At 70.3% G+C, this 52,568-nt stretch carries 46 protein-coding genes and 1 pseudogene; 22 read left to right on the top strand and 25 right to left on the bottom strand.

Annotated elements, in window-relative coordinates:
• Positions 1 to 202, top strand: a pseudogene (locus tag Q0D75_RS13535) (hypothetical protein); the annotation flags it as partial.
• Positions 203 to 245: 43 nt separating this feature from the next.
• On the opposite strand, the gene Q0D75_RS13530 reads toward Q0D75_RS13535, so the two are convergent.
• Positions 246 to 1,286, bottom strand: a complete 1,041-nt coding sequence (locus Q0D75_RS13530) for a Gfo/Idh/MocA family oxidoreductase (RefSeq protein WP_291054271.1) — start codon at positions 1,284 to 1,286, stop codon at positions 246 to 248.
• A gap of 75 nt (positions 1,287 to 1,361) precedes the next feature.
• Between Q0D75_RS13530 and Q0D75_RS13525 the strand changes: the two genes are divergently transcribed.
• Positions 1,362 to 1,826, top strand: a complete 465-nt coding sequence (locus tag Q0D75_RS13525; RefSeq protein WP_291054269.1) for a nucleoside deaminase — start codon at positions 1,362 to 1,364, stop codon at positions 1,824 to 1,826.
• Positions 1,827 to 1,853: 27 nt separating this feature from the next.
• Here the strand turns inward: Q0D75_RS13525 and Q0D75_RS13520 are convergent, their stop codons facing one another.
• Genes Q0D75_RS13520 through Q0D75_RS13510 form a run of 3 tightly spaced genes read right to left on the bottom strand, consistent with a single transcriptional unit; the run spans position 1,854 to position 5,622 of the window.
• Positions 1,854 to 2,213 carry an STAS/SEC14 domain-containing protein gene (locus Q0D75_RS13520; protein WP_291054267.1) on the bottom strand — a complete coding sequence of 120 codons (360 nt, stop codon included), beginning with the start codon at positions 2,211 to 2,213 and terminating at the stop codon, positions 1,854 to 1,856.
• Positions 2,214 to 2,255: 42 nt separating this feature from the next.
• The gene (locus Q0D75_RS13515; protein ID WP_291054265.1) at positions 2,256 to 2,924 is read right to left on the bottom strand and encodes a hypothetical protein; all 669 of its coding nucleotides are present in this window, start codon (positions 2,922 to 2,924) and stop codon (positions 2,256 to 2,258) included.
• 46 nt (positions 2,925 to 2,970) lie between these two features.
• Positions 2,971 to 5,622: a phosphoenolpyruvate carboxylase gene (locus tag Q0D75_RS13510; RefSeq protein ID WP_291054273.1), complete on the bottom strand. Its 2,652-nt coding sequence runs from the start codon at positions 5,620 to 5,622 to the stop codon at positions 2,971 to 2,973.
• Positions 5,623 to 5,761: 139 nt separating this feature from the next.
• Here Q0D75_RS13510 and Q0D75_RS13505 point away from each other — a divergent pair, with 139 nt between their 5' ends.
• The 5 genes from Q0D75_RS13505 (at position 5,762) to Q0D75_RS13485 (ending at position 11,130) form a co-directional block, all read left to right on the top strand.
• Positions 5,762 to 7,561, top strand: coding sequence for a DEAD/DEAH box helicase (locus tag Q0D75_RS13505; RefSeq protein WP_291054263.1), 1,800 nt, complete (start codon positions 5,762 to 5,764; stop codon positions 7,559 to 7,561).
• 209 nt (positions 7,562 to 7,770) lie between these two features.
• Positions 7,771 to 8,058, top strand: a complete 288-nt coding sequence (locus Q0D75_RS13500) for a hypothetical protein (RefSeq protein WP_291054261.1) — start codon at positions 7,771 to 7,773, stop codon at positions 8,056 to 8,058.
• A 65-nt stretch (positions 8,059 to 8,123) separates the two neighbouring features.
• Complete coding sequence (locus Q0D75_RS13495; protein WP_291054259.1) at positions 8,124 to 8,837, top strand: GAF and ANTAR domain-containing protein; 714 nt, start codon at positions 8,124 to 8,126, stop codon at positions 8,835 to 8,837.
• Entirely contained in the window at positions 8,834 to 9,562 is a 729-nt protein-coding gene (locus Q0D75_RS13490; RefSeq protein WP_291054257.1) for a GAF and ANTAR domain-containing protein, read from the top strand. Before Q0D75_RS13495 ends, Q0D75_RS13490 begins: the two co-directional genes overlap by 4 nt.
• 170 nt (positions 9,563 to 9,732) lie before the next feature.
• The gene (locus Q0D75_RS13485) at positions 9,733 to 11,130 is read left to right on the top strand and encodes an HNH endonuclease signature motif containing protein (protein WP_291054255.1); all 1,398 of its coding nucleotides are present in this window, start codon (positions 9,733 to 9,735) and stop codon (positions 11,128 to 11,130) included.
• A 358-nt stretch (positions 11,131 to 11,488) separates the two neighbouring features.
• Here the strand turns inward: Q0D75_RS13485 and Q0D75_RS13480 are convergent, their stop codons facing one another.
• The 4 genes from Q0D75_RS13480 to Q0D75_RS13465 form a co-directional block, all read right to left on the bottom strand.
• Positions 11,489 to 12,349 carry an LLM class F420-dependent oxidoreductase gene (locus Q0D75_RS13480; protein ID WP_291054253.1) on the bottom strand — a complete coding sequence of 287 codons (861 nt, stop codon included), beginning with the start codon at positions 12,347 to 12,349 and terminating at the stop codon, positions 11,489 to 11,491.
• Positions 12,350 to 12,382: 33 nt separating this feature from the next.
• A complete protein-coding gene (locus Q0D75_RS13475; RefSeq protein ID WP_291054251.1) occupies positions 12,383 to 15,010 on the bottom strand; it encodes an ATP-binding cassette domain-containing protein in 2,628 nt (875 codons plus the stop codon).
• A gap of 123 nt (positions 15,011 to 15,133) precedes the next feature.
• A complete protein-coding gene (locus Q0D75_RS13470; protein ID WP_291054249.1) occupies positions 15,134 to 16,393 on the bottom strand; it encodes a substrate-binding domain-containing protein in 1,260 nt (419 codons plus the stop codon).
• A 77-nt stretch (positions 16,394 to 16,470) separates the two neighbouring features.
• Entirely contained in the window at positions 16,471 to 17,532 is a 1,062-nt protein-coding gene (locus Q0D75_RS13465) for an ABC transporter permease (protein WP_291054247.1), read from the bottom strand.
• 231 nt (positions 17,533 to 17,763) lie between these two features.
• On the opposite strand from Q0D75_RS13465, the gene Q0D75_RS13460 reads away from it, so the two are divergent.
• Positions 17,764 to 19,575, top strand: coding sequence for a helix-turn-helix domain-containing protein (locus Q0D75_RS13460; protein ID WP_291054245.1), 1,812 nt, complete (start codon positions 17,764 to 17,766; stop codon positions 19,573 to 19,575).
• Positions 19,576 to 19,739: 164 nt separating this feature from the next.
• Here the strand turns inward: Q0D75_RS13460 and Q0D75_RS13455 are convergent, their stop codons facing one another.
• On the bottom strand, positions 19,740 to 20,669 hold the full coding sequence (locus tag Q0D75_RS13455) for an NAD(P)H-binding protein (protein WP_291054244.1): 930 nt from the start codon (positions 20,667 to 20,669) through the stop codon (positions 19,740 to 19,742).
• A gap of 67 nt (positions 20,670 to 20,736) precedes the next feature.
• Between Q0D75_RS13455 and Q0D75_RS13450 the strand changes: the two genes are divergently transcribed.
• Positions 20,737 to 21,105 carry a metalloregulator ArsR/SmtB family transcription factor gene (locus tag Q0D75_RS13450; RefSeq protein ID WP_291054242.1) on the top strand — a complete coding sequence of 123 codons (369 nt, stop codon included), beginning with the start codon at positions 20,737 to 20,739 and terminating at the stop codon, positions 21,103 to 21,105.
• Between the two features lie 259 nt (positions 21,106 to 21,364).
• Here Q0D75_RS13450 and Q0D75_RS13445 read toward each other — a convergent pair whose 3' ends face one another.
• The 7 genes from Q0D75_RS13445 to Q0D75_RS13415 all read right to left on the bottom strand — a co-directional run bounded on the left by Q0D75_RS13445 (position 21,365) and on the right by Q0D75_RS13415 (position 27,706).
• On the bottom strand, positions 21,365 to 22,384 hold the full coding sequence (locus Q0D75_RS13445; protein WP_291054240.1) for an iron-siderophore ABC transporter substrate-binding protein: 1,020 nt from the start codon (positions 22,382 to 22,384) through the stop codon (positions 21,365 to 21,367).
• Between the two features lie 63 nt (positions 22,385 to 22,447).
• Complete coding sequence (locus Q0D75_RS13440; RefSeq protein ID WP_291054238.1) at positions 22,448 to 23,251, bottom strand: ABC transporter ATP-binding protein; 804 nt, start codon at positions 23,249 to 23,251, stop codon at positions 22,448 to 22,450.
• The gene (locus Q0D75_RS13435; RefSeq protein ID WP_291054236.1) at positions 23,248 to 24,354 is read right to left on the bottom strand and encodes an iron chelate uptake ABC transporter family permease subunit; all 1,107 of its coding nucleotides are present in this window, start codon (positions 24,352 to 24,354) and stop codon (positions 23,248 to 23,250) included. Before Q0D75_RS13435 ends, Q0D75_RS13440 begins: the two co-directional genes overlap by 4 nt.
• Complete coding sequence (locus Q0D75_RS13430) at positions 24,351 to 25,385, bottom strand: iron chelate uptake ABC transporter family permease subunit (RefSeq protein ID WP_291054234.1); 1,035 nt, start codon at positions 25,383 to 25,385, stop codon at positions 24,351 to 24,353. Before Q0D75_RS13430 ends, Q0D75_RS13435 begins: the two co-directional genes overlap by 4 nt.
• Complete coding sequence (locus tag Q0D75_RS13425; protein WP_291054233.1) at positions 25,382 to 26,425, bottom strand: siderophore-interacting protein; 1,044 nt, start codon at positions 26,423 to 26,425, stop codon at positions 25,382 to 25,384. The genes Q0D75_RS13430 and Q0D75_RS13425 overlap by 4 nt, the downstream gene beginning before the upstream one ends.
• A gap of 7 nt (positions 26,426 to 26,432) precedes the next feature.
• Positions 26,433 to 26,906, bottom strand: coding sequence for a hypothetical protein (locus tag Q0D75_RS13420; protein WP_291054232.1), 474 nt, complete (start codon positions 26,904 to 26,906; stop codon positions 26,433 to 26,435).
• Positions 26,907 to 26,920: 14 nt separating this feature from the next.
• Positions 26,921 to 27,706, bottom strand: a complete 786-nt coding sequence (locus Q0D75_RS13415; protein WP_291054230.1) for an N-acyl homoserine lactonase family protein — start codon at positions 27,704 to 27,706, stop codon at positions 26,921 to 26,923.
• A 162-nt stretch (positions 27,707 to 27,868) separates the two neighbouring features.
• Between Q0D75_RS13415 and Q0D75_RS13410 the strand changes: the two genes are divergently transcribed.
• From Q0D75_RS13410 to Q0D75_RS13400, 3 genes are read left to right on the top strand one after another with little or no spacing between them, the layout of a single operon-like run.
• Positions 27,869 to 28,957: a zinc-binding dehydrogenase gene (locus tag Q0D75_RS13410; RefSeq protein ID WP_291054228.1), complete on the top strand. Its 1,089-nt coding sequence runs from the start codon at positions 27,869 to 27,871 to the stop codon at positions 28,955 to 28,957.
• Positions 28,958 to 29,017: 60 nt separating this feature from the next.
• Complete coding sequence (locus Q0D75_RS13405; protein WP_291054226.1) at positions 29,018 to 30,478, top strand: NAD-dependent succinate-semialdehyde dehydrogenase; 1,461 nt, start codon at positions 29,018 to 29,020, stop codon at positions 30,476 to 30,478.
• A gap of 45 nt (positions 30,479 to 30,523) precedes the next feature.
• Positions 30,524 to 31,285, top strand: a complete 762-nt coding sequence (locus tag Q0D75_RS13400) for a glucose 1-dehydrogenase (RefSeq protein WP_291054224.1) — start codon at positions 30,524 to 30,526, stop codon at positions 31,283 to 31,285.
• A gap of 12 nt (positions 31,286 to 31,297) precedes the next feature.
• Here Q0D75_RS13400 and Q0D75_RS13395 read toward each other — a convergent pair whose 3' ends face one another.
• Both Q0D75_RS13395 and Q0D75_RS13390 read right to left on the bottom strand, forming a co-directional pair.
• Positions 31,298 to 31,936: an NAD(P)-binding domain-containing protein gene (locus Q0D75_RS13395; protein WP_291054222.1), complete on the bottom strand. Its 639-nt coding sequence runs from the start codon at positions 31,934 to 31,936 to the stop codon at positions 31,298 to 31,300.
• 64 nt (positions 31,937 to 32,000) lie between these two features.
• Positions 32,001 to 32,813 carry an inositol monophosphatase family protein gene (locus Q0D75_RS13390; protein ID WP_291054220.1) on the bottom strand — a complete coding sequence of 271 codons (813 nt, stop codon included), beginning with the start codon at positions 32,811 to 32,813 and terminating at the stop codon, positions 32,001 to 32,003.
• 110 nt (positions 32,814 to 32,923) lie between these two features.
• Between Q0D75_RS13390 and Q0D75_RS13385 the strand changes: the two genes are divergently transcribed.
• Positions 32,924 to 33,838, top strand: coding sequence for a LysR family transcriptional regulator (locus Q0D75_RS13385; RefSeq protein ID WP_291054218.1), 915 nt, complete (start codon positions 32,924 to 32,926; stop codon positions 33,836 to 33,838).
• A gap of 50 nt (positions 33,839 to 33,888) precedes the next feature.
• Here the strand turns inward: Q0D75_RS13385 and Q0D75_RS13380 are convergent, their stop codons facing one another.
• The 3 genes from Q0D75_RS13380 to Q0D75_RS13370 are packed head-to-tail and all read right to left on the bottom strand — an operon-like array spanning position 33,889 to position 37,615.
• Positions 33,889 to 36,051 carry an acetate--CoA ligase family protein gene (locus Q0D75_RS13380; RefSeq protein WP_291054216.1) on the bottom strand — a complete coding sequence of 721 codons (2,163 nt, stop codon included), beginning with the start codon at positions 36,049 to 36,051 and terminating at the stop codon, positions 33,889 to 33,891.
• On the bottom strand, positions 36,048 to 36,422 hold the full coding sequence (locus Q0D75_RS13375; RefSeq protein WP_291054214.1) for an OB-fold domain-containing protein: 375 nt from the start codon (positions 36,420 to 36,422) through the stop codon (positions 36,048 to 36,050). The genes Q0D75_RS13380 and Q0D75_RS13375 overlap by 4 nt, the downstream gene beginning before the upstream one ends.
• Positions 36,419 to 37,615: a thiolase family protein gene (locus tag Q0D75_RS13370; protein WP_291054212.1), complete on the bottom strand. Its 1,197-nt coding sequence runs from the start codon at positions 37,613 to 37,615 to the stop codon at positions 36,419 to 36,421. The genes Q0D75_RS13375 and Q0D75_RS13370 overlap by 4 nt, the downstream gene beginning before the upstream one ends.
• A 133-nt stretch (positions 37,616 to 37,748) precedes the next feature.
• On the opposite strand from Q0D75_RS13370, the gene Q0D75_RS13365 reads away from it, so the two are divergent.
• The 5 genes from Q0D75_RS13365 to Q0D75_RS13345 all read left to right on the top strand — a co-directional run bounded on the left by Q0D75_RS13365 (position 37,749) and on the right by Q0D75_RS13345 (position 43,489).
• Positions 37,749 to 39,404: an NAD(P)/FAD-dependent oxidoreductase gene (locus Q0D75_RS13365; protein ID WP_291054210.1), complete on the top strand. Its 1,656-nt coding sequence runs from the start codon at positions 37,749 to 37,751 to the stop codon at positions 39,402 to 39,404.
• Positions 39,405 to 39,408: 4 nt separating this feature from the next.
• The gene (locus Q0D75_RS13360) at positions 39,409 to 40,305 is read left to right on the top strand and encodes a transketolase (RefSeq protein ID WP_291054209.1); all 897 of its coding nucleotides are present in this window, start codon (positions 39,409 to 39,411) and stop codon (positions 40,303 to 40,305) included.
• Positions 40,298 to 41,275 (top strand): transketolase C-terminal domain-containing protein, encoded by a 978-nt coding sequence (locus tag Q0D75_RS13355; RefSeq protein WP_291054206.1) that lies wholly within the window; start codon positions 40,298 to 40,300, stop codon positions 41,273 to 41,275. Before Q0D75_RS13360 ends, Q0D75_RS13355 begins: the two co-directional genes overlap by 8 nt.
• A gap of 98 nt (positions 41,276 to 41,373) precedes the next feature.
• The gene (locus Q0D75_RS13350) at positions 41,374 to 42,165 is read left to right on the top strand and encodes an SDR family oxidoreductase (protein WP_291054204.1); all 792 of its coding nucleotides are present in this window, start codon (positions 41,374 to 41,376) and stop codon (positions 42,163 to 42,165) included.
• Positions 42,158 to 43,489: an iron-containing alcohol dehydrogenase gene (locus Q0D75_RS13345; RefSeq protein WP_291054202.1), complete on the top strand. Its 1,332-nt coding sequence runs from the start codon at positions 42,158 to 42,160 to the stop codon at positions 43,487 to 43,489. Before Q0D75_RS13350 ends, Q0D75_RS13345 begins: the two co-directional genes overlap by 8 nt.
• A gap of 95 nt (positions 43,490 to 43,584) precedes the next feature.
• On the opposite strand, the gene Q0D75_RS13340 is transcribed toward Q0D75_RS13345, so the two are convergent.
• The 3 genes from Q0D75_RS13340 to Q0D75_RS13330 form a co-directional block, all read right to left on the bottom strand.
• Entirely contained in the window at positions 43,585 to 45,141 is a 1,557-nt protein-coding gene (locus Q0D75_RS13340) for an alpha/beta fold hydrolase (RefSeq protein WP_291054200.1), read from the bottom strand.
• A gap of 41 nt (positions 45,142 to 45,182) precedes the next feature.
• Positions 45,183 to 46,367 carry a Fic family protein gene (locus tag Q0D75_RS13335; protein ID WP_291054198.1) on the bottom strand — a complete coding sequence of 395 codons (1,185 nt, stop codon included), beginning with the start codon at positions 46,365 to 46,367 and terminating at the stop codon, positions 45,183 to 45,185.
• Between the two features lie 141 nt (positions 46,368 to 46,508).
• Positions 46,509 to 47,282 carry a hypothetical protein gene (locus Q0D75_RS13330; protein WP_291054196.1) on the bottom strand — a complete coding sequence of 258 codons (774 nt, stop codon included), beginning with the start codon at positions 47,280 to 47,282 and terminating at the stop codon, positions 46,509 to 46,511.
• A gap of 132 nt (positions 47,283 to 47,414) precedes the next feature.
• On the opposite strand from Q0D75_RS13330, the gene Q0D75_RS13325 reads away from it, so the two are divergent.
• From Q0D75_RS13325 to Q0D75_RS13315, 3 genes are all read left to right on the top strand, one after another.
• A complete protein-coding gene (locus Q0D75_RS13325; RefSeq protein WP_291054194.1) occupies positions 47,415 to 49,424 on the top strand; it encodes a DUF262 domain-containing protein in 2,010 nt (669 codons plus the stop codon).
• A 99-nt stretch (positions 49,425 to 49,523) separates the two neighbouring features.
• A complete protein-coding gene (locus tag Q0D75_RS13320) occupies positions 49,524 to 49,871 on the top strand; it encodes a hypothetical protein (RefSeq protein WP_291054193.1) in 348 nt (115 codons plus the stop codon).
• Positions 49,872 to 49,968: 97 nt separating this feature from the next.
• Positions 49,969 to 51,741: an MFS transporter gene (locus Q0D75_RS13315; protein WP_291054192.1), complete on the top strand. Its 1,773-nt coding sequence runs from the start codon at positions 49,969 to 49,971 to the stop codon at positions 51,739 to 51,741.
• 24 nt (positions 51,742 to 51,765) lie between these two features.
• Here Q0D75_RS13315 and Q0D75_RS13310 read toward each other — a convergent pair whose 3' ends face one another.
• Complete coding sequence (locus Q0D75_RS13310) at positions 51,766 to 52,080, bottom strand: helix-turn-helix transcriptional regulator (RefSeq protein ID WP_291054191.1); 315 nt, start codon at positions 52,078 to 52,080, stop codon at positions 51,766 to 51,768.
• A gap of 89 nt (positions 52,081 to 52,169) precedes the next feature.
• Here Q0D75_RS13310 and Q0D75_RS13305 point away from each other — a divergent pair.
• On the top strand, positions 52,170 to 52,568 hold a 399-nt coding region (locus Q0D75_RS13305; protein WP_291054190.1), incomplete at its 3' end, for an MFS transporter.

Genomic DNA, 52,568 nt, shown 5'->3' with positions numbered 1-52,568 from the left:
CGCCGGTGCGGCCCCGATCGCTCCGCAGCCGGGCGCCGAGAGCGCACCCACTCCGCCCGCTGACGGACCTACTCCGCCGACGGACGCCCAGACGCCGCCGACCGACGCTCCTGTCCCGCCGACCGACGCTCCGACGCCGCCCAGCGGCACTCCGGACGGCGGATCGGGCGAGCAGCCGGCGGACGGCGGATCCGGGTCCTGATCGGACCGCTCCGGCGGGCGCCGGGTCGCGGAAGCGGCCCGCGTCAGCCCCGGTGGGCCCGCTCGATGATGCGGAGCACCTGCTCGCTGTCGCGCGGGTCGACCGGAAGCGGGGCGCCGGTACGGAGCGCCTCGGCGAGGGCGCGGTAGAAGCCCGGGTAGTCACCGCGCTCGAGCACGACCTCGCGCGCTTCACCGGGAGCGCGCAGCACGCCGACGGGGTTCTCCTCGCTCAGGCCGAACGCCGGGTCGTCGGTGCCGACGCCGTCTTGCAGCTGGTTCTCCTGCGGATCCAGGCCCCACGATTCGAACACCGCCCGCGAGCCGACGACCCGGAAGCGCGGGCGGTTCGCCGGCGAGACGGCGCTCATCCAGAGGCGGGAGCGCACGCCGCTCCGGTGCGTCAGACTCACGAACGAGTCGTCGTCGTTGACCGCGCCCTCGCGGCGCGAATCCAGCTCGGCGTACACGCCCCCACCCTCGACGTCCACCTCGCCGAACAGCTGCAGCGCCTGGTCGATCAGGTGCGGACCGAGGTCGTAGAGGATGCCGCCGCCCTCGGCCGGCGTCGCCTCGTTCTTCCACTGCTTGGCGCCGAGTTCGGGCTTCCACCATTCGAACGCCGACTCGAACTGCCGCACCTCGCCGAGCTCGCCGCTGGCTATGAGCGCCCGCACGGTGAGGTAGTCGCCGTCCCACCGCCGGTTCTGGAACACGGCCACCCGGCGGCCCACGGAATCCGCGTGCGCGATGACCTCGCCCGCCTCTGCGGCGGTGAGCGCGAACGGCTTGTCGACCACCACGTCGAGACCGGCGTCGAGAGCGCGGTGCGCGAGCGGAACGTGCGTGTCGTTCGGGCTCGTGATGACCACCAGATCGAGCTGCCCGGCGCGCGCGAAGAGCGCGTCGGCATCCGGAACCACCACATCGGCCCCGTACCGCTCCGTCGCCTGCGCCGCCCGTTCGGGGTTGCCCGTGACGATCGTCGTGAGGGCATAGGCGGGATCGGCGGCGATCAGCGGCGCGTGGAAGACCTGGCCGCCCAGGCCGTAGCCCAGAACGCCGGTGCGGAGAGGATTCGACATGCCCTCAACGCTACGCGACACCGCCGACAGCATCCGAATCCGGGGCATCGCTCCCCTCCGTGGGAGACTCGGACCATGACGACCGCCGCCTCCGGCCCCACCGACTCCGCCCACCTCGACCTCGCGATCGCCGCCGCCCGCCGGGGCCGTGCCGAGGGCGGCATCCCGATCGGCGCCGCACTCATCGTCGACGGCGAGCCGCTGGCCACCGGCTACAACCGCCGGGTGCAGGATGGCAGCCCCATCCATCATGGTGAGACGAACTGCCTCGAGAACGCGGGCCGGCTGCCGGCCAGCACGTACGCGCGGGCGACGATGGTCACCACCCTGTCGCCCTGCGACATGTGCACGGGCGCGATCCTGCTCTACAAGATCCCGCGCGTGGTCATCGGCGAGAACCGCACCTTCTACGGCAACGAGGACTACCTGCGCGAGCGCGGCGTCGAGGTGGTCGTGCTCGACAGCGAGGAGTGCGTGGCGATGATGACGGAGTTCATCGCGGCCGAGCCCGCCCTCTGGAACGAAGACATCGGCGTCTGACCCGGCCGGGCTCGGTCGGGCAGGACGTCACGATTTGAGCCACTCCAGGGCGGCGTCGCGCTCGGCGTGGCCGAAGACGCGCACGTCGGCCTGGATGAAGTGGGAGCCGGCCTTGGCCAGCGTGGCGAGCCAGCCGGCATCCGTCAGCAGAGCGGCCCGCCGCACCTTCTTCTCCAGGCCGGCCGAGCGCAGGTCTTCCCAGAGGGCCTTCGGCTCGATCTTGGTGAGCTCGACGTCACCGTAGACCGCCAGGAGGTCGGCTGGGTCGTTGGCGTCGAGGAATGCCTCGAGGTCGCCGCGCAGCGCCTCGAACTCGGCGGCCTCGAGGCCGCCCGCGTACTCGATCTCGAAGATGTGGGTGTCGGGGATCTGGCGTCCGGTGAGCATGGGACCAGCATGCCACCGCCGGCCCCAGGAAGGATGGGCGGGTCAGCCCCAGGTGCCGGCCGGCGAGGCGATCACCGGCACGGCCGTGTACGACCAGTGCGAACCGTTCGCATAGTGGCTGCTCGCCCACGGCGAGGCCCAGATCGCGGCCTCGATCTGTTCGGTGGGGGCGGATGCGGCGAAGCCCGCGACGATCGCCGAATAGCCCGAGTTGCCGTGCAGCGCGTTCCCCACGTTCTCGGCCGCGGTGACGAGGGTGTCGTAGCTGCCGAGGCCGCTGCCGCCGCCGGAGCCCCAGCCGTTGTTCAGCGGATTGTTGCGGTTCCACCAGTCGTCGGGGCCGTTCTCCTGGCGCATCCAGCGCAGCATCACGGTGACGTTGGAGTCGCTCACCGGGAATCCGGCGAGCATCAGCACGAGCTTGGCCCAGTCTTCGTTGGTGCTGCCGGCGATGAACGACTCGACGCCCTCCGTGGCCTGGTAGCGGTCGCGGGTGACCACCAGCTGGCCGGCATCCGCCGTCACCGACAGGGTCTGCGAGCCGATGCCGGCGACATCGCCCGAGGCGATCGCGGTGCTCTGCGGCGGCGGCGCGAGCGCGGTGAGCGCCGTCAGTGCGAACACCGAGACTCCGGCGAACAGCGCGAGCGGCAGGCCCCACGGGCGACGCCCGGGGCCCTTCTGCGCAGATCGGAGAAACAGTGAACTCATGATGGACTCCCCAGATTACTCGCGCAGCCTGAGGCCGCACCCGGGGTCACCCCGTGTTCTGCAGGCCCGCGGCGACGCCGTTCACGGCGAGGAGGAGGAGCCGGTGCGGCGCATCCTGCGGGTCGGTGCTGCCGGAGGCGCGCACGGAACGGAGCGCGCGCAGCTGCAGCAGCGAGAGCGCGTCGACGTAGGGGCTGCGCAGGCGCACGGCCCGCTGCAGCACCGGCTTGTCGTCGAGGATCTCGCCGTGCCCGCTGGTGCGCTGCACCCACTCGCGGGTGAGCTGCATCTCCGAGAGCACGAGCGCGGCGAGGTCGGCACGATCGCCGAGCGCGAGATACCGCTCCGCGATCCGCAGGTCGGTCTTCGCGAGCGACATCTCGACGTTGTCGATCATCGAGGTGAACAGCGGCCAGCGCCGGTACGCGTCGCGCAGCAGCGCCTCGTCGCCCACCGCGGCGAGCGCCGTGCCGAGCCCGAACCAGCCGGTGAGGTTGATGCGGGCCTGCGTCCAGGCGAACACCCACGGGATGGCGCGCAGGTCTTCCAGCGACGACACCGAGAGCCCGCGGCGGGCCGGGCGGGAACCCAGCGCGAGCAGGCCCACCTCCTCCATCGGAGTGACCTGCGCGAACCAGGGCGCGAAGCCCTCGGCCTTCACGAGCTCGAAGAAGCGGGTGCGGGATGCCTCGTCCATCGTCGCGGCGACGGGCGCGAACTCGTCGGCGGCCGCCCGGTTCGCCTCTTCGTTCGCGGGAGAGGAGGCCAGCAACGTGGCCGCGGCCATCTGTTCGATGTGGCGCGCCGCGATGGTCTTGTCGCCGTACTGCGCGAAGATCACCTCGCCCTGCTCGGTGAGCTTGAAGCGGTCGTCGACCGATCCGGGCGGCTGCGCCATCACGGCCTCGTTCGCCGGACCGCCCCCGCGCCCGAGCGCTCCCCCGCGCCCGTGGAACAGCGTGAGCACGATGTCGTTGTCCTTCGCCCACGAGGCGATCCGCGACTGGGCGTCATAGAGCGCGAGCGTGGCCGACACCGGCCCCACATCTTTCGAGGAGTCGGAGTAGCCGAGCATCACCTCGAGCTTGCGGCCTGTGGCGGCCAGCCGCGCCTTGACGGGCGCCAGCTCGATCATCTCACTCAGGATGCGCGTGGAGTTCTGCAGGTCGTCGAAGGTCTCGAACAGCGGGATGGCGTCGAGCACGGGCGCGGCCTCGGCCGATCCGAGTGCCGCCTCGGCCAGGTCGTACACGGTGGCGAGGTCGGTGGAGGACTGCGTGAACGACACGATGTAGCGGCGGGCGGCATCCACGCCGTAGCGCTTCTGCAGGTACGCGATGGTGCGGTAGACCTCGAGCACCTCGATCGTCATGTCGGCGAGCGCGCCCCCTGCCTTCACATCGGCGAGCGCTTCGCGGTGCACCTTCGAGTGCTGGCGCACCTCGAGCTCGGCGAGGTGGAAGCCGAAGGTCTGCACCTGCCAGATGAGGTTCTGCAGCTCGCCGTTGGCGTTGCGCCGGGCACCACCGGCCCGCAGCGAGTTCTGCACGATCCGCAGCTCGTCGAGAAGGGCCGAGGGGTCGGCATAGGCCAGGGCCTCGTCGCCGCGGCGGGTGGCTGCGATCCGCTCGGCGATCACCAGCAGTACCCGGCGGTGCGGCTCGTTGGGCGCACGGGTGCCGATCTGCGAGGTGACGGATGCCGCGAGCTCCTCCTGGCGAGCGGCGAGCGCGCGGAGGGCGTCGTCGGGCCGGGTCTCGGACTCGTCGAGCGTGAGGGTGCGGCCGATGCGGGTGGCGGCGTGCTCGAGGCCGAGCAGCACGTGCTCGGCGGCGATCGCGGCCGCCTCCTTGGTGACGTTCGCCGTGACGAAGGGGTTGCCGTCGCGGTCGGCGCCGATCCAGCTGCCCAGGCGCAGGAAGGCGGGAGCCTTCGCCTCGGCGACCCCGGCATCCGTTCCCAGCAGCCAGTCGTCGAGCAGGCGGTACACCTGCGGCACGATCTGGAACAGCGTCTGGTCGAAGATCGACATCGCCGTGCGCACCTCGTCCAGCGGGGTGGGGCGGGTGGTGCGCAGCGGCGAGGTGCGCCAGAGCACCTCGATCTGCTCGAGCAGGCGGCGCTCGTTCTCGGCGCCGGTGGCCGAGGCGGGATCGGCGGGCACCCGCGCATCGAGCAGTTCGCTGATGCGGCGGATGGTGGAGGCGACCGCCCGCCGGCGCGCCTCGGTGGGGTGGGCGGTGAGCACCGGGTGGAAGCGCAGGCCCTGCAGCCGCTCGGCCGTCGCCTCGGCGCCGACCTCCTCGCGCATCCGTTCGAGAGCGGCGGGGAGGGTGTCGGTGCTGACGGATGCCGGCCCCGCGGCCGAGCGGGCGCGCAGCACGCGCACGCGGTGGTGCTCCTCGGCGAGGTTGGAGAGGTGGAAGTAGCAGGTGAACGCGCGGGCGACCTGCTCGGCGCGCTCGGGGGTGAACGACTCGACGAGCGCCTCGGCGTCTTCGATCGAGGCGTCGTGGTCGCGCTCGTAGGCGCGGATGACGAGGCCGCGGAGGTTCTCGACATCCGCCAGCAGGTCGTCACCGCCCGCCTCGGTGAGCACGCGGCCGAGCAGCGAGCCGAGCAGGCTGATGTCGGCGCGCAGATCACGGTCGACCTCGCCGCTGATGCGCGCTCGGCTGTGATCGGTGGTTCCTGGCAGGACTTCGGTCTCGTCGGTCACCCTGCAACGCTAGTGGCGAGGGCCGTTCGCCGGGAAATCAGGCACGGATCCGGGCATATCCGGGCCCGGAACCGGTGTTTCCGCGCCCGCGCGCACCCGCGACGACTACCGTAAGAGGATGGCTTCATCAGCAACCGCCGATCCGGGCGAGACAGAATCTCCCCGCACCGAGCAGACCTTCTCCGATCTGGGCCTCGAGCCCGCCGTCCTCAAGGCTTTGAAGGACGTCGGCTACGAGACCCCCTCGGCCATCCAGGCCGCCACCATCCCCCCTCTTCTCTCCGGCCGCGACGTCGTGGGCCTCGCCCAGACCGGAACCGGCAAGACCGCCGCGTTCGCGCTGCCCATCCTCTCCCGCCTCGACCTCGCGCAGAAGACCCCGCAGGCCCTCGTGCTCGCGCCCACGCGTGAGCTCGCCCTGCAGGTCTGCGAGGCGTTCGAGAAGTACGCGGCGCACCTGAAGGGTGTGCACGTGCTGCCCGTCTACGGCGGCCAGGCGTACGGCCAGCAGCTCTCCGCGCTCCGACGCGGCGTGCACATCGTGGTGGGCACGCCCGGCCGCATCATGGATCACCTCGACAAGGGCACGCTGGATCTCACCGAGCTGAAGTACCTGGTGCTCGACGAGGCTGACGAGATGCTCAAGATGGGCGTCGCCGAGGATGTCGAGACCATCCTCGCCGACACCCCCGAGTACAAGCAGGTGGCGCTGTTCTCGGCCACCATGCCCGCGCAGATCCGCCGCATCTCGGCCAAGTACCTGCACGACCCCGAAGAGATCACGGTCAAGAGCAAGACCACGACCTCGGTGAACACCACCCAGCGCTACCTCGTGGTGTCGTACCCGCAGAAGGTCGACGCGCTCACCCGCATCCTCGAGACCGAGAACTTCGAGGGCATGATCGTGTTCACCCGCACGAAGAACGAGACCGAGACGCTGGCCGAGAAGCTGCGCGCCCGGGGCTATGCCGCCGCCGCCATCAACGGCGACGTGGTGCAGGCCCAGCGCGAGCGCACGGTCAACCAGCTGAAGTCGGGCAAGCTCGACATCCTGGTGGCGACGGATGTCGCGGCCCGCGGTCTCGACGTGGAGCGCATCACGCACGTCGTGAACTACGACCTGCCGATCGACACCGAGTCGTACGTGCACCGCATCGGCCGCACCGGCCGCGCCGGCCGCTCGGGCGACGCCATCAGCTTCGTGACGCCCCGTGAGCGACGGATGCTGACCTCGATCGAGAAGGCGACCCGCCAGCCGCTGACCGAGATGAGGCTGCCGAGCGTCGACGACGTCAACGCCACCCGCCTCACCCGCTTCGACGACGCGATCACGGCGGCGCTGGCCGATCCGGCGCAGCTGCAGGTCTTCCGCGACATCGTGGGGCACTATGTGACGCACCACGACGTGCCCGAGGCCGACGTGGCCGCGGCGCTGGCCGTGGTGGCGCAGGGAGACACCCCGCTGCTGCTGGAACCGGATGCGGCGCGAGGCGCGCGCTTCGACCGCGACGACCGCGGCTCGGACCGATCCGACCGCGGCGGCGACCGTTCCGACCGCAGCGGCGGCTACCAGGGAGATCGCGGCGACCGCGGCGAACGCCCGGAGCGCCGCAGCCGCCCGGCCGGCGGCGCGATGGCCACCTATCGCATCTCGGTGGGCAAGCGGCAGAAGGTCGACCCGCGCCAGATCGTGGGCGCCCTCGCCAATGAGGGGGGCCTGCGCCGCGAGCACTTCGGCGCCATCCAGATCCGGCCCGACTTCTCGCTCGTCGAGCTGCCGGCCGATCTGCCGCCCGGAACCCTCGAGCGCCTGCGCGACACCCGCATCAGCGGCCAGCTGATCGAGCTGAAGCCCGACCGTTTCGGCTCCTCCGCAAAGCGCGAAGACCGGCCGCGCTGGAAGAACCCGCGCGACTGACCCTCGCCCCACCTCGCGAGTCGCCGAGAACCGCCCCCATTCTCCGGAGTGGGGGCGGTTTTCGGCGGGACGCGACCAGGTCGCGAGAGCCCCGGGAGGTTCGAATGCCGTTCGAGCGGAGACGGGGCGTATCGTGGAAGACAGGCACCGGGCGGTGCCGCACCGTCTCCCCCAGACCTCGGGACTCACGCGCGTTCGAGGAGTTCTGCATGCAGGTCGTCAGGTTGCACTTCGGCTCCCAGGAGTTCGTACTCCCTCCGGATGCCGACGTCGACGGATTGAGACGCCGCATCCTCGAGGCCGCCGGCGGGCCGGCCGCGTTCGTGGACTTCGAGACGTCGGCGCACACCTCGGTCTCGCTGCTGATCACCCCGTCGGCCGCCGTGCGTCTGGAAACCCGGGAGCTGGTGAGCGGCGGGCCGGACGACGGATCGGCGTTCACACCCTACGGCTCCTTCGACGAGCACCAGCTCGTGTTCGACGAGTTCGAGTTCTGAGCCGTGCGTGCCTGGACCGGTCTCGAGAGCGCACATCCGTTCTCGCGGGCGACTACGGTTCAAGCATGACCGACGCCTTTGCACGAGCGCTCGCCGTCTTGCGCGATTTCTCCGGTGACGGCTCCGGGCTGGCCGATCCGCTCGTGGCCGCTCTCCCGATCGACGGTGCCGCGGTCGCCACCCTCGGCCCGCTTCTGGCGTCCGAGACGATCGCCGCGAGCGACCCGACGGTGGCCCGGCTGGACGAGTTGCAGTTCGATCTGCGCGAGGGGCCGTGCTGGGATGCCCTGCGCACCGCCCGCCCGGTGCTCGAGCCCGACCTGCGCCACAATCCCCGCCACAGCTGGCCGGCGTTCTCCGAGGCCGCCCTGCGCGAAGACGTCGGGGCGATCTTCGCCTTTCCGATGATCGTCGGCCGGCTGAAGATCGGGGCGGTGGACCTCTACTCCGCACGAGCCCGCGAGTTCACCCGCGACCAGTCCGAGCAGGCCGGTGCGCTGGTCGCCGTGGTGGGCCGGCAGGTGCTGCGGCGCTCGCTCGACGCGCTCGTGGCCGACGCCGGCGAGGCTCCGCGCACCGACCGGTTCTCCCGCCGCATCGTGCACCAGGCCACGGGCATGGTGATCGCCCAGCTGGGCGTCTCGCCCGGCGAGGCCGAACTCGTGCTGCGTGGCCATGCCTTCGCCGAATCCCGCAGCATGCGCGAGGTGGCCGAGGACGTGCTGGCGGGGCGGCTCGGCTTCCGATTCGACAACGCAGGCATCGAGGACCACGCATGAGCAGCGAACCAGGAACGGGCAGCGAACTCCGCGACAAGCGGCTGATCGAGGCCTTCGCCACCCTCGCCGACACGCTCGTCGACGACTACGACATCGTCGACCTGCTGCAGACCCTGGTCGAGATCTGCGACGGCGTGCTCGACGTCGAGGCATCCGGCATCCTGCTGGCCGACGAGGAGGGCGAGCTCGAGCTGATGGTCTCCACCAGCGAGGAGAGCCGCCTGGTGGAGGTCATGCAGCTCGGAGCCGAGGCCGGCCCGTGCATCGAGTGCTTCCGCACCGGCGAGGCCGTCTCGGTCGTGGTGGCCGACGCGCCCCCGGAGTGGATCCGGTTCCGCGAGGCCGCGCACGAGCAAGGGTTCGCGTCGGTCCAGGCCATCCCGATGCGGCTACGCGAGAGCGTGATCGGCACCCTCAACCTCTTCCGCGCGAGCAGTGACGTGCTGGCACCGGGCGATCTGATGGCGGCACAGGCCCTCGCCGATGTGGCCACCATCGGCATCCTGCACGAACGGTCGCTCCGCGAGACGGATGCGGTGCGCGATCAGCTGCAGAAGGCGCTGAACTCCCGGGTAGTCATCGAGCAGGCCAAGGGAGTGCTCGCGCACACCCACGGCATCTCCCCCGACGAGGCCTTCGGCGTGCTGCGCCAGTACGCCCGAAGCCACCAGCTCAGCCTGGGCGCCGTCGCCGACGACCTGGTGAACCGCCGCATCATCTTCTGATCGCGCTGCACCCTCGGAAGAGGCGCCGAGCCAGGTCCGAAGAGGCGTTACCGGCGTTGCTGCGGGGATGGGAGGCGGGGGCTCTGGCTCGTCCGGTTCACGCACACCGGGGCACGCACCCGCCTGAAATTATTCGAGCTTTCATCAGGTCTTTCTGATAGAATCTCAGTATGCAGACAGCCACTGAACTCCCGGAGATCACCGCCGATCTTCGCGGTGTCGTGAGCAAGATCTGCGCGGGGCTGGCGGGGCTCAGCGGTGACGAGGTGCTGGAGGTCATGGCCGATTTCGAGGCGGCAGGGCGGGTGCTCTCGGCGGGGCAGGTTCGGGTGGCCGGTGAGGTCGGGGTGCGGTCGCGCAGCGAACTCGGCGATGAGGGGTTGAGCAGGTCGCAGAACTTCACCAGCCCGGTCAAGCTCGTCTCAACCGTCACCGGCACCTCGGTGCGGGAGAGCAAGACGCGCCTCGAGATCGGGCGCAAACTGCGCGGTGCGGTGCTTCTGGGTGGCGGTGAAGGGCCTGCCCCGTTCCCGGCCGTAGCCCAGGCCCTCGACGGCGGCGTTCTCGGGGTCGAGACGGCGTCGATCATCGTGACCCGGTGCTCCGAACTGACGGAGCGCGGATGCTCCCCCGAGGTTGTGGCCAGTGCCGAGCAGACCCTCGTCGACGAGACCCTCACGAACCATCTCACTGCCGATCAGACCTCCCGGCTTGCCATTCATTTGCGTGAGGTCATCGACCCTGACGGTGCGGAGCCTCGGGATGAGCGGCTCCAGCAGCAGCGCTCCCTCACGATCGGCCAGGCCAGTGACGGGATGATTCGCGGCCGGTTCGCCCTCACCCCCGAGCAGGGCGCGGTGTGGTTGGCGAGCATCCAGGCCATGCAAAGCCCCCGCATTGCAGGATCACCCTCCGGCGGGCCGCGGTTCCTGACCGAAGACGAATACGTGGCGCAGACCGCTACCGCGGATATTCGCACGCAGGCGCAGAAGAACGCCGACACGATCACCGAACTCATCGCCCGCGCCGCCGGCGCCCCCGACATGCCCCGCCTCAACGGCGCCACCACCACCCTCAACGTCCACATCACCCTCGACAACCTCGAAACGGGCCGTGGTGTCGGGTGGATTGACGGCATCGACGAACCCGTTCCCGCCTCCACCATCGCGCAGCTGCGCTGCAGCTCCCCCACCGCCGTGACGCTGTTCAACGACCGGGGTGCGGTGCTCTACCACGGTAAGACAGAACGCCTCTTCAGCCCCGCTCAGAACCGGGCGCTCGCAGCTAGGGACGGCGGATGCGTCTGGCCCAACTGCGACCGGCCACCGTCCTACTGCGAAACCCACCACGCAGACGAATGGGTCTCGGCCGATCATCCACCGGGACGCACCGACATCGACAACGGTGTCCTGCTCTGCCATTTCCATCACTCGCACCTGCACAAGTCATCCTGGAAACTCACCATGCTCACGGGTGTGCCCCACCTCATCCCGCCGAGGTGGATCGATATCGAGCAGACGCCGATCCCGACCACCCGCCGACGCACCACCCAACGCCCAGCCGCCTAATCACGCGCGCCCACCTCCCTGAACCGGGCACGGTCATCGAGGGCAAGCGCGAAGCGCGCGGCAGCCCATAGCTAAGCCAAGCCTCCGGACACCGAACCGTGCGGGGCTGCCGCGCGCTTCGCGCTTGCCGACGATGGTCATGGCTGAGTCTGCAAGAGCCTGATCGCACCTGGGTCAGCTGAAATTCACCAGAGTTCGATGAGGTCGACAACAAGGCACGCAACGCCGTCGAACTGGACTTTGCCGTCACTCAACGTCGGGCCATCGCGGCCCCCTACGACACACTCGCCCATACCTATCGACGAGACGCCATCCTCCGAGCCATCACCAACTGGTCCCAAGCATCAGAAGACACGGACTAGTGGCCGAGCACTTCGACTCGAAGGGCGGCGAGCTCGTCGAGGCGGGTCATCAGCGCGGCCGGGGTGTCGGCCACAAGCGCGATGTTCACGTGCGCCACGCCGTTGCGGAGATACGCCTCGAGGTCGGTGGCGTCGCAGGATCCCGGTGCGATGCCCACGGGGACGGCATCCGGATCGCGTCCCGCCTCCGCCACCAGCTCGCGGAACCGGGGCAGCGCGTCGGTCAGGTGCGGGTCGCTCATCGGGGGCGTGGGGTACCAGACATCCGCCCACTCGGCCGCGTGCCGCATGGTGAGCGGACCGCTGCCGCCGAGGTAGACCGGGGGAAGCTGCTGCACCGGCTTCGGCCAGCACCAGCTGGGCTCGAAGTCGACGAAGTCGCCGTGGAACTCGGCCACGTCCTCCGTCCAGAGCGTGCGGATCGCCGCCACCTGCTCGCGCACCTTGCGGTGCCGGGTGCCGAAGTGCACGCCGTGGGTGGCGAACTCGTCGCGGTTCCAGCCGAAACCCACGCCGAACGCGAAACGGCCGCCGCTCAGCCGGTCGATCGAGGCCGCCGTCTTGGCCACGTGCACCGCATCCCGCAACGCCAGCAGAGTGACCCCGGTGCCCACCTGCAGCGTGGTGGTGGCAGCGGCCGCGAACGCGCAGGAGATGAAGGGATCGTAGGTGCGCTTGTAGAAGTCGGGCAGCACTCCCCCGCCGTACTGCTCGGGGTAGGCCGTCGCCCGCGCGACCGGGATGTGCGAGTGCTCGGGGAAGAACAGGCTGTCGAATCCGCGCTGCTCGATCTCGAGGGCGAGCGGGCCCGGATCCGGATCCAGGTCCGTCGCGAACACGTAGACGCCGACCTTCATGGGTGACTCCTTCTGTGACGGCTGTGACAGGACTCAGCGCACCGAGTTGCGCCCCTTCAGCGGCAGCACGTATGTGAGCAGGGCGATCAGCGTGATGCCGCCGATGAACAGCAGGTTCACGCCCTGCGAGATGCGCAGCACCGTGGCGAGCGTCATCAGCAGCGCCAGCATCACCGCACCGAGCAGCGCGCCGATCAGCGTGCCACGCCCACCCAGGAGGCTCGCGCCGCCGATCACGGGGGCCGCGATCGCGAGCAGCGTGTAGATCTCGCCCACCGAGGCGTCGCCGATGCCCACCTGGGCGGCGAGCAGGATGCCGGCGATCGCGGCGAGCACGGCGCAGAGTACGTAGGCGGCCCCGCGGATGGCGCTGGCACGGATGCCGAGCCGGTTCGCGTAGAGCCCGTTGATGCCGACCGCGCGCACCCGCAGACCGAATCCGGTGCGGCGCAGCAGGATGTCGCCGATGATCACGAGCACCGCGAGCACCAGCAGCGCGATCGGGAAGATGCCGATGCTGCGGGTGATCGCGCTCATCATCTGGTAGTCGATCGCGCCACCCGGAGTGGGCCGCAGCGTCAGGGCGACACCGGTGACGATACCGAGGGTCGCGATGGTGGCGATGACCGCCGAGAGCTTCATCCGCTCGACCAGCCAGGCGTTGATCAGGCCCACGACCACACCCAGCACGATCGCGGCGCCGATCGCGATCGCGATGTTCGGGAACACGCCCCCGGTCTGCACCAGATACGACATCACCACCACGCTGAGACTCATCGTGGCGCCCACCGACACGTCGATGCCGCCCACCAGCAGCACGAAGTACTGGGCGATGGCCACCGCGGTCAGCGGGGTGGCGATCAGCAGCACGTTCTTCAGGCTGAGCTCGCTGAGGAAGGTAGGGTTCTGCGCCGCCGTCACCGCGCCGATGGCGAGCATCAGCAGCGCGAGCACGACGAGCCGGGTGGTCTCCTCGTTGCGCGCCCAGCGCGGGAGCCGCGTCTTCTTCGCGCCGGCGGCGACGGGCACGGGGCGGCCGGCGGCGACCGCGGCCTGCACTTCGGCCTCGGGCACGGATGCGACGGCCACGTCGTCGACCCCGGTGACCGGATCCGACACCGGCTCGCCGTCGCCCTCCACCACGCGGGACTCCACGGCGAAGGCGCCGACGATGCTCTCCTCGTTCGAGCCGAGGCCGGGCATGTCCTCGATGATCCGGCCGCGCGACATCACGATGATCCGGTCGGCGACGCCGGCCAGTTCCGAGGCGTCGGAGGAGACGATCACGACCGCGCTGCCGGAGTCGGCGGCGGTGCGGAGAAAACGGTAGATGTCCATCCGGGAGCGCACGTCGACGCCCTGGGTGGGCTCGTCGATCAGAAAGACCTTGGGCTCGGTGGCGAGCGCCTTGCTGATGGCGATCTTCTGCTGGTTTCCGCCCGACAGCGAAGAGGGCGGGTCCGCGGGCGTGCCGAGACGGATGCCGTAGTCGGCGATCTGCTTCTTCACGAAGCGGCGCTCGGCGGGAGCGCTCACCAGGCCCGCGGTCGAGATCTTGCCGAGCACGCCGGAGGTCATGTTCTCGCGGATCGACAGCGCCTGGAAGAGCGACTCGTTCTTGCGGTCGCCGCTCAGGAACACGATGCCGTCGCGGGTAGCCTGGCGGTAGCTCTTGAGGGCCTTGCCGAGCGAGGTCACACTGCCGCCGGAGACGCCGAGCGAGGCGAGACCCCGCAGCAACTGGCCCTGCCCGTTGCCGTCGGCGCCGGCGATGCCGAGGATCTGGCCCGCACGGAGGGTGAGGTCGACCGGTCCGAACTTCTCGCCGCTCAGTCCGTCGGCGCGCAGCAGCTCCTTCGCACCGGCGTCCAGCGGTGCACGCGTCGGGAACTCCATCTCGACCTTCGTGCCGGCCATCAGCTCCACGATCTGCTGCGGCGACACCTCGTGGGCCTGATGGGTGCCGACGAAGCGGCCGTCGCGGAGGATCGAGACGGTGTCGGCCACGCGGAACACCTCGGCGAGGCGGTGGGTGACGAACAGCACGCCCGACCCCTGCAGCGCGGCCAGCCGCATCAGGTCGAGCACCTTGTCGACACCGCTGGCATCCAGCGCCGAGGTCGATTCGTCCAGCAGCAGCAGCCGGGGCTTGGCCATCACGGCGCGCACGATCTCGAGGATCTGGCGGTCGCCGGGCGCGAGCGCGGCCACCTTGAGCTGGGGATCGAGGTCGAGCTCGTACTCGGCCAGGTGCCCGGCGGCCCAGCCGGCGATCTCGCCGTACTTCGGGCGTTGCGCGGCCGGGGTGCCGATGTAGAGGTTCTGCGCCACCGTGAGGGTGGTCAGCAGCGAGCCGTCCTGGAAGACGGTGAGCACGCCGGCGGTCTGCGACTCGACCGGCAGGTGCTTGGAGAGGGACTGCTCGGCGACCGTCACGGTCCCCGTGTTGGGAACGACGGTGCCGCTGACGATTCCGACGAACGTCGACTTGCCCGATCCGTTCTCGCCCACCAGGGCACGCACCTCACCGGCGCGCACCGAGAGCGACATCTCGCGGAGCGCCAGCACCGGGCCGTACTGCTTGCTGACGCCCTCGGTCGAGAGCACGACCTCGGTCGTCTGCTTGTCGGTCTTCGACATCTCGTCGGTCGAACTAGTCATCGAGCGCTTCCCCGTGGTCGTGAGCGGTGGGTGGAGTGGAGGGTGTTCGTGGGGGGGGTGTTCTGGGAGAGCGGATGCGGGGCGGCGCCGTTATCGCGACACCCCGCATCCTCGGTGGTGGTGTTACTCGAGCATCCCGGCCATCACGTTGTCGGGGATGAGGGCACTGAAGCCCGGGAAGTCACCCGGCAGGTCGGCCTGGTAGATGCCCTTCTCGGCCTTGATCAGCGGCAGCGGGAGCGCCGTGCGGGCGGGGATGTCCTCGCCGGCCAGGATGCTCATCGCGTTCGTGGTCGCGAGCCGCGCCTGGTTCACCAGCGCGTTCGTGTAGTAGAGCGGGAACTCCGTGTCGGTGCCCAGGCGCTTCTCCCAGATGCCGAAGAGCTCGTTCTGCTCGGTCCAGGTGAGGATCGCGGGAACCTGCACGCCGGCCTGGTCGTAGGCGCTGATCAGCTGCGGGATCGGGTCGGCGTAGGTGTTCAGCACTGCCTGTGCGGGAACGCCGGAGGCGATCAGTGCCGAGGCGGCTGCGGCCACACCGGGTCGCGACCAGTCGGTGTCCTGCTGGAAGCCCACCTTCGGGCCGTTCAGCTCGGTGAGCGACTTGTCGAGGCATCCGGTCACGATCGTGTCCTGGGGGTTGCCCGGGGTGCCGAACAGGAACGCGATCTGGTCGGCGCTGGTGAGGCCGAGATCCTTCGACGTCACCTCGCCCATGCCGGTGCCGGCGTCGCAGGCCTCGGCGTAGACCTGGTTGTTGATCACGTCGCCCTCCACGTCGGGGGTCTCACCGGTGTAGGTGGCGACGACCGCTCCGGCGGCCTGCGCCTCCTGGAACACCGGCGCCATGGCGGCTCCGAACGCGTTGTAGCCGATGATGATGTTCGCGCCGCCGGCGGCGAGGCTGCGCACCGCGGCCTGGGCCGAGGGCAGGTCGGCCACGAACGAGTACGAGATCTTGCCGACCTCGGGGTAGGTCATCGCCTGCAGGATGATGTCCATCACGGCGGTGGTCTGCCACAGGTTGTCGACGGCGTTGAAGATGCCGATGTGCACCGGGCCGTCGCCGATCGTGCACTCGGGCTGCTTCCAGCAGTCCAGCGCGGTCTGAACCTGCTCGTCGGTGAGCGTCGCGGTGGCGCGCTCGAAGCCGGTGACGGCCTCGGCAGGCAGGCTGTCGACCGGGGTGTCGACCCCGAACGCCAGGTTGACGAGGTCTTGCGTGGCGGTGGGGTCGGCGTCGAACGAGGTGTCGATCGAGATGCCGGCCGACTCGGTGCTGCCGGCGTCGCCGCCGGACGAACAGCCGGCGACGAGCAGCGCCATCGCGACTGCGGCGGCGCCGAGCGACAGTGCTCGGCGGGCGCGGATTGATGTGGCCATCGGATTCCTCTTCCTTCTCTTGGTTCTGGGTCGGTGCGGGTAGGGGGTGGTGCAGGTCGTGGGGAGGCGGGGGGCGCTCAGGCGTTCTGCAGAGCCGGGTCGGCCGGTGCGGCGGGTGGCGCCGGCGGTGCCGCATCCGTCGTCTTGGCCTTGGAGGTGCGCGGCCGCATCAGCAGTCCGACGCCCGCCAGGCCGAGGGCGAGCACGAGACCCTGCACGAGCGTGCGGGCCCCGGTGGAGAAGCCCTGCACGGCGAGGCCGTGGTCGAGCAGGATGATGAAGGTCGCACCCAGCAGGGTGGCGAACGGGCCCACCCGGCCGCCGGTCAGCACGGCGCCGCCGAGCACCACCACCACGATGCTGAGCAGCAGGTAGGGGCCGCCGGAGGACATGTCGGGAGACGAGAGCTGGCCCGCCAGCAGCACGCCGCCGACGCCGGCGATCAGCGAGGCGATCACCCAGGCCAGAACGCGCAGTGACAGGAACCGCACGCCGGTCAGCTGGCTGGCGCGCAACGAGGCGCTGGCCAGCACGAGCCGGCGGCCGGTGGTGATGCGGCGCACGAACAGCAGGATGAGCGCCGAGAGCACCACGGCGACGATCAGGATGAAGCTGACGCCGAACACGTTGGCCTGCGCCCACGACGAGAGGTCGGAGGGCACCTTGGTGATCTTGAGCGCTCCCTCGCGGTAGATGACGGTGGCGCCGAGGATGAGCTGGCCGGTCGCGAGGGTGGTGACCAGGGCGTTCAGCCCGAGCACCTCCACCAGCAGGCCGTTGACCAGACCGATCACGATGCACACGATCGCCGCCACGAGCAGCGCCTTCGGCAGCTGGTCGTTCTGGCCGCCGGACTCGCGCAGCATCATGATGCCCATCAGCGTGATCACCGACGGGATGCTGAGGTCGATGCCGCCGGTGCCGATCACGAAGGCCTGCGCGAGGCCCACCAGCACCATCACGCCCAGCAGCGGGGTGAGGGTCGACATCGTGCGCGGCTCGAACAGGTTCTGCCCGGCGATCAGCTGCAGATAGAGCACCAGCAGCACATTGGCGATCAGGATCACCGTGAGCGGTGACCACCGGAACGAGATGCGCTGACGGGGCGAGGCCACCTGGTGCGCGTTCGGCTCTGACACTCGCAACCCTCCTTTGGGCTTGTCGGTGCGAGCATCCTCTCCCACCGCCGGAAGCCGCTTCGGGATCCTGTGTCATAACGGGACACTGCGCCCCGGCGCCTTCGGATCGAGACGAAAATGCAAGAAGCGGACCAGCGACACAGCCCCGCGCGCGTGCTGTAATGAGTCACCCGCGTGCCCTCGCGACGCTATTGATCCCAACGATGTGTTCAATGCAAGGAGTATCCCGTCATGCCCTCCAACCCGAGACTCGATGATCTGCGCGACACCTTTCTGAACGACGGCAAACTCGACCTCCGGATGGAGCAGCTCGTTCGGCCGATCGTGCTGGAATCGTGGAAGCGATCCCGCGGCTTCGGCTCGCCCAGCCGCTCCGGCCGACTGCCGTTCGAATCCCCGATCGTGAGCGACTCGGTGCTGCTGCGCGCTGCCCGGCCGATCCTCACGAACCTCGCCGACGAGCTCGGCATGAGCAACGCCAGCCTGCTCGTGGCCGACCGGCACGCCCGCATCCTGGAGACCTGGATCTCGAACCAGAACCTGGCCCGGCGCCTGGAACGGGTCGGATCGGTGCCCGGACACTCCGGCGCCGAGGAGCTCGTGGGAACCAACGGCATCGGCACCCCCGCGGCCGACAAGAAGGCCGGCATGATCGTGGGAGCCGAGCACATCGCCGACGTGCTCACCGACTTCGCCTGCGTGGGAGCGCCCATCCACAACCCGATCACGGGGCGGTCAGAGGGCGTGGTGACGTTGACCGCCTTGGTGCAGGATGCCAGTCCCATCCTGCCCAGCCTGATCAACCAGGCCGCCCGCGAGGTGGGGCGCCAGCTCGTGAACCTCTCGAGCATGCGCGAGCGGGTGCTGTTCGACGCCTTCCTCAGCGCCTCACGGCTCGGCCGGGCGGTGGCCGTGGTGGGCGGCGACCTGCTGATGGAGAACCCCTCGGCGAGCGAGTACCTGCACCACATCGACAAGTCGACGCTGTGGATGATCGTGTCCGAGTCGATCTCGGCCGCGCGCCCGAAGAGCACCGTTCGACTGGAGACCGAGTCGGCCATCACCGAGCTCGCCTGTTCGGCCGTGATGTTCGACGACGAGATGATCGGCGCGATCGTGGAGGTGGTGCAGCAGATCCATACCGAGCCACTGATCCCCATCACACCGGCGCCGGCCTCGGCGAACTGGCCGCCGCTGGCCGACTCGCTGCCCGGTACCAGCCAGGCCTGGGTGTACGCCCGCGAGCAGGCGGAGTCGGCGATGCGCGCATCCTTGCCCGTCGTGGTGTTCGGGGCACCCGGCACCGGCAAGTTCACGCTGCTGCGCCACATGCTCGACCGGGTGGCCCCGCGGCAGACACCCCTCGTGTTCGAGGGGCAGGACTCGCACCGCGATCCCGAGACCTGGTTCGCCGGGCTGACGGCCGCGCTCGAGGGGCGCACCCCGATCGTTTTCCGGCACCTGGACGGCCTGGAGGATGCAGATGCCCAGCGCGTCGCCGACCTGCTCGCCGCCTCCCCCGCGCTGCTGGCCCGCGGGCTCGTGCTCGGCACGGCCGGGGCACAGGGATCGAAAGCGCTCGGCTCGGGGCATCAGGCGCTGCTGGATCTGATCGCGGTCGGCCGCATCGACATGCCCAACCTGCGCGAGCGCAAGCAGGACATGCGCAGCCTGCTGCACGTGTTCGAGCGCAAGTACGCCTCGGCGGTGAGCATCAGCTACACCCAGGGCGCCTACACGGCGCTCTCGCGGGCGCCCTGGCCGGGCAACCTGCGCCAGCTCGACTCCGTGATGCGCGGCGTGTTCGCGCTCGGCCGGCGCACCGAGGTGACGATCGACCAGCTTCCGCCCGCGATCGCCGCCTACTCGCGCCGCCGCGACCTCACCATGCTCGAGCAGCTCGAGGTCGACGGCATCATCAACGCGCTCATCCGCTGCTTCGGCAACAAGGTGCTGGCCGCCGAGATGCTCGGCATCTCCCGCAGCACGCTGTACCGCAAGATCAGCGGCTACAAGCTCGACGAGGAACGCTTGTTTATCTAGCTGCGCGAGAGACCTCTCGCCTGCGGCGAGGGGCCTCTCGCGGTCGCGCCGGTCCCCGCCCGGCGCGAGGCGACATGTTCGGGTGCGGTCGCTTCGCGGCCACGCCCTCACCCTGGGTCGTCGGGTACGGCCTGAGACTTCGTGCGCTCAGACCCGGGGGGGGCTCAGACCGGGGGCGCTGAGACGGGTGCTGCCCTGGGGACTCGGCAGGCTATCGGGAGGCGGAGGTCGGCTCGGGTGAAGGGGCCTGCGGGGAGGGCTGCGCGGATGCGGGCCTCGGTGAAGGGGCGGGCGGGGCGCTGCGCTTCCGGGAGTTCGGGGGCGTACGGGAGGGGTTCGTTGACGCCCTCGGCCAGCATCGTCGCCTGGGCCTTCGCCACGAGCGGTGTGCGCATGGTCCACTCGGTGAGCTGGGCGAGGGCACGGATGCTCCACACCGGCACCGGGAAGAAGACCGGCCGTCGGTCGGCCACGCGGGCGATGCGGCGCACGGCCTCGCCGAGAGTGAGCGTTTCCGCGCCCATCACCGCGACGGTGGGCTCGGCGATCCGGCCCTCGAGAGCGGCGACGAGCACGTCGACCGCATCCTCGATGGGGACCGGCCGCACCAGGCGTTCGCGGTAACCGACGGTGGCGAAGACCGGAAGGGTGCGCACCGCTTTGGTGACGTGATCGACCATGTGGTCGCCCGGGCCGTAGATCATGCCGGCCTTGAGCACGGTGTACTCCAGGCCCGAGTGCCGCAGCAGCTCTTCGGCGGCCCACTTCGTCTCGTGGTAGGCCGATCCGCAGTCCGGCCGGGCGCGCAGGAAGCTGAGCATCACGATGCGCTTCACCCCGGCGCGCCGTGCGGCCTCGATCACGGCACGGGTGCCGGCGACGTGCACGCGCTCGAAGGTCTGGCCGCCGATCTCGCGATTGATGCCCGCGCAGTGCGCCACGGCGTCGCAGCCGGCGAACGCTGCGGCGAGCGCGTCCACGTCGTCGATCTCGACGCCGGTGCGGCGCGAGACGATCACCGTCTGCTCCGCGCCGAGCCGCTCGGCGAGGTGCCGCCCCACGAATCCGGTTCCCCCGGTGATCGCTACCCGCATGATGTCTCTCCTTCGCTTATTAGCAACGAAGCTACACTGTAATTAGCTCTTGTGCTAGATTGCAAACATGACAGATGCAGCCTCCGACATCTTCACCGCCCTGGCCCACCCGACCCGACGGCAGATCCTGCAGGATCTGAAGGATGGCGAGCTCGCCGCCGGAGAGATCGCCTCGCGTTTCAACGCTTCCGGCCCCACCATCTCCCGTCACCTCGGCGTGCTCCGCCAGGCCGGCCTGGTCACCGAGCGCCGCGACGCCAACCGCATCCTCTACTCCCTCGTCGGCGAGCGTCTCGCGCTCTCGGTCGGCGACTTCCTCTCCACCGTCTGCCCCGAGCAGATCGTCCTCCGCGAGGTGCGCAAGCGCACCCCCAAGTCCGGCCCGACGGAGAACGCGACAGACGTCTCCAGCGCGACCGCGCCGACGACGGCGTAGCTCGTCGAAAAAAGCTGCATTTCACCCACACCGACCCCGTATACGGCCCCGCTCCCCGTAATTTGCAGCTTTTTCGACGCACAACCCCCGCCGGCATCCCGGTCTCAGGCCGTACCCGACGACCCAGGGTGAGCGCGTGGCCGCGAAGCGACCGCACGCGAACATGTCGCCTCGCGCCGGGCAGGGACCGGCGCGACCGAAAGAGCCCCCTCGCCGAAGGCGAGAGGGCTCTTTCGCAGCTAGCACAGAGCAGCCGGCACTACTCCTTCGTGGCGGCCGCCAGCGCGTCGACCATCTGGTCGAGCCCCCAGGGCAGCGAGAGGGCGTTCGGCGGCGAGACCGCGGCGATGTACTGCGTGCCGACGAGCGAGGCGACGTGGCCCGACTTGACGGCCGGGATGACCGAGGTCTGCGGTGCCGTGAGGAACGCGTCGGCCTCGGCCTGCGTGTCGGTGTAGCTCAGCACCACGTCGGCGTCGAGCTGGTCGAGCTGCTCGTAGCTCAGCGTGTAGAAGAAGGTCGAGTCGCCGTTGGCGAGCGCATCCACGGCCGGGGCGTTCTCGAAGCCCAGGTCGAACAGGAACTCCACCCGCGGGTCGGCCTGCTTGTAGACGTAGAAGGTTCCGGCGAGGTCCCAGACCGCGGCGATGGTCTTGCCCTCGAACTCCGGATGCGCGGCGGCCGCCGCGGCGACCTCCTCGTCGATGCCGGCCAGCACCTGCCCGGCCTCGGCGGTCTTGCCGAGCGCCTTGCCGACGGTGGTGACGACGTCGCGCCAAGGGGTGCTCCAGGCCACATCCGGGTACGCCACGGTCGGCGCGATCTGGCTGAGGGTGTCGTACTGCTCCTGCGTGATGCCGGAGTAGACGGCGAGGATGACGTCGGGGTCGGCGGCGGCGATCGCCTCGTAGGGCGGCTCGTCGGCCGACTCGGGCAGCACCTCGGGCAGCTCCGCGCCCGCGGCGTCGACCGCCTCGGCGACCCACGGCAGCACGCCGTTCTCGTCACCGGCGTAGGAGTCGAACGGGATGGCGACGGGGATGACGCCGACCGCGATGGAGGCCTCGGTGGAACCCCAGCCGAGGGTCACGACGTTCTGCGGGTCGGCCGGAACGGTGGTCTCACCGAAGGCGTGCTCGATCGTGACGGCCTCGCTGGAGCCGGAGGCGCCGTCGGTGGCGGGAGCGCCGGTCGAGCCGGACGCGCATCCGGAGAGCACGAGGGCGGCGGCGAGCGTCGTCGCGGCGACCGCGGCGAGTCGGAGACGGATTCTGGGCACTGTTGTCCTCCAGTGTCGGGAAGGGGAGCTGTGATTAGGAAAGCCTAACCTAATCATCGTAGGTCATTCCGCGCTGCGGTGGAACCGCCCCATCGGCACCACCATCGGCGAGCGGCTGACCGGATCCTCTATCACCAGCGCTTCGAGCCCGAACGCCGTGCGCACGATCTCGGTGGAGATGACCTCGCGGGGCGCTCCTTCGGCCACGATGCTCCCCCGCGCCATCACCACGAGGTGGTCGGCGTAGCGGGCGGCGAGGTTGAGGTCGTGCAGCACCATCACCACGGTCGTGCCGCGTGTGCGGTTGAGCTCGTGCAGCAGGTCGAGCACCTCGATCTGATGCGTGACGTCGAGGAAGGTGGTGGGCTCGTCCAGCAGCAGGATGTCGGTCTCCTGGGCCAGCGCCATCGCGATCCAGACCCGCTGCCGCTGACCGCCGGAGAGCTCCTCCACCCGCCGGTCGGCGATGCCGATCGTGTCGGTGGAGCGCAGCGCCGTGGCGACGGCGTGGTCGTCCTCCTCGGTCCACTGCCGGAACAGCCCTTGCCGGGGGAAGCGGCCTCGGCCCACCAGGTCGGCCACCGTGATGCCCTCGGGCGCCACCGGCTGCTGCGGCAGCAGCCCCAGCACGGTCGCGAGCTTCTTGCTCGGGTACCGGTGCACATCCGTGCCGTCGAGCGTGACCGCCCCCTCCTCGGGCTTCAACAGTCGCGCCAGCGCGCGCAGCAGCGTCGACTTGCCGCAGGCATTCGGGCCGACGATCACGGTCACGCGCCCGTCGGGCACAACCACGTCGAGCCCGTCGACGACCCGCCGGCCGTCGTAGCCGAGGGAGAGCGCCTCGGCGCGCAGCTCGTGCGAACTCATGCGGTTCCTCTCGTTCGGTTGCCGCGGGCCAGCAGCCCGAGCAGGATCGGGGCGCCCACGATGCCCGTCACGATGCCGACCGGCACCTGCAGGCTCGGCAGGGCGTGCTGGGCGATGATGTCGGCGCCCGTCACCACGACCGCACCGACCAGGGCGCTCGTGACGAGAGCGGTCGCCGTACCGCCGAGCAGTCGCCGGGCGATCGGCGCCGACACGAAGGCCACGAAGGCGATCGGCCCCACCGCCGCCGTGGCGACGGCCGCGAGCCCCACGGCCACCAGGGTCAGCAGCAACCGGGTGCGGGTGATGCGCACCCCCAGGCCCGAGGCGGTCTCGTCACCGAGCTGCAGCATCCGGAGCCGCGGGGCGAGCAGGGCGAGACCCAGGGCGAGAACGGCGACGCCGATGGCGGTGAAGACGAGCTCCTCGGGCGGCACGGTTCCGATGCTGCCGACCAGCCACACCAGGGCCGACTGCGCGTCGCGCACGTCGGATCGGGTGAGGAGATACTGGATCAGCGCCTGGGCGAGGAAGGCGAGCGCGATGCCGATCAGCACGAATCGCGAGCCGGCCACGCCGTTGCGCGAGGCGAGGATCGTGATCAGGGCGGCCACGAGAATGGCCCCGGCGAAGGCCGCGACCGACACCGCGAGCCCGCTCAGGCCGAACACGAGGATGGCGCCGACCGCCGCGGCGCTGGCCCCCTGCGAGATGCCGATGATGTCGGGGCTGGCCAGCGGATTGCCCAGCAGACTCTGGAACACCGCCCCCGCGAGCCCGAACGCCACGCCCACCATCAGGCCCATCGCGAGCCGCGGCAGGCGCAGCCCGAGCACCACGAAGCGGTCACCGCCCGAGCCCTGCCCGAACAGCGCGGCCAGCACGTCGCCGGGCGCGATCACCCGGTCGCCCAGCATCAGGGCCAGGACGGCGAAGACCACGAGCAGGGTGACGAGAACGGCCGTCACGACCAGATAGCGGGCGAGGCCGATTCGGCGCACGGTCCGGAGCATCCGTCGGTCGTCGGATGCGGCGGCGCCCGTGTCGGGCCCGTGACCGGATGCGGCGTCGCCGCCGGGCGGGTGTATCTCGGCGGCCGTCACCGGATCACCGCCCGGTCGCGGCGCACCAGCACGATCAGCACGGGTGCGCCGATGATGGCCACCACGATCCCGGCCTCGAGCTCGGCGGGCTGCGCGATCAGCCGCCCGAGGGTGTCGGCGAGCACCAGCAGGATGGCGCCGAGCGGGATCGAGTACGCGAGGATCCAGCGGAAGTCGGGCCCGATCATCCGCCGCGCGACGTGCGGCACCACGAGGCCGACGAACACCAGAGGCCCGGCGAGCGAGGTCGCCGATCCGCAGAGCAGGATGATGGCCGCGCCCGCGATCGCCCGCGTGAGGCCGACCCGCTGGCCGAGCCCGCGCGCCACGTCGTCGCCGAGCGCCAGCCCGTTCAGGCTGCGGCCGAGCAGCAGGGCGACCACGGCACCCACGATCAGTAAGGGCGCGAGGCCGAGCGCCGTGCCGGCATCCCTCCCCACCAGCGAACCGACCGACCAGAAGCGGTACTGGCCGAGGGTGTCGAGATCGCGCAGCAGCACGAGTGTGATGAGGGAGGTGAGTACCGCGGTCACGGCCGCGCCCGCCAGGGTGAGGCTGAGCGGGGTGGGGCCGTTGCGGCCCGAGGCGACGGCGTACACCAGCACGGCGGCCACGGCGGCGCCGAGGAAGGCGAACCAGATGTAGCCGGAGGGGGCGGTGACCCCGAACGCCGCGATGGCGGTCACCACGGCGAGCGAGGCGCCCGCGTTCACGCCGAGCAGGCCCGGGTCGGCCAGCGGGTTGCGGGTCAGGCCCTGCATCAGGGCTCCCGCGAGCCCGAGCGCGGCACCGGCCACCAGGCCGATGATGGTGCGCGGCACCCGCAGGTCGAGCACGACCATCTGCTCGACGGCGTCGCCGGTGCGCCCGCCGAGCGCCTCCAGAACCGCGGCCAGGTCGATGCTGCGCGAGCCGAGGAAGAGGCTGAGCCCCACGGCCACGAGAACGGCGACGAGCATCCCGAGCAGGCCCAGGATGCGGGTGAGCCGTCGCCGCGCGAGAACGGGCGCCGCCGGAGCGGCCGTGGTCACTGCCCTTCGGCCTTGCCGAGCCGCCAGTAGCCCATGAACGCCACGCGGTGGCGGTCGACGCCGATCTCGCTCACCAGCAGGCGGCGCAGCAGCTTGATCACGGCGGACTCCCCGGCCAGCCAGGCGTAGAAACGGCCGGTGGCGTCGTCGGGCGAATCCCAGAGCATCTCGACGTCGACGTCGATGTCGGCGAGCTCCTGGGCCTGGGCGGCGAGGGCGGGAGTGAGGCGGTCGCGGTTGGTCTCGGTCCAGGTGCGCACGGCCTCGAGCAGGGTGGGGTCTCCGTCGTCGTCGCGGGCGAGCCAGGTGATCGTCACGTCGGCACCCTCCGGCACCGCGATCGGCAGGCGGTCGCCGGCGTGCGGCACCTCGAGGAAGGCCTGGGCGCGCGTGCCGGCGGGCAGCGACTCGAGGATGCTCGCGATGGCGGGCGCAGCCGTCTCGTCCCCGGCGAGCAGGTAGTCGATCGCCTCGCCGGGGTGCCAGTCGAGGCCGACGCGGTAGTCGAGGCTGAGGTCGTCGGGGCCGACGATCACGATCTCCTCGCCCACGGCGGCGGTCTCCAGCCACACGGATGCGGGCCCCTCCGCCGTGTGTCCGTCGGCGCCGGCGTGCACCACGAAGTCGACGTCGAGCTCGGCGGGCGCCTCGGCGGTGGCGGCGCGGATGGCGCGCACCGTGTAGGTGCGGAACGGGTTGCGCTGCTCTTCGGGCAGCTCGCGCCAGGCCTGGTACCAGGTGCCGGCCTCGAGGGTGTCGTCGTCGAACCAGCCGCAGTCGCCGTAGCGGCCCTCGATGCCGGGGGCACCGGAGGCCGAGGCCCCGGATGCGCCGGTGCCGGCAGCACCGGCGAACGGCAGCACGATCTTCACCCGCTGGTCGAGCCCGGCGGTGCCGAAGCGGTCGAAGTCCGGGCCGGAGAAGGTCACCCGGCGAAAGCTCGGGCTCAGTTGCACGATCCGTCGCACCTCGGCCAGGAACGGCCGGTACGCGGGGCACGAGCTGCGGTCGGCGTCCGTTCGAGCAACATAGGTAAGCATTACCTAATTATGCATGATGCTCTCCGGCCGGCGACGTGAGGGCGGGCGTGTGCGTGTGCTCGTGCGAGATGGCGTCGGCCATCGTGGGAGGCGAGATCGCGGCGGCCGCCTGCTGACGGGTGAGCTCGGCGTCGAGCGCCCGGCCGTCACCGCGGGCCCGCGCCACCCAGGCACGGCCGGCCGAGGGCGACATGTGGCAGAGGCCGGGCACGTCGGGATTCTGCGCGCAGAGCGAGGCGAATTCCGCCTTCTCCTTGCGCGCGCGACGAGCTTCGGATGCTGCGGCGGCGGTTCCCGGTGCGGGCGCCGTCGTGGCATCCGCACCACCCGAGCCACGACCCGAGATCATGCCCACGGGCGAGAACAGGCGTCGTGCCTCTCCCCCGCACGCGCACGTGCGCAGGGCGGGGGCCGGCGAGGCGACGAACGCCTCGTGCCGGCTGCCGCACGCGGTGCAGCGGTAGTCCACCAGAATCGCCACGAGATGCCCCGCCCCTACTCGTAGAAGCCGGGCGCGTGCGCGAACTCGGCCCAGTCATCCGGATCGTGGCTGATCCACACCGTGGCCTCGAGGCTCTCCTTGAGGTACTTCAGGCGCCGGAGCGAGCGCAGCGCCGTCTTCGTGTCGGCGTCGATCGGGAAGTGGTACTCCTGCTCGAGCTGGGCCCGCAGGTGCAGGGCGTCGCCGGTGAGGATGAAGGTGCGGTTGGCCAGGCGCACGACCAGGCTGACCTCGCCCGGGCTGTGCCCCGGCGTGGCGAGCACCTCGATGGCCCCGTCGCCGAAGAGGTCGTGATCGCCCACGAGCTCGCGCGTGTCGAGCCGCTTGATGACGTCGAGCACCTCCTGCCGGTACACGAAGGCCTGGATGGGGTCGGGCCAGTTCGCATAGCGCAGCTCCCCCTCACCGAAGTAGTGCTTGGCCTCGGGGAAGAGGAAGAGCCCACCGGTGTGGTCGAAGTGCCCGTGCGAGGAGATGACGTGCGTGATGTCGGAGAGCTTGTAGCCGAGGTTCTGGATCTGCACGTCGAGCCGCTGCTCACGCGTTCCGCCGATGCCCAGCAGCGGAGCCAGCTCGGAGCCGTAGATCTTCTCGGGGTCGGTGATGGCATCCGGGTGCAGTCCCGTGTCGAAGAGCACGAGGCCTCGATCGTGTTCGATCAGGAACGAGGGGCACGGGATGGTGACCTCCCCGCTCGTGCCGTACAGCAGGGTCTCCGACTGCACCGTGAGGGTGGGGGCATCCAGGGCCCAGAGGCGGCGCGCGTGTCCGTGAGTCATTCGAGATCGCTCCTTTCGCGGGGTACGTCGTCGTACTGGGAGCCAGTCTGCCGCCGGGGATCTGCGCGCCCCGGGGCCTGTCCCATCTTGGGTCAGGGGCCCCGGATGCCCCCTCCCGCACTGCCTACTATCGGGTCATCGTCCCAGGCAAAGGAGCATCGGGTGCAAGGCAGAGTGACCGCCGTCGTCGGGCCCAGGCAGTTCGAGGTCAAGGAGTACGAGGTTCCGGATCCGGCCGCCGGCGCGCTGGTGCTGAAGGTGCGCCGGGCGAACGTGTGCGGCAGCGACCTGCACCAGTACCACGGCGACTCCCCCGCCCTGCGGGAAGCCGTGCTCGGCCACGAGTTCGTGGGCGAGGTGACGGCCCTCGGTGACGGCGTCACGCACGACAACGCCGGCCGCCCCGTGGCGATCGGCGACCGGGTCGTTCCGGTCTACTACGTCACCTGCCGGCGCTGCCCCGCGTGCCTGCGCGGCGACTTCGGCATGTGCCAGAACTCGCTGCGGGAGTGGTCGAAGAACCCCGATCGCGCCCCGCACTTCACCGGCGGCTTCAGCACCCACTACTACGTGAACGAAGACCAGTACTTCTTCACCGTGCCCGACGAGCTCGACGACCAGATCGTCGCCGGCGCCAACTGCGGTCTGGCCCAGATGATCTTCGCGCTGGACCGCACCCGCCTGGGCGCGGGCGGCACCCTCGTGGTGCAGGGCGCCGGCGGACTCGGCCTCTACGCCGTCGCCGTGGCCAAGGAGCGCGGCGCCCGCGTGATCGTGGTCGACGGCGTGCCCGAGCGCATCGCCCTCGCCACCCGGTTCGGTGCCGACGAGGTGGTCGACCTCGGCGAGTACACCACCAGCGACGAGCGGATCGCGCGCGTTCAAGAGCTCACCGGCGGGCAGGGCGCCGACGTCGTGCTCGAGGTCACCGGATTCGCCCCCGCCTTCACCGAGGCCGTGGGCCTCGCGCGCACCGGCGGCGAGATCCTTTCGGTGGGCAACCTCAACGTGGGCGAGGCCTTCGAGGTGTCGCTCTCTCCCGGCGTGATCACCCGCAAGAGCCTGAACATCCACGGCGTGCTGCGGTACGACCCCTGGTACCTGAACCGGGCGCTGGACTTCTTGGTGCGCACGCAGCACCGGTACCCGTTCGAGGCGCTCACGGCCGACGCTCATCCGTTCGACGACATCGGCGCGGCGATCGCGGCCGGCGAGTCGCGCAGCGTGGCGCGCGCCTCGATCGTGTTCTGAGCCGCCAGGCGATCCGTTCCCCCTTCCTACGTTCCCCTTAGACAGAGAGCAGAGCTCCGGATGACCGACTACCTCACCAAACTGTTCATCGACGGCACCTGGCAGGATGCGGCCGCGGGCGAGACCTTCCCGGTGCTCGACCCGGCCACCGGCCTCGAGATCGCCCGGGTCGCCGACGCGAACGCCGACGACATGACCCGCGCGATCGACGGCGCCGAGGCCGCGCAGCCGGCCTGGGCCGCGCTGCCTGCGCTGGAGCGTTCGAAGATCATCCGCCGGGCCGCCGAGATCGCCCGAGCCGACATCCAGCGGCTGGCCGAGGTGATGACCGCCGAACACGGCAAGCCCGTCGCGCAGTCGATCGGCGAGCTGAACTACGGCCTCGACTTCCTCGAGTGGTTCGCCGAGGAGGGCCGCCGCACCTACGGCACGACCGTGCCCTCGACCGGTCCGGACAAGCGGATCACCGCCATCCGCCAGGCCGCCGGGGTGAGTGTGGCGATCACGCCGTGGAACTTCCCCTCGCTGCAGATCCTGCGCAAGCTCGGTGCCGCCCTGGCCGCCGGCTGCTCGATGGTGGTGAAGCCCGCTGCCCTCACGCCGATCTCGGCGCTGGAGATCGGCCGATTCTTCGCCGAGGCGGGACTGCCGGCCGGTGTGCTGCAGGTCGTCACCTCGTCGAAGGCCTCGCGGGTGAGCCCCACGATCATGGCCGACAGCCGGGTGCGGGTGCTCTCGTTCACCGGATCGACCGAGGTGGGCAAGATCCTGATGCGCGAGGGCGCCGCCACCATGAAGCGGCTCTCGCTCGAGCTCGGCGGCCACGCGCCGTTCATCGTGTTCGACGACGCCGACGTCGACCACGCGCTCGAGCAGCTGGTGGCCGTGAAGATGCGCAACATGGGGCAGACGTGTGTGTCGGCCAACCGCATCTTCGTTCAGCGCGGCATCGCGCCCGAGTTCACCCGCCGCCTGGTGGAGCGCCTGTCGGCGATGCCGATCGGGCTGGGCTCCGAGGAGGGCGTCGAGGTGGGCCCGCTGATCGAAGACGCGGCCGTGCAGAAGGTGGAGGCGCACGTGGCGGATGCCGTGGCATCCGGGGCCTCGGTCGCCACCGGCGGCAAGCGGCCCACCCACGAGTCGCTGGCGAACGGGCACTTCTACGAGCCGACCGTGCTCACCGGGGTGACCGACGACATGCTCGTCGCCCGCGACGAGACCTTCGGCCCGGTGGCCCCGATCTTCGAGTTCGACACCGAGGAGGAGGTCGTGCGCCGCGCGAACAACTCCCCGTACGGGCTCGCCGCCTACTTCTTCACCCGCGACGTGAACCGCGTGGTGCGCGTCTCCGAGGCGCTGCAGTACGGCACCGTCGGCGCGAACGACGGCACCATCTCGGCCGTGCAGGCGCCGTTCGGCGGCGTGAAGGAGAGCGGCATCGGCCGCGAGGGCGGCCACTGGGGCATGGAGGAGTACATGGACACGAAGTACATCTCGCTGGCGGGGCTGACCCGGCCGTAGCCGTCGTCCCCATTCATTCGCAACGACGCAAGGAGAGCACGACAGATGACAGGAAAACTCGACGCACGCAAAGCCGTCGTCACCGGAGCCGGCTCGGGCATGGGCCGCGCAATCGCGCAGCGGTTCGCAGCCGAGGGGGCGGCGGTGGCCGCGCTCGACCTCGATCCGGCGGCGGCGGAGGCCACGGCCGCGTCGATCCGCGAGGCGGGCGGATCGGCGCACGCCGTGCAGGTCGACGTCTCGAACAGCGCCTCGGTGACCGCGGCGATCGAGCAGAGCGTGGCGGCGCTCGGCGGGGTGGACGTGCTGGCGAACATCGCGGGCATCCTCGACGGCTACGCGCCCATCCTCGACACCAGCGAAGAGCTCTGGGACCGGATCATCGGCGTCGACCTCAAGGGCGTCTTCCTGGTGACGAAGGCGGCGCTGCCGACGATGCTCGAAGGAGGCGGCGGCACGATCGTGAACATGGCGTCGATCGCCGGCTTCGTGGCGCGCGGCGGCGGAACCGCCTACACCTCGGCCAAGCACGGCGTGGTGGGGCTCACCAAGCAGCTCGCCGCCGACTACGGCCTGCAGGGCGTGCGCGTGAACGCGATCTGCCCCGGCGCGGTGGAGACGGCGATGACCAAGAAGATCCTCGAAGATGGTGAGGCCGCGGTGATCGAGTCGATCAACGCCGTCCCCGCCGGCCGTCACGCGCAGCCCGAGGAGATCGCGAATCTCGCGCTGTTCCTCGCGGGCCCCGAGTCCGACTTCGTGCACGGCGCCGCCTACGTCATCGACGGAGGCTGGACGATCGTGTAGCCCGCCCGCGCCTCAGCGGGCGATCGCGAAGGCGAAGGGGGCGAAACCCAGGGTGGCCAGCAGGCTGGGCACGAGGAGAGCCAGCGCCTCGGTGCCGCGGGAGGTCTCGATGCCGCCCAGGTCGAGCATCCAGTCGTCGTGCCAGCCCAGGTCGCGCAGCACGCCGCGCACCTCGGCCTTGGCGGCCTCGTCGTCGCCCGACAGGAAGACCGTCGGCGTCGAGCCGAGGGCTCCGGGCGCCGTCATCGCCGAGAAGAGCATCGTGTTGAGCGACTTCACCACCCGCGTCTGCGGCAGCGCCGCCTGAAGGCGCTCGCCGAGGCCGGCGCCGAAGTACACGAGGCCGCCCGGGAGTCCGTCGCCACCCCGGGTCGTGGCGTTGGAGACGTCGAGCAGCACGCGGCCGGCGAGCGCGTCGCCGAGGGCGCTGAGCCGCTCGAGGCTGGTGTCGCCCGGGGTGGCGTTCACGATCAGGGGCGAGCGCTCGATGGCGGACGCCACGTCGAGGTAGGTGAGCTCCGGATGCGCTGACGCGGCGCGCGCGGCTTCGGGGTCGCGCACGCCGACGACGACCTCGCGGCCGCTGCGGATCAGAGCAGCAGCGAGGGCGGATCCCACGCGGCCATTGCCGAGGATGGTGGTGCTGGTCATGGTGTCGTCTTTCGTTGTCGGGTGTTCAGGTCGATCGGGTGGAACAGTAGGGAGCCGCCGACGGTCAGCGGATGGCCGACAGCACGTCGACGACCTCCGCGGCCAGGCCCGGCGCGGAGGCGACGAACCCCTCACCGGCCAGGGTCCAGGGGGAGCCGTCGAGGTCGAGCACGGCGCCGCCGGCCTCCCGCACGAGCAGGGCGCCGGCGACGAGCCCCGAGCGGATCTGCCCGTACTGCCAGAACGCGTCGGCGTGGCCGGCCGCGACCGGCAGGATCTGCAGGGTCGCCGGAACCCCGGCGGAGACCAGCAGGGCCCGGTCGAGCATCGCGTCGAGGGAGGCGCTCATCCGCCGACGGATCGCGGGCTCCTCCCCGGGCATCCCCTGCCCCGTGCCGACCAGCGCCGCCCGCAGCTCCGTCTTGGCGGACACCGCCAGCCGCTCGCCGTTCCGGAAGGCGCCTTCTCCTGCGACAGCCGTGTACGTCTCCCCCGAGACGGGCAGGTGCACCACGGTCAGCACGGGCAGGGCGTCGCGCACGAGGGTGGCGGTGACCCCCCAGCCGTTCGCCCCGTGGATGTGGTTCACGTTGCCCTCGGCGGCATCCGCCACCCACCACTCGCCCGGGCCGAGACTGCCGCGACCCTCCTCGTCGTCGTCCCAGCGCGCCTCCGGCCGCACGCGCTCGAGGGCCGGTCGCAGCACGGCCAGGGAGGTGGTGTCGTTGGCCTCGATCGCGGCGAGCAGCGATCGGGCGTCAGTCACGCGCAGGGCCGGCGAGAATCGATCGAGCAGCACCCGGCCCGCTGCCTGCACGGCGGCCGTCGTCTCCTCGAGCATCCGGCCGGTGTCCGGTGCGAGCACCCTGTCGTTCATGGTCATCCTGTCCCGCTGTTCTGCCGCCGGTCGTTCCGGGCGGTGATTCCACGCTAAGAGCACCCCCGAATAACGTCAAAGACATTCCGCGCATCAGTAGAATTACCCTCATGCAACTGGATCTGAATCTCCTCACCGCGCTCAACGCCCTGCTCGAAGAGGAGAGCGTCAGCGGTGCGGCGGAGCGGTTGCACCTCTCGGAGCCGGCCATGAGCCGCAGCCTCGGCCGCATCCGGCGGGCCACCGGCGACGCGATCCTGGTGCGATCCGGCCGGCGGATGATCCCCACTCCGCGAGCGCTGTCGATGCGCGAGGAGGTGCGCGCCCTGGTGCTCCGCAGTGAAGCCGTGCTGACGCCGGAGAGCGACCTCGACCTCGGAACGCTGCAGCGCACCTTCACCGTGCGCTGCCACGATGCGCTCGCCGCGGCCCTCGCTCCCGCCCTGGTGGCGGAGTCCGCCCGCGTGGCACCAGGGGTATCGTTCCGCTTCCTGGGTGAATCGGCGGGCGACACCGTCGATCTGGCCCGGGGCACGATCGACCTCGAGGTCGGTTCGAGCACCGCCGGGCCCGCCGATGTGGCTCACGAGCACGTGGCCGACGACCACCTCCTCGGGCTGGCCAGAGCATCCGGCAGCGCTGTGCCGCAGCACGTCGACCTGGCGGCCTTCGCGTCAGCTCTGCACGTCGTGGTCTCGCGCCGCGGGCGGCTGCGCGACAGGGTCGACGACGCGCTGGAACCGCTCGGCCTGAGTCGACGGGTCATCGCCTCCGTCGCCTCCACCGGGGCGGCTCTGCAGATCGTGCGGGCGGCGGATGCGGTCGTGGTCGTACCCTCGTCGGTCTCCCGAGGCCGCGCCGGCGCGGCCGAGCTGCGTGCCTTCGCCCTGCCCGTCGACCTCCCGCCGGTTCCCGTCGTGCTCGCCTGGCACCGCCGTCTCGGCGCCGACCTCGCCCACGCCTGGCTGCGCCGCACGGTCACCGCCGCGATCCACGACACCCTGCACTCGCACCCCTCCCGTTGAGTTGCGAGTTCTGGCTCTGATCTGCCTGATGTGGAGCCAGAACTCGCAAGTCAGCGGTAGGGGAGGTCAGGGGCGGGAGCTGCGCGGACCACCACGGCGTCGACCGCTCGGAGTGCGGGGTGCTCGGGGCCGTTCAGGGGCAGCAGCATGATTGGATTGAGGTCGACCTCCAGGAGGCCCAGGGCGGGGTCGAGCATCGCGGCGCCGAGGGCGACCGCGGCGTCGGCCCAGGCGTCGAGGTCGACGGGGGGCGCGCCGCGCACGCCGCCGAGAACCGCTGCCAGACGCAGGCGCCGGATGGCGCCGAGCGCGTCCTCCCGCGAGAACGGGGGCAGCAGCAGCTGCACGTCGGGCATCGCCTCCACGTGGATGCCGCCGGCGCCGATCACCACGACCGGGCCGAACACCGGGTCGAAGCGCGCCCCGAGCATGCCCTCGTGCTCGCCCTTCACCATCCGGGCCAGGATCACGCCCTCGGAGGCCACGCCCTCGCGGGCCATCGTGGCGATCATCTCGGTCACGACAGCCGCGGCGTCGTCCGCCGGGACGCCTACGCGCACGAGGCCCAGCTCCGACTTGTGGGTGACCTCGGACGAGCATCCTTTGATCACGACGCGGTCGACCCCGAGCGCCGCCAGCGCGGCCGTCACCTCCGACGGATGCGACACCAGCACGTGCTCGACGGCCGGCACGCCCACGGTCTCCAGCAGCCGCAGGCTCTGCGACTCGTTGAGCGCGGTGCGGGCAAGGCCGGGGCCGGCCTCGGACCGGCGGTCGCGCGGGCGCGGGTCGAGGCATCCGGAGTCCAGGCGGGCACGGGCCTCGGCGATGAGCGTGTGGTGCCGCAGGTACTGGGCGAGCGCGTGCACGGCCTCGGCCTCATCGGCGAACACCACGATCCCGCGCTCGCGGAACACGCGGGCCACGGATGTCTGCGGCACGGCCATCACGACCGGCACCGCGGTCGACACCTCGAACTCAGCCACGTCGGAGGCGAAACGCTCGACGTCATAACCACGGCCGGCGACCGGGATGCCCACCAGGCAGGCGTCGACCGCGGCATCCCGGCCGAGTACCGGCAGCACCTTGCCGAACAGCGAGCTGTCGGTGAGCAGGGCGGCGGTCACGTCGACCGGGTTCTCGACCGAGGCGAACGAGGGCAGAGCATCCGTCAGGGCGGCGCGGGTCCCGGCCGAGAGCGGCGCCAGCGGCAGACCTTCCTCGGCGGCCGCGTCGGCGGCCAGCACGCAGACGGCGCCGGAGTTGCTCACGATCGCCAGCCGCTCGCCCCGCGGAACGCCCGGCCGCAGGTAGAACGCGGCCGCCGCCACGAGGTCGCGCGTGCTGCGTGCCCGCCAGATGCCGTGCTTGCTGAGGAAGGCGTCGACCACGGCGTCTTCGGTCGCGAGAGCTCCGGTGTGCGAGGCCGCGGCCCGCTGTCCGGCCTCGCTGCGGCCGCCTTTGAGAGCCACCACGGGTACGCCCCGGGAAAGCGCCGTGCGTGCGACGGCGCCGAGCGAGTCGAGGTCGGCGATGTCCTCCAGGTAGAGCAGCAGCAGCTTCACCTCGGGGTCGGCCACCACCTCGGCCGCGAGCTCGGCGGCCGTCACGTCGATGTCGTTGCCCGTCGCATGGGCGTAGCGCACACCGATGCCGGCCTCGCGCAGCAGCCCGTAAGGAATCGAGCACATCGCCCCGCTCTGGCTCACCACGGCCACCGCGCCGTCGGCGGGCGGCTGCTCGGTGAACAGCGTCGAGAAGCTCAGCACGGCACCGGTGGCGAAGTTCGCGAGGCCCTGCGAGTTGGGACCGATCAGACGCATCCCGGATCGGGCCGCGGCGTCGAGCATCTCGCGCTGCCAGGCGAGCCCCTGCTCGTCGCCGGTCTCGCCGAAGCCGGACGCCATGATCACGCAGCCCTTCACACCCAGCTCGGCGCAGCGCACGATCTGCGCCACGGCCGTCGCACCGGAGACGGCGATGATGGCGACCTCGGGCACCTGAGGCAGGTCGTCGAGCGAAGCGTAGGCCGGCAGCCCCTGGATCTCGGGGCGCGTCGGGTTGATCGGATAGATCGCACCGGTATATCCGCTTTCGCGCATATACCGGATGGGCCGCCCGCCGATCTTCTCCGGATCGCTGGAGGCGCCGATCACCGCCACCGAGGCGGGATCGTGGAAGAAGCGCAGGCCGCTGCCGGTGCCGCCGCTCATGCCGTCACCTCCGCGCAGAACGGCAGCAGCCGCTGAGAGCCCTCGTCGAACTCGATCGACACCTGAACCCGTGCCCCGACCGGGGTTCCGGGAACGCACCGCACCATCATCCGTACTCCTTCGTCGAGATCGACCAGCGCGATGCCGATCGCCTCCTTGGCTTTCGGGCCGGCCGGGTCTCCGGATGCCGCGACCCGGCGATGCAGGCTGGTTTGCGCGAACACGATGCCGCATCCGCTCGGCTCGAACGTGCTCACGACGGCGGCGCACCGGGGGCAGCGCAGGCGGGGCAGGTACCAGGCGTGCCCTTCGGGGCAGCGCTGGGCGAACAGCCGCGGCTCCCCCGTGGTCCAGTCGGCGTCCACAGTCATGCCCGGTCTCCTCTCGAAGCCTCTGCCGGCGCACCCTCCAGCACCACCGACACGTGGGCCGAGAGCACGCCACCGTCGGCGTGCAGCAATCCCTTCCGGGGCAGGTCGGCCAGCTGCCGCGCCCCCGCCTCGCCGCGCAGCTGGGTCACCATCTCCACGAGATGCGCCATCCCGCCGGCCACACCGGAGTGCCCGTACGAGAGCAGCCCGCCGTGCAGGTTCAGCGGATAGCGGCCGTCCGCCGCGAACAGGCCCTCGGAAGCCCGCCGCCCCGCGGTACCCGGCGCGACGATCCCGATCTCCTCGAGCAAGATCGCGAGCGTGATGGTGAAGCTGTCGTAGACACCGAGGATGTCGAGCTCGCCCACTCCCGTCCCCGCTTCGGCGAGCGCCGCCGCCGAGCTCTCCCCCGCCCCGAACGCCCCGAAGTCGGCCTCGCTCACGTGTTGGTGCAGGTTCGCCTGCCCGAGCCCCGCGATCCGCACCGACGCTCGGCCCGAAGGCGAGGCAGGGGCGCGCGACACCACGACTGCCGCCGCTCCGTCCGACATGGGGCAGCAGTCGAGCAGGCCGAGGGGCTCGGCGATCGGCGGGGCGTCGAGCACGTCCTGCACCGTGATCGGGGTGCGGAACTGGGCTCCCGGATGCGACACCGCGTGCGCGCGCATCTGCACGGCCAGCGGCGCCAGATCCGCCCGCGACAGCCCGAACCGCGCCAGGTACTCCGAGGCCAGCAGCGCGTAGTACGCGGGGATGTTCGCCCCCAGCACCACCTCGTGCGAGGCGTGCCCCACCTGCGCGAGCGTCGCGATCGCCTGGTCGCGGCTCTGCCCGCTGGCCCGGTTCTCGCCGCCCACCACCAGCACGTGCGTGGCGACCCCGGCGCGCATTAGCCGAGCCGCCTCGGCCACCATCGCCAGTCCGGTGGCCCCGCCCACGCTCATCCCGAAGGCCCGCGCGGGCCGGGCGCCGAGGTATTCGGCCAGAACGTTGGCCGGCATGATGTGGTTCACCGTCGTCGCGTAGCCCGCGATCACCGTGTCGACGTCGCGAGCGAGAAGGCCCGCGTCGTCGAGCGCCTGGTACGCGGCCGTGGCCTGCAGATCGAGGGCGCCGAGCCCCGCATCGCGGCTGAAGGGGGTGAGGCCGACACCGGAGATCACGGCGTCGTCGCCTGTTCGTTGCTGGGGCACGGCCACAGTCTCACCGATCGTCGACGGGCATCCGGCCGGGCTGTCCCATATTGCGACGGACAGGCCGGAGCCCGCGATGCGCGGGTGATGATCGTGTCCTAGTCAGTCTTGGGAAGAGAAAGGGAATCCGACGATGAGCAATGTCGCTACACGGCCGGATGTGATCGAAGTCGATGCCGTTGTCATCGGAGGTGGGTTCGCGGGGCTGTACACGGTGCACGCGCTGCGCGACAACCTCGGGCTCACCGTCCAGGCGTTCGACAACGCGGACGACGTGGGAGGCACCTGGTACTGGAACCGCTACCCCGGTGCCCGCTCCGACACCGAGGTCAACGCCTACTGCTACTTCTTCGACAAGGAGCTCTACAACGAATGGCAGTGGAGTGAGCGCTACCCGCGGCAGAGCGAGATCCTCGCCTACCTCAACCACGTGGCCGACCGCTACGAACTGCGCAAGAACTACCAGTTCAGCACCCAGATCGAGAGCCTGATCTTCGACGAGGACAGCAACCGCTGGCAGGTCGTCACCGACAAGGGCCAGCACTTCTCGGCGCAGTTCCTGGTGGAGGCCGTGGGCCTGCTCTCGGCCACGAACGTGCCCGAGTTCCCCGGCCAGGAGAACTTCCGCGGCGAGATCTACCACACCGCCCGCTGGCCGCACGAGCCCGTCGAACTGAAGGGCAAGCGCGTCGGCGTGATCGGCACCGGGTCCAGCGGCATCCAGGTGATCTCCGAGCTCGCCCCCATCGTGGAGCACCTCACCGTCTTCCAGCGCACCCCGCAGTGGGTCGTGCCCTCCCGGCACCGGCCGATCGACCCCGACCTGATCGCCCGCATCCGCGACGACTTCGAGGGCTACCACCACGACGTGCTGTACTCCACGACCGCCTTCGGCTTCCCCGAGAGCCAGGTCTCGGCGGAGAGCGTCGACGAGACCGAGCGGCATGCCCGCTTCGAGGAGGTCTACGACGACGGCGGCGGCTTCCAGTACATGTTCAAGGCCTTCAACGACGTCGGCACGAGCGAGATCTCGAACAAGGCGGCGACGGACGTGATCGAGAAGCGCATCCGCGAGACGGTCAACGACCCCATCGTGGCCGAGCTCCTGGTGCCCACCGAGCTGTACGCCAAGCGGCCGCTGTGCTGCGACAACTACTACGAGGCCTACAACCGGGCCACCACCACGCTCGTCGACGTGAAGACGAACCCGATCGTGGAGTTCACCGAGAAGGGCATCAAGGCCGGCGACACCGAATACGAGCTCGACGTGATCGTGCTCGCCACCGGCTTCGACGCGGTCTCCGGCAACCAGCTGCGCATCTTCCAGCAGGGCCGGCACGGCCTCACGCTGCAGGACAAGTGGCGCGACCGCGCGTACACCTACCTCGGCACGATGACGGCGAGCTTCCCCAACATGTACATGGTCTACGGGCCGATGGGGCCGTTCACGAACCAGCCGCCGGTGCACGAGGCGCAGGTGAACTGGATCGCGGATGCCATCAAGCACACGATCGACTCGGGCGCCAAGACCCTCGAGCCCACCCAGAAGGCGGAGGACGACTGGATGGAGCTCTGCGACGAAGGCGCGGCCCTCACGCTGTTCCCGCGGGTGAACTCCTGGATCAACGGTGCGAACATCCCCGGCAAGCCGGTGGTGAATTACTTCTTCATGGGTGGGATGGCGGCGTACATGGACTTCATGGATGCCGACCGCTCCTCGGAGTTCGGCGAGCACTTCCTCACCGACGGGCAGCCGGCAGAGGCGGCTCCCGCCTCCGTGAAGGCCTGAGCCCGTGGCATCCGACCCCCTGGGAACGACCGTGCGGCGCAATCCCGCCACCGAGCGCACGGCCGGCGAGCTGCGCGCCGAGGCGCAAAAGCTGCGCCGCACCATGCTCCGGATGGCCAGCGACAAGGGCGAGGGCTACATCGCGCAGGGCATGGACATCGCCGACCTGCTCACGGTGCTCTACTTCCGCGAACTGGCCTTCGATCCGCACGACCCCGAATGGAGCGGCCGCGACCGCTTCGTGCTCTCGATCGGCCACTACTCGATCGCGCTGTACGCGGTGCTGCACCGCATCGGCTACATCGACGAGGCCGAGCTGGACACCTTCGGGCTGAACGGCGCGCGGCTGGCCCTCAGCACCTTCGACGACCAGCCGGGCGTCGAGATCACCGGTGGATCGCTCGGTCACGGCCTCGGGCAGGCGGTCGGGATGGCCCTCGGCTACCGCATCGACGGGCATCCGGGGCGCATCGTCTGCGCGATCGGCGACGGCGAACTGCAGGAGGGCTCGATCTGGGAGTCGGCGATGGCCGCCTCGGCGCACGCCGTCGACAACCTGGTGCTCGTGATCGACTGCAACGGCATCCAGGCCGACGGGCCGACCGTGCTCGGCATGGAGCCGATCGCCGACAAGTGGCGGGCGTTCGGCTGGGACACCCAGGAGATCGACGGCAACGACATCGAGGCGCTCATGACGGCGTTCGACAACGCCCGCGCGCTCGACGGGAAACCGAAGGCGATCATCCTGCGCACCACTCCCGGCAAGGGCATTCCCACGCTGGTCGCCCGCGAGCGCGCGCACTTCGTGCGGGTAGATCCGGACGAGTGGGCGAAGCTGCGCGCCGAACTGGACGAGAACTACGACGGGCCCTCGTCGGACGAGAGGAACAGCCGTGGTTGACCTGAAGGGCCGCGCCGGCGGCATGGGCGAGATCCTCGACGTCGAGGGTCCGTACGAGGTGGCACCGCTCGGGCGGGCGCTGGTCGAACTGTCGGAGAACCGGCCCGAGATCGTCGGGCTCACCGCCGACATGGGGCGTTTCAGCGACATCCGGCCGTTCCGCGACGCGCATCCGGAGCGCTTCTTCCAGGTGGGGATGGCCGAGGCCGACCTGCTGATGATCGCCGCCGGCCTCGCCAAGACCGGCAAGATCGCCTACTGCACCAGCTACTCGGTGTTCATCACGCGGCGGGCGCTCGACTTCTTGATCATCGCGTGTGCGCACAGCAACGCGAACGTGAAGATCCTGGCCGGGATGCCCGGGCTGATGAACCCTTACGGCGCCACGCACCAGGCCACCGACGACATCGCGGTGCTGCGGATGATCCCCGAGCTCAGCATCATCGATCCCTGCGACGCCACCGAGCTCGCACAGGTCGTGAAGGCGGTGGCGGATGTCCCGGGCACCGTCTACGTGCGGAGCCTGCGCGGCAAGGTGCCGGTCGTGTTCGATCCCTCGGAGTACCAGTTCGAATTCGGCAAGGCGAAGCGGCTGCGCACGGGTAGCGATGTGGGCGTGATCTCGACCGGGTTCATGACCCAGCGAGCCTTGGTGGCCGCGGATGCCGCATCCGCAGCCGGTGTCTCGGCCGGTGTGCTGCACGTTCCCACGCTGAAGCCCTTCGACACCGAGGCCGTGGTGCGCTTCGCGGCCGGGGTCGACCGGCTGGTGATCGCCGAGAACCACCAGATGACGGGCGGGCTCGCCACGATGGTGGTGGAGGCGCTCTACGAGGCGGGCATCCACGTGCCGATCATCAAGATCGGCATCCAGCACCGCTTCCACGAGTGCGGCTCGCAGGCGTACATGGAGGAGAAGTACGGCATGGACCAGGGGCGCATCACGCGCGCCGTGGTCGACGGCCTCTGATGGCGGGCACGTCAGGGGCCCCACACGGCGGCTCGCCGGGATCCGGAGCCCCCACGGAACCCGGCGAGTCCGCACCGGTAGGGTCGCTGGCCGGCCGCGTGGCGCTGATCACGGGCGCCGGCAGCGGACTGGGGCGGGCGACCGCGATCACGATGGCGTCCCGGGGGGCTCGGATCGTGGCGTGCGACCTCTCGGCCGCGGGGCTCGAGGCCACTCTCGCGCTGCTCCCCGGCAGCGGCCACCTCCCCGTCACGGGCGACATCGCGCGGCAGAACGAGGTCGACGCGGTCGTGGCTGCAGCGCTCGCCGACGCCGGCACCTCCGGCATCGACATCCTGGTGAACAGCGCCGGCATCGCCGAGGGCGCGGGCGACACCTTCGAGCACTCGCTCGAGCACTGGCAGAAGATCATCGACGTGAACCTCACCGGCAGCTACCTGATGTGCCAGGCGGTCGCCCGCGCGATGCGCGATTCGGGCCGGGGCGGCGTCATCCTGAACCTCAGCTCGATCGCGGGCGTGATCGGCCTGCCCAGGCGTACCGCCTACAGCGCGTCGAAGGGCGCGGTCAGCATGATGACCCGGGTGCTCGCGGCCGAGTGGGCGCGGTACGGCATCCGGGTTAATGCGGTAGCGCCGGGGTACATCCGCACCCCGCTCACCGAGAAGCTGGCGGCCGAGGGCCGGCTCGACGTGGCCGCCATCCTGCGTCGCTCCCCCACCGGAGCGATGGGAACGGCCCAGGATGTGGCCGACGCCCTGGCCTTCCTCGCCAGCGACCAGGCCACGTTCATCACGGGTGCGATCCTGCCGGTGGATGGCGCGTACACCGCGTACGGCGCTCCCGAAGACGCCTACCCGGCCGAGCTGCTGGGGGCTCCGGATGCCTGAGGCCGAGTCTCCCGCCCGCGGCCTGCGCGTCTTCGGGGCAGCCGGTCGATACGTGCAGGGGCCGGGAGCGCTCGACGAGCTCGGCCCGCAGGTCGCGTCGCTGTCGCTGGGATCGCAGGGGCTCGTGCTGATCGACGCGTTCCTGTTCGACGCGCTGGAGCCGCAGATCGCGGCGTCGTTCGCGGGCGAGGCGGCGGCGGGCACCCGCGTGCACTGCGTGCCGGTCTCGGCGGAGGTGACGCAGCCTTCCATCGATTCGATCGCGGATGCGGCGCCCGCGGGCAGCGACTTCGTGGTCGGGGTCGGCGGCGGCAAGACGATCGACATCGCCAAAGGCGTCTCCCGGCGCTTGGGCCTGCGGGTCGTGACGGTTCCCACCATCGCGAGCAACGACAGCCCCGCGAGCCGCGCCATCGCGATGTACGACGAGCACCACCAGCTGACCGCCGTGCCGCTGATGGACCACAATCCCGCCCTCGTCCTGGTCGACACCCTCGTGATGGCCGGGGCGCCCGCGCGCTTCCTGTCGGCCGGCATCGGCGACGCCCTCTCGAAGCACTTCGAGGTGGAGGCCACACGCGCTGCGGGCGGGTCGACCATGCAGGGCACGCCCGGCCTGCTCATCGCCTCGATCGTGGGCGAGGGCTGCTACCGCACGCTCCGCGCAAATGCGGTTGCAGCTCTCGCCGCCCTGAAGTCGCATCACGCCCTCCAGTCCGGCGGCTCGGGTGGCTCCCGCGACTCGGGCGGCTCCGGCGGCTCGAGCAGCCCCGGCGGCCCCGGCGACCCCGGCGACCCCGGCGACCCCGGCGGCCCCGGCGACTCGGGTGGCTCCCGCGGCTCGGACAGCTCCGGCGGCTCGGGCAGCTCCGGCCATCCTCTCGGGCAGGAGTTCGAAGACACGGTCGAGGCGGTCGTGCTGCTCTCCGGCCTCGCATTCGAGAACGGCGGACTCTCGATCGCGCACGCCCTCACCCGCGGCCTGATGGCCGTGCCCGGCGCATCCGCCCGCCTGCACGGCGAACACGTGGCCTACGGCCTGCTCGTGCAGCTGGCACTGACGGGCGCCACGGATGCCGACCTCCTCGACCTGGCCGCCTTCCTCGCCGAGGTCGGCCTCCCCCGCTCCCTCGCAGAGCTCGGCGTGGAGCCCGCCGACGCGGCCACTGCACCTACCCCGTCGCCCGCCGAGGCGGCCTTCGCCGCCATCGTCGAGCGCACGCTCACGGCCCCTCACGTCGTGAACGTCCCCCCGTCCACCCCCGTCACCGCGGAAACCCTCACGTCAGCCCTGCTCCGCGTCGAGTCACTCGACGCATCCTGACCTCCGCTCGTCGCAGTTCCCTTCGGTCGCATTATTGTGTCTTCCGCACCACGTAAAGACACGATTTTGCGACCAAACGCGCCACGGATCACGTGTCACGGGGCGCCGTCGAGCTGGCAGAGGGTGTCGGCGGGCGGGAGCTCGCCGCGCAGGAGGTAGGCGTCGGTGTACGCATCGATGCAGGAAGCGTTCTGCTTGAGGTACGAGGCGCCGTGCTGGTTGGCCTCGAGCGAGAGCAGCTCGGCCGTACCGAGCTGGGCGACGAGGCTCACGGCCTTGTCGTAGGGGGTCGCGTGGTCGCCCGTGACTCCGATCACGAGGATCGGCGCGGATCCGGTGGCATCGAACGACTCGGTGAAATCGGTGCCCTCCTCCTCCAGCAGCGAGCAATCGGTTCCCAGATCGGACACCTCGTCGGCCGCCCGATCCTGATCCCCGGTCACCTCGAGCACATGGTCATAGAGGGCGAGCAGATCCGGATGCACCGGTCGCGAGAAGCAGCCCACGATCGAGCCGGCCAGCCCCACCGACGAGGAAGCATGATCCGCGGCGATGGCATCGATCGAGGCCTGATCGCCCGAGGCGGCCCCGGCGATCAGCTCCAGCCGGTGCGCCCGCTCGGCGTTGACCTTGTAGTTCGTGGTGGTGAGGTAGCCGTCGAAGAAGGAGTCGCCCACCTCGGTGCCGTCGCTCGCGACCCAGGGTGTCTCGGTCAGCCGGTCGCGCAGTGCCTGCAGCTGTTCCTCGTCGGCCCACGCACACGGGAACGCGGTGGTGTTGGTGACGCCGCAGCTGGCGCCGAGCTCCGCCGAGGCGCGCTCGATGGCCTGTGTCTGGTCGAAAGCGTTGATCGGGCCGCTCCAGGTGGCGTCGATGGCGCTGTCGAGCACCATCCGCCCCACCAGTTGCGGAAACAGCGAGGCGTAGGTGGCGCCGAGAGCCGTGCCGTACGAATAGCCGAGGTAGTTCAGCTGCGCGTCGCCCACCAGCACGCGCACGGCATCCAGGTCTTTCGCCACGGATGACGTGCCCATGTGATGCGTCAGCGGGTTGTCGCGCAGGCACTCGGCGAAGAGCACGGTGTCGGGCTTCACGTCATCGTCGGCGACGCAGTCGATCGGTGACGACTGCCCGATGCCGCGCGGATCCATCCCCACCAGGTCGTAGGCGGCCGAGAGGTGGTCGGCCCGGGGCTCGGCGGCGAGCCGTGCCGCGAGCGACTGCCCGTCACCGCCCGGCCCGCCGGGGTTCACCAGCAGCGACCCGAGCCGCTCCGACGCCGGGCCGGTGGCCGGATACCGCACCACGGCGAGCTCGATCCGCGCGCTGTCCGCGGGGTCGTCCCAGTCCAGCGGCACGCTCACCCGCGCGCACTCGCGGTCGTCCCGTGAGCGCCCCGCCGCATCGAACGCCGCCTGCACCTTGGCGTCGAGCGGAGCGCATTCCCCCCACGCCACGCTCTGCCCGTACACATCGTCGAACCCCGCGACCCCGGGAGCCAGTGCCGCGACGCCGGTCCCGGATGACGCCCCCGCGGTTGCAGTCGGCCCTGGCTCCCCGCCCCCACCGCCCGTGCACCCCGAAACCACCAAGGCCGCGGCCAGCACCCCGACCACGCCGCCGATCCCGCGCCGCATCACAAGCGTCTTCATCCCGAACATCCCCCCGCCATCAGGATGGCATGCACGGGCCGTCAGCGTCGAACGCTGCGGGCCGCGAACGCATCCAATGCCGCGATGACCAACGGCGCCACCCAGATGCGGTTTCGCGCACGGGAGTTCCCCGGGGCAAGTACGCCGGCGTCCTGAAGCCTGGTGAGCGCGGCGAGCGCTGTCTTCGCAGGCACACCCAATCGCTGTTCCACCACGCGCGAATTCAGCACCGGATGCTCCAGGGCCAGATCGACCAGTCGATGCGCGGTCGATCCACGGCGCACCGTGCTGAGCTGTTCGAGCCAGCGATCTCGCACGTCGGCGATGTCATCGGCGAGCTGCCGCCCGTTCCCCACGGCCGCAAAGGCCGCAGAGCAGAACACCTCGACGACCGGAACGATGTCCCCCTCCCGATACCGGCTCAGCGCTTCGAAATAGCGGTCTCGTTGCTGCAAGAGCCCTGCCGAGAGAGGAACGCTCACGTGGCGCGTGACTCCGGTGTGCCTCAGGAGTGATTGCACCAACGCACGCCCGGTGCGGCCGTTGCCGTCGACGAAAGGATGGATGGTTTCGAACTGCGCGTGGGCGACAGCGATGAAGGGCAGCACAGCGAGATCCGTCCGGGCCGTGAACCGAAGCAGATCCCGCATCGCGGCGGGCACTCGTTCCGCGACGGGCGGCACGAAGGATGCGCGGTGCGGGCTGTGGTCGCTACCACCGATCCAGACCTGCTCGTCCCGGTAGGCCCCGGTGATGTCAGGCCGCGACTGACCGAGAAGCGCACGCTGCATGGCGATCACCGAGTCGTCGTCCAGGTGGTCGGCGAGATCCAAGGCCGCCTGCATCGCCGTCACGTTGCTCAGGATGAGAGCCGCATTGCCGGTAGACCGCTCACCGATCTCGGCCTCGGCGATCGCTCGAGCGCCGCTGGTGAGGTTCTCGATCTGCGAGCTCGAGGCCGACTCACTCCGCAGGAGCAGCGAGGCGAACGGGGCGTTGACGTGTCCGACCTGCTCGTCGAAGCGCACCAGCGCCTGGGCTGCATCGCCCGCCTCCGCGGCGACCGCATCCGGAAGGCGCAGCGACGCGCCACCAATCTCCGGCACAATGCTCGCCTGGTACGGGAGCTGCATTTCCTCCCAGGCTCGTCTCGTGACGACATCCGGAGACAGGCGGGATCGCCACTGCACGCTTTCGGATGCAACGGCGGGCCAGCGAATATCCATACCCTCCATACTTACACCTATGACCCTAAGTGTAAATAACGGCAGCTCTCAGTAACGGATGGCGCGTCGTCAAGTGGCGGGGACACGAAGGCCCCGGCCGCGCGAACGCGACCGGGGCCCTCGAGAGGTGCGAGCGGAGGATCAGGCCTCGCTCATCACCAGCTTCTCCTGCTGGCCGCGCGCGGCGAGCGCGGCGGCACGGGCGGCGAGGCGGCGGGTCTGCTCGGCCTGGCCGGCGTCGAGCTCGTCCTGCGGAACCGCGACGCTCTCGACGTGCGAGACGCCGTTGTACTTCTCGATGTAGGCGTCGAGCTCGGGGCCCGACTCCCACGACGTGATCAGGCAGTAGCGCGCCGAGTCACCGGGGTGGGTGGCGGCGTGCCAGAGGCGCTGGGTGTCGACGATCAGCTGCGCGCCGGCCGGGAGCGCGATGCGCACCTCACCCTCGGGGTCGGTGCGGTTGTGGCGCAGCACGAAGTAGCTGTCCTTGTCGTCGGTCAGGTTGAAGAAGCCGCGCACGACCCAACCGGTGCCATCCGGGTTCAGGCGGTTGTTGTCGTCCTGGTGGAGGTTGTAGAGGCAGTCGGAGTAGGTGTTCGGCTGCAGCTCGATCACGCGGCATCGGCCGACGTTGGCGCCCGGCTCCTGGGCGCGACGGGTGAGGTCGGGGGCCTTCTCGGTCTGCGAGTCGATCCACACGCCGTCTTTGTCGGTGCGCGGCGGCTTGTGGTTCCAGAAGCCGTTGCACTCGATCTCGCCCTTGGCCGAGGCCAGCGGGGCGAAGCGGGTGTCTCCCGAGGACTTCCAGTCGTTGTACTCGATGTCGAGCCACTCCCGGGGATCCATCTCGCGGTCGTATTTGTCGAGAACGACGTAGCCGGTCTCTTCCAGCGCTGCTGATTTGATGTATGCCATGACGGTCGTCATGTCCTTTCGTCGGAGGACCAGCACGTTTTAACAGGTCCAACTTAGGTCAGCCTAACAGCGGCACCCTGGGAGGCGCCTCACCCGGTCACGGCGCGTTCTCGTCCAGTAAACTCGGCCGATATGGTCACTGCCACGAACGTCGAAGCCACCGCCGTCAACACCGTCGCCTGGCTCTCCGCCGAACGCACGACCATCGTCGTCCCGGTCTACCAGCGCCAGTACCGCTGGGACATCGGCGGCTGCGAGAAGCTGCTCGCCGACATCCGCACCGTCTCCGACACCGACGACCGCCAGACGCACTTCATCGGGTCGATCCTCTCCACGGCGGCCGACACGGCGACGGATGACGCCGAGCTCGTGCTGATCGACGGCCAGCAGCGCATCACCACGCTGATGCTGCTGGTCGCCGCCCTGCAGCACACCGTCCGCGGCGACGATCCGGAACTCGCTGCCGAGCTCTCCCGCGTGCTCGTGCGCGCCGGCGATCCCGGCCGCACGAAACTGCGCCCGCACCGCGCCTGGGCCGAGGTGTTCGAGAGCGTCGTGCTCGACCGCCGCGACGACGGCGACGAGCTGCGTGACTCCCGCTTCGACGACAACTACGCCTTCTTCCGTTCGCAGGTGCGGCCCGACGAGGTGCGCCGGGTCTGGCGCGGCCTGCAGAAGCTCGAGCACGTGGCCATCACCCTGGGGGCGGATGCGAACGCCCAGCAGATCTTCGAGAGCCTGAACTCCACCGGCGAGCCGCTGCGCGACCACGAGCTGATCCACAACTACGTCTTGATGGGTCTCTCGCACGCCGAGCAGACCGAGATCGAACAGGAGTACTGGCTGCCGATCGAGCAGCACACGGGCGAGTCGATCGCGCAGTTCTGGCGCGACTACCTGGTGATGACCACCGGCCGCGAGGTCGTCGTCACCGGCGGCCGCGGTGTCTACGACGCCTTCCGGCAGGAGTTCCCGCGGCTGGACATCGGCACCCTGCGCGCCCACGCGAGCCGCTGGCGCGAGTACGCCGAGACGTATCGCACGCTGCTCGAGCCGGAGCGCGAAGCCGATCCGCAGATCGCCCGCCACCTCGGCTACCTCACCTCCTTCGGCCGCGGGATGTACCCCCTTGTGATGCGCGCCTACGACGACTACGCGCACAGCGGTTCGAGCGCCATCACGCTGATCCGCACCCTGGAGTCGGTGCAGTCGCTGCTGCTGCGCCGCACGGTGGTGGGCCTCACGAACGACCGCCTGGTGGCGCGCCTGTGCCGAGCCCGCGAAGACGGCGACGACAGCCTGGTGCGGGCGATCGCGCGCATCACCCCCTCGGATGAGCGCGTGCGGGTGGGCCTGAAGTTCACCGAGCTGCCGCACGCCCCGTACGTGCTCGGCCGCCTGGCCGACCTCGCCTCGCTCGACGGGCTCGACCTCGAGCACGTCGTGCCGCTCGCACCCGCCGACGACTGGACCGGCGACGGCACGCGCCGCTGGTCGGAGTACAGCGACGACGAGCAGAACAGCCACCGCGCCCTGGCGCAGACCCTCGGCAACCTGACGTTGCTCGAGCAGCCGCTCGCGGAGCGCGCCTTCGACCGCTCCTTCCCGGCCAAGCGCGAGATCTATGCCGAGAGCGGGGTGAACCTCACCGAGCAGCTGGCCGAGGTGCCGGCTTGGGGCACGGCGGCCATCGCGGCCCGCACGGTGCACCTGAGCGAGCTCTTCCTGCGAGTGTGGGCGCGCCCGGCCCTCCGCGGCATCGACGACGACGACCTCACCCCCATCCTCGACGCGATCCGCCGCAGCGGCTGGCCGCGCGGCTGGGAGCGCGAGTGGGACTACGTGGAGTACCGCGGCGAGCACTGGGAGGTGTACGACGTCAAGTACCTCTTCAACCGCATCTTCAAGCGCCTCTGGGCCGACTCCCGCGAGAGCGTCGTCGCGTTCAGCGCACGCCGGGGCGGGCCGGTCTACGAGGCCCGATCCTGGAACGGCCACTGGGACGCGCTCGACGACACCCACCACCTCTACATGGGCTGGGATTCGAAGTACATGCTCACGGCCGTGCAGGGCGTGCTCGACGAGGCCGGATTCGCGTCCGAGGTCTTCGTCAAGTACTCCTACTTCGGCGCCATCATGTGAGGCACCCGGCCGCCTGGGGCTACGGTTGACCCAGGCGACGCTTTGGGTGGCGGCGCCGGTGCGACCCGGGTGGCGCACCAGAGCGGATCGGGGCACGCCATGCACGACGAGAATTTCGAATCCCGCTTCGGCGCGGCCGACGCCCGAACCCTGCGGATCCCGCCCGAGGGCCAGCTGGCGGCCACCGCCCTGCTCGACGCCGTCATCTCTCAGCGCGCCGGGGCCTCGAACGAGGCCAATCTGCAGGCGCTGGGCCAGGCCTTGTCGATCCTCACTCCCGGCGAGCTGTATCCACAGGAGCAGCTGCCGGATGCGGGCGACATCACCGCCGCCGCCATGGTGTGCATCAGCTGGCTGGCCAACAAGCTCGCGGTCACCACCGGCACGTCGATCGAGGCCGAGATCAGCGAACTGCGCGCCTTTCTGGACTCGGTCGCCGAACACTGATCCGCCAGACTTCGACCCACCTCAGGCATATAGTTAGTTCACAACAACTAATTGCCTGAGCAGGGCGTCGACCCCGGCGCCGACGGCCGGAGGAACGATGGCGGAGAAAGCGGTGCGCGAGCGCACGGGCATGTTCAACCGGGATCACCCGCGCTACAAGTGGGTGGCACTCAGCAACACCACGCTCGGCATGCTGATGGCCACGATCAACGGGTCGATCGTGCTGATCTCGCTGCCCGCGATCTTCACCGGCATCCAGCTGAATCCGCTGGAGCCCGGCAACGTGAGCTACCTGCTCTGGATGCTGATGGGCTACATCCTCGTCACGGCCGTGCTCGTGATGACCTTCGGCCGCCTCGGCGACATGGTGGGCCGGGTCAAGATCTACAACCTCGGTTTCGTCGTGTTCACCGTCGCAGCCATCGCCCTGGTGTTCGACCCCTTCACCTCGGGCGCCGGTGCGCTCTGGCTGATCGGCTGGCGAGTCGTGCAGGCCGTCGGCGGATCGATGATCATGGCGAACTCCACGGCCATCCTCACCGACGCCTTCCCCGCGAATCGGCGCGGGATGGCCATCGGCATCAACCAGATCGCGGCCATCGCGGGAACCTTCCTCGGCCTCGTGATCGGCGGCCTCCTGGCCGCGCTGGACTGGCGGGCGATCTTCCTGGTGAGCGTGCCGTTCGGCGTGCTGGGCTCGATCTGGTCGTACAAGTCACTGCACGAGGTGGGCACGAAGAGCGCCGGGCGGATCGACTGGTGGGGCAACATCCTCTTCGCCGTGGGGTTGGTGGCCGTGCTCGCGGGCATCACCTACGGCATCCAGCCCTACGGCGACAGTTCGACCGGCTGGCTGAATCCGTGGGTGCTGGGCGCGATCATCGGGGGTGTGGTGGTGCTGGTCGCCTTCGTGCTGCTGGAGCTGCGGGTGCGGGATCCGCTGTTCAACGTGCGCCTGTTCGCCATCCGCACCTTCGCCTGGGGAAATGTCGCGGGCCTGCTGGCCTCGATCGGCCGCGGCGGGCTGCAGTTCATGCTGATCATCTGGCTGCAGGGCATCTGGCTGCCGCTGCACGGCTACTCCTATGAGAGCACGCCGTTCTGGGCGGGCATCTACCTGCTGCCGCTGACCGTCGGATTCCTCGTCTCCGGCCCCATCTCGGGCACGCTCAGCGACCGCTTCGGCGCCCGCGCGCTGTCCACCACCGGGCTCGTGCTGGTGGCGGCCACCTTCGTGGCGCTGCTGCTGATCCCGGTGAACTTCGCGTATTGGGTCTTCGCTCTCATCACGCTGCTGAACGGCATCGGATCGGGCATGTTCGCGGCCCCGAACCGCACGGCCATCATGAACTCGGTGCCCGCGACGCAACGCGGGGCGGCCTCCGGCATGACCGGCACCTTCCAGAACGCGGGCAACTCGCTCTCGATCGGCATCTTCTTCTCGCTGATGATCGCGGGCCTGGCGAACACCCTCCCCCAGCAGCTGTTCTCGGGCCTCACGGCCCACGGCGTCACGGCGGAGGTGGCCGGCCAGGTGGCCGCGACCCCGCCGGTGGGCAGCCTGTTCGCCGCCTTCCTCGGCTACAACCCGATCGAGTCGATCCTCGGCCCGGTGGGGGTGCTGGATGCTCTTCCCGCCGCCGACTCGGCCGCCCTGACCGGGCAGACCTTCTTCCCCGAACTCATCGCGGAGCCCTTCCACGCCGGTCTCGTGATCGTGTTCACCGCCGCGGCCGTGATGTCGCTGATCGGCGCGGTCGCCTCGTTCCTGGCGGGCGGGAAGTACGTGCACGCCGAGACCCCCACCGCCGCGGCACCCGCGCCGGCCACCGCGACCGCCAGCGCCACCGCCGAGCTCAGCGACGTCTGAGCCGCAGTCGCAGTCGCAGCCGGCTCAGGATGCGGCGCCGCCGATGAGCGACGCGATCAGGCCCGGGAAGCGCGCATCCAGCTCGCTGCGGCGCAGCTGGATGGCATGGGTGCGGCCGTCGATGATCGTGCGGGTGAGCCCCGCTTCCCGCAGAGACTTGAAGTGGTGGGCCATGGTCGACTTCTGCACGTCGAAGCCCCACTCCTGCGCACTCTTGGGGTGAGGCTCTCCGTCGGCGAGCACGACGACGATCTGCAGACGGATCGGGTCGGCCAGCGCACGGAGGAGTTCGACCAGGTCGACGTCGGCCATGTCGGGAACCGGGTAGTCGCTGCTCATACAACCCTCCTGCGCGTCAGACGGCTGCCGGAGGAACGGATGCCGCGAAAACAGTTCGATGAACATCGAACAGTGATAGTCTTCACGGTATGACGTTCATCGAACAATCGTACGCCAAGCCGCTGTATCCGCGCTTGGCCGTTCTGGCGGGCGGCCTGTTCGTCGTCGCCACGAACGCCTTCGTCATCGCCGGGCTGCTGCCCGACATCGCCGCGACCCTCGGCGTCACACCCAGCCAGGTCGGCTACTCGATCACCGACTACTCGATCGTGGTGGCCGTCGGGGCGCCCGCCATCTCCATCCTGCTCCCCCGGCTGTCCCGCACCGTCCTGATGGCGATCGGTCTCGCCTTCGTCGCCGGCGGCACGATCCTGGCCGCCCTCGCGCCTGACGTCACGGCGTTCACACTCGGCCGCGTTCTCGCCGGCCTCGGCGGCGCGGCCCTGGTGCCCGCGGCCACGGCGGCCGCCGCCTCGCTCGCGCCCGCC

Source organism: Herbiconiux sp. (genome assembly GCF_023264855.1).
Lineage (GTDB): Bacteria > Actinomycetota > Actinomycetes > Actinomycetales > Microbacteriaceae > Herbiconiux.
This window is presented reverse-complemented; position numbering and strand designations above follow the sequence as displayed.

Excerpts from the sequence above, each read along its gene's own strand:
- Q0D75_RS13530 (WP_291054271.1), bottom strand. The coding sequence starts at position 1,286 with ATGTCGAATCCTCTCCGCACCGGCGTTCTGGGCTACGGCCTGGGCGGC.
- Q0D75_RS13525 (WP_291054269.1), top strand. The coding sequence starts at position 1,362 with ATGACGACCGCCGCCTCCGGCCCCACCGACTCCGCCCACCTCGACCTC.
- Q0D75_RS13520 (WP_291054267.1), bottom strand. The coding sequence starts at position 2,213 with ATGCTCACCGGACGCCAGATCCCCGACACCCACATCTTCGAGATCGAG.
- Q0D75_RS13515 (WP_291054265.1), bottom strand. The coding sequence starts at position 2,924 with ATGAGTTCACTGTTTCTCCGATCTGCGCAGAAGGGCCCCGGGCGTCGC.
- Q0D75_RS13505 (WP_291054263.1), top strand. The coding sequence starts at position 5,762 with ATGGCTTCATCAGCAACCGCCGATCCGGGCGAGACAGAATCTCCCCGC.
- Q0D75_RS13500 (WP_291054261.1), top strand. The coding sequence starts at position 7,771 with ATGCAGGTCGTCAGGTTGCACTTCGGCTCCCAGGAGTTCGTACTCCCT.
- Q0D75_RS13495 (WP_291054259.1), top strand. The coding sequence starts at position 8,124 with ATGACCGACGCCTTTGCACGAGCGCTCGCCGTCTTGCGCGATTTCTCC.
- Q0D75_RS13490 (WP_291054257.1), top strand. The coding sequence starts at position 8,834 with ATGAGCAGCGAACCAGGAACGGGCAGCGAACTCCGCGACAAGCGGCTG.
- Q0D75_RS13485 (WP_291054255.1), top strand. The coding sequence starts at position 9,733 with ATGCAGACAGCCACTGAACTCCCGGAGATCACCGCCGATCTTCGCGGT.
- Q0D75_RS13480 (WP_291054253.1), bottom strand. The coding sequence starts at position 12,349 with ATGAAGGTCGGCGTCTACGTGTTCGCGACGGACCTGGATCCGGATCCG.
- Q0D75_RS13475 (WP_291054251.1), bottom strand. The coding sequence starts at position 15,010 with ATGACTAGTTCGACCGACGAGATGTCGAAGACCGACAAGCAGACGACC.
- Q0D75_RS13470 (WP_291054249.1), bottom strand. The coding sequence starts at position 16,393 with ATGGCCACATCAATCCGCGCCCGCCGAGCACTGTCGCTCGGCGCCGCC.
- Q0D75_RS13460 (WP_291054245.1), top strand. The coding sequence starts at position 17,764 with ATGCCCTCCAACCCGAGACTCGATGATCTGCGCGACACCTTTCTGAAC.
- Q0D75_RS13455 (WP_291054244.1), bottom strand. The coding sequence starts at position 20,669 with ATGCGGGTAGCGATCACCGGGGGAACCGGATTCGTGGGGCGGCACCTC.
- Q0D75_RS13450 (WP_291054242.1), top strand. The coding sequence starts at position 20,737 with ATGACAGATGCAGCCTCCGACATCTTCACCGCCCTGGCCCACCCGACC.
- Q0D75_RS13440 (WP_291054238.1), bottom strand. The coding sequence starts at position 23,251 with ATGAGTTCGCACGAGCTGCGCGCCGAGGCGCTCTCCCTCGGCTACGAC.
- Q0D75_RS13425 (WP_291054233.1), bottom strand. The coding sequence starts at position 26,425 with ATGCTTACCTATGTTGCTCGAACGGACGCCGACCGCAGCTCGTGCCCC.
- Q0D75_RS13415 (WP_291054230.1), bottom strand. The coding sequence starts at position 27,706 with ATGACTCACGGACACGCGCGCCGCCTCTGGGCCCTGGATGCCCCCACC.
- Q0D75_RS13405 (WP_291054226.1), top strand. The coding sequence starts at position 29,018 with ATGACCGACTACCTCACCAAACTGTTCATCGACGGCACCTGGCAGGAT.
- Q0D75_RS13400 (WP_291054224.1), top strand. The coding sequence starts at position 30,524 with ATGACAGGAAAACTCGACGCACGCAAAGCCGTCGTCACCGGAGCCGGC.
- Q0D75_RS13395 (WP_291054222.1), bottom strand. The coding sequence starts at position 31,936 with ATGACCAGCACCACCATCCTCGGCAATGGCCGCGTGGGATCCGCCCTC.
- Q0D75_RS13390 (WP_291054220.1), bottom strand. The coding sequence starts at position 32,813 with ATGAACGACAGGGTGCTCGCACCGGACACCGGCCGGATGCTCGAGGAG.
- Q0D75_RS13385 (WP_291054218.1), top strand. The coding sequence starts at position 32,924 with ATGCAACTGGATCTGAATCTCCTCACCGCGCTCAACGCCCTGCTCGAA.
- Q0D75_RS13380 (WP_291054216.1), bottom strand. The coding sequence starts at position 36,051 with ATGAGCGGCGGCACCGGCAGCGGCCTGCGCTTCTTCCACGATCCCGCC.
- Q0D75_RS13375 (WP_291054214.1), bottom strand. The coding sequence starts at position 36,422 with ATGACTGTGGACGCCGACTGGACCACGGGGGAGCCGCGGCTGTTCGCC.
- Q0D75_RS13365 (WP_291054210.1), top strand. The coding sequence starts at position 37,749 with ATGAGCAATGTCGCTACACGGCCGGATGTGATCGAAGTCGATGCCGTT.
- Q0D75_RS13345 (WP_291054202.1), top strand. The coding sequence starts at position 42,158 with ATGCCTGAGGCCGAGTCTCCCGCCCGCGGCCTGCGCGTCTTCGGGGCA.
- Q0D75_RS13340 (WP_291054200.1), bottom strand. The coding sequence starts at position 45,141 with ATGAAGACGCTTGTGATGCGGCGCGGGATCGGCGGCGTGGTCGGGGTG.
- Q0D75_RS13335 (WP_291054198.1), bottom strand. The coding sequence starts at position 46,367 with ATGGATATTCGCTGGCCCGCCGTTGCATCCGAAAGCGTGCAGTGGCGA.
- Q0D75_RS13330 (WP_291054196.1), bottom strand. The coding sequence starts at position 47,282 with ATGGCATACATCAAATCAGCAGCGCTGGAAGAGACCGGCTACGTCGTT.
- Q0D75_RS13325 (WP_291054194.1), top strand. The coding sequence starts at position 47,415 with ATGGTCACTGCCACGAACGTCGAAGCCACCGCCGTCAACACCGTCGCC.
- Q0D75_RS13320 (WP_291054193.1), top strand. The coding sequence starts at position 49,524 with ATGCACGACGAGAATTTCGAATCCCGCTTCGGCGCGGCCGACGCCCGA.
- Q0D75_RS13315 (WP_291054192.1), top strand. The coding sequence starts at position 49,969 with ATGGCGGAGAAAGCGGTGCGCGAGCGCACGGGCATGTTCAACCGGGAT.
- Q0D75_RS13310 (WP_291054191.1), bottom strand. The coding sequence starts at position 52,080 with ATGAGCAGCGACTACCCGGTTCCCGACATGGCCGACGTCGACCTGGTC.